This window comes from Sphingopyxis sp. Soil_C_28, from assembly GCF_057657055.1.
Map to the genome: position 1 here is coordinate 623,550 of NZ_JBDGJE010000001.1, position 54,181 is coordinate 677,730.

At 66.0% G+C, this 54,181-nt stretch carries 55 protein-coding genes and 3 pseudogenes (1 of these 58 running past the window's edge); 40 read left to right on the forward strand and 18 right to left on the reverse strand.

The annotated features are described in order from the left end of the window. Together AC3A43_RS02895 and AC3A43_RS02900 are read right to left on the reverse strand one after the other, a co-directional pair. A protein-coding gene (locus AC3A43_RS02895) for a PQQ-dependent sugar dehydrogenase (protein ID WP_487791035.1) crosses the window boundary here: on the reverse strand, positions 1–906 show its 5' portion. It extends 432 nt beyond the left edge of the window; the window shows 906 of its 1,338 coding nt (coding positions 1–906); the start codon lies at positions 904–906; its stop codon lies beyond the left edge, outside the window. Beyond that, a complete protein-coding gene (locus tag AC3A43_RS02900; RefSeq protein WP_487791036.1) occupies positions 903–1,313 on the reverse strand; it encodes a DUF2231 domain-containing protein in 411 nt (136 codons plus the stop codon). The genes AC3A43_RS02895 and AC3A43_RS02900 overlap by 4 nt, the downstream gene beginning before the upstream one ends. A 131-nt stretch (positions 1,314–1,444) precedes the next feature. Between AC3A43_RS02900 and AC3A43_RS02905 the strand changes: the two genes are divergently transcribed. Together AC3A43_RS02905 and AC3A43_RS02910 are read left to right on the forward strand one after the other, a co-directional pair. Further along, entirely contained in the window at positions 1,445–2,161 is a 717-nt protein-coding gene (locus AC3A43_RS02905) for a cytochrome c oxidase assembly protein (RefSeq protein WP_487791037.1), read from the forward strand. Continuing rightward, positions 2,158–2,820: a cytochrome b gene (locus AC3A43_RS02910; protein WP_487791038.1), complete on the forward strand. Its 663-nt coding sequence runs from the start codon at positions 2,158–2,160 to the stop codon at positions 2,818–2,820. The genes AC3A43_RS02905 and AC3A43_RS02910 overlap by 4 nt, the downstream gene beginning before the upstream one ends. A gap of 13 nt (positions 2,821–2,833) precedes the next feature. Here AC3A43_RS02910 and AC3A43_RS02915 read toward each other — a convergent pair. Then, a pseudogene (locus AC3A43_RS02915) lies at positions 2,834–3,343 on the reverse strand (c-type cytochrome); the annotation flags it as partial. 96 nt (positions 3,344–3,439) lie between these two features. Here AC3A43_RS02915 and AC3A43_RS02920 point away from each other — a divergent pair. From AC3A43_RS02920 to AC3A43_RS02935, 4 genes are read left to right on the forward strand one after another with little or no spacing between them, the layout of a single operon-like run. Further along, entirely contained in the window at positions 3,440–3,811 is a 372-nt protein-coding gene (locus AC3A43_RS02920) for a c-type cytochrome (RefSeq protein ID WP_487791039.1), read from the forward strand. Continuing rightward, positions 3,804–4,742 (forward strand): cytochrome c oxidase subunit II, encoded by a 939-nt coding sequence (gene coxB, locus AC3A43_RS02925; protein ID WP_487791040.1) that lies wholly within the window; start codon positions 3,804–3,806, stop codon positions 4,740–4,742. The genes AC3A43_RS02920 and coxB overlap by 8 nt, the downstream gene beginning before the upstream one ends. Beyond that, positions 4,739–7,267, forward strand: a complete 2,529-nt coding sequence (locus tag AC3A43_RS02930; protein WP_487791041.1) for a cbb3-type cytochrome c oxidase subunit I — start codon at positions 4,739–4,741, stop codon at positions 7,265–7,267. The genes coxB and AC3A43_RS02930 overlap by 4 nt, the downstream gene beginning before the upstream one ends. Then, positions 7,267–7,551, forward strand: coding sequence for a hypothetical protein (locus AC3A43_RS02935; protein WP_487791042.1), 285 nt, complete (start codon positions 7,267–7,269; stop codon positions 7,549–7,551). Before AC3A43_RS02930 ends, AC3A43_RS02935 begins: the two co-directional genes overlap by 1 nt. A gap of 10 nt (positions 7,552–7,561) precedes the next feature. Here the strand turns inward: AC3A43_RS02935 and AC3A43_RS02940 are convergent, their stop codons facing one another. Continuing rightward, positions 7,562–8,248: an MgtC/SapB family protein gene (locus AC3A43_RS02940; protein ID WP_487791043.1), complete on the reverse strand. Its 687-nt coding sequence runs from the start codon at positions 8,246–8,248 to the stop codon at positions 7,562–7,564. Between the two features lie 146 nt (positions 8,249–8,394). Here AC3A43_RS02940 and AC3A43_RS02945 point away from each other — a divergent pair. Then, positions 8,395–9,354 (forward strand): annotated as a pseudogene (locus AC3A43_RS02945) (cation diffusion facilitator family transporter). Between the two features lie 96 nt (positions 9,355–9,450). Next, on the forward strand, positions 9,451–10,176 hold the full coding sequence (gntA, locus tag AC3A43_RS02950; protein WP_487791044.1) for a guanitoxin biosynthesis heme-dependent pre-guanitoxin N-hydroxylase GntA: 726 nt from the start codon (positions 9,451–9,453) through the stop codon (positions 10,174–10,176). 30 nt (positions 10,177–10,206) lie between these two features. Here gntA and katE read toward each other — a convergent pair whose 3' ends face one another. After that, the gene (gene katE, locus AC3A43_RS02955) at positions 10,207–12,393 is read right to left on the reverse strand and encodes a catalase (RefSeq protein ID WP_487791045.1); all 2,187 of its coding nucleotides are present in this window, start codon (positions 12,391–12,393) and stop codon (positions 10,207–10,209) included. Between the two features lie 281 nt (positions 12,394–12,674). Between katE and AC3A43_RS02960 the strand changes: the two genes are divergently transcribed. Next, positions 12,675–13,424 (forward strand): Crp/Fnr family transcriptional regulator, encoded by a 750-nt coding sequence (locus tag AC3A43_RS02960; protein ID WP_487791046.1) that lies wholly within the window; start codon positions 12,675–12,677, stop codon positions 13,422–13,424. Next, positions 13,421–13,615, forward strand: coding sequence for a hypothetical protein (locus AC3A43_RS02965; RefSeq protein ID WP_487791047.1), 195 nt, complete (start codon positions 13,421–13,423; stop codon positions 13,613–13,615). The genes AC3A43_RS02960 and AC3A43_RS02965 overlap by 4 nt, the downstream gene beginning before the upstream one ends. Positions 13,616–13,734: 119 nt before the next feature. Here the strand turns inward: AC3A43_RS02965 and AC3A43_RS02970 are convergent, their stop codons facing one another. Both AC3A43_RS02970 and AC3A43_RS02975 read right to left on the reverse strand, forming a co-directional pair. Next, entirely contained in the window at positions 13,735–14,766 is a 1,032-nt protein-coding gene (locus AC3A43_RS02970; protein ID WP_487791048.1) for a mannose-1-phosphate guanylyltransferase, read from the reverse strand. An 8-nt stretch (positions 14,767–14,774) separates the two neighbouring features. Beyond that, positions 14,775–17,117, reverse strand: a complete 2,343-nt coding sequence (locus tag AC3A43_RS02975; protein WP_487791049.1) for a glycosyltransferase family 4 protein — start codon at positions 17,115–17,117, stop codon at positions 14,775–14,777. A gap of 435 nt (positions 17,118–17,552) precedes the next feature. Here AC3A43_RS02975 and AC3A43_RS02980 point away from each other — a divergent pair, with 435 nt between their 5' ends. The 5 genes from AC3A43_RS02980 to AC3A43_RS03000 all read left to right on the forward strand — a co-directional run bounded on the left by AC3A43_RS02980 (position 17,553) and on the right by AC3A43_RS03000 (position 22,538). Further along, positions 17,553–18,254, forward strand: coding sequence for an SRPBCC family protein (locus tag AC3A43_RS02980; RefSeq protein ID WP_487791050.1), 702 nt, complete (start codon positions 17,553–17,555; stop codon positions 18,252–18,254). Positions 18,255–18,264: 10 nt separating this feature from the next. Continuing rightward, on the forward strand, positions 18,265–19,482 hold the full coding sequence (locus AC3A43_RS02985; protein WP_487791051.1) for a zinc-dependent alcohol dehydrogenase: 1,218 nt from the start codon (positions 18,265–18,267) through the stop codon (positions 19,480–19,482). After that, entirely contained in the window at positions 19,475–20,257 is a 783-nt protein-coding gene (locus tag AC3A43_RS02990; RefSeq protein WP_487791052.1) for an SDR family NAD(P)-dependent oxidoreductase, read from the forward strand. The genes AC3A43_RS02985 and AC3A43_RS02990 overlap by 8 nt, the downstream gene beginning before the upstream one ends. Positions 20,258–20,272: 15 nt before the next feature. Further along, entirely contained in the window at positions 20,273–21,079 is an 807-nt protein-coding gene (locus AC3A43_RS02995; RefSeq protein WP_487791053.1) for a class I mannose-6-phosphate isomerase, read from the forward strand. Between the two features lie 262 nt (positions 21,080–21,341). Further along, on the forward strand, positions 21,342–22,538 hold the full coding sequence (locus tag AC3A43_RS03000) for a glycoside hydrolase family 130 protein (protein ID WP_487791054.1): 1,197 nt from the start codon (positions 21,342–21,344) through the stop codon (positions 22,536–22,538). A gap of 29 nt (positions 22,539–22,567) precedes the next feature. On the opposite strand, the gene AC3A43_RS03005 is transcribed toward AC3A43_RS03000, so the two are convergent. Then, positions 22,568–23,149 (reverse strand): DUF1989 domain-containing protein, encoded by a 582-nt coding sequence (locus AC3A43_RS03005; RefSeq protein WP_487791055.1) that lies wholly within the window; start codon positions 23,147–23,149, stop codon positions 22,568–22,570. A gap of 190 nt (positions 23,150–23,339) precedes the next feature. On the opposite strand from AC3A43_RS03005, the gene AC3A43_RS03010 reads away from it, so the two are divergent. The 3 genes from AC3A43_RS03010 to AC3A43_RS03020 are packed head-to-tail and all read left to right on the forward strand — an operon-like array spanning position 23,340 to position 24,759. Next, on the forward strand, positions 23,340–23,834 hold the full coding sequence (locus AC3A43_RS03010; protein ID WP_487791056.1) for a hemerythrin domain-containing protein: 495 nt from the start codon (positions 23,340–23,342) through the stop codon (positions 23,832–23,834). A 4-nt stretch (positions 23,835–23,838) separates the two neighbouring features. Next, positions 23,839–24,357: a CinA family protein gene (locus AC3A43_RS03015; RefSeq protein WP_487791057.1), complete on the forward strand. Its 519-nt coding sequence runs from the start codon at positions 23,839–23,841 to the stop codon at positions 24,355–24,357. 30 nt (positions 24,358–24,387) lie between these two features. Continuing rightward, on the forward strand, positions 24,388–24,759 hold the full coding sequence (locus tag AC3A43_RS03020) for a hypothetical protein (RefSeq protein ID WP_487791058.1): 372 nt from the start codon (positions 24,388–24,390) through the stop codon (positions 24,757–24,759). Positions 24,760–24,770: 11 nt separating this feature from the next. On the opposite strand, the gene AC3A43_RS03025 is transcribed toward AC3A43_RS03020, so the two are convergent. Next, entirely contained in the window at positions 24,771–25,103 is a 333-nt protein-coding gene (locus tag AC3A43_RS03025; protein WP_487791059.1) for a YciI family protein, read from the reverse strand. Between the two features lie 521 nt (positions 25,104–25,624). On the opposite strand from AC3A43_RS03025, the gene AC3A43_RS03030 reads away from it, so the two are divergent. From AC3A43_RS03030 to AC3A43_RS03090, 13 genes and pseudogenes are all read left to right on the forward strand, one after another. Then, positions 25,625–26,143 carry a LuxR C-terminal-related transcriptional regulator gene (locus AC3A43_RS03030; RefSeq protein WP_487791060.1) on the forward strand — a complete coding sequence of 173 codons (519 nt, stop codon included), beginning with the start codon at positions 25,625–25,627 and terminating at the stop codon, positions 26,141–26,143. A gap of 59 nt (positions 26,144–26,202) precedes the next feature. Continuing rightward, positions 26,203–26,535: a hypothetical protein gene (locus AC3A43_RS03035; protein ID WP_487791061.1), complete on the forward strand. Its 333-nt coding sequence runs from the start codon at positions 26,203–26,205 to the stop codon at positions 26,533–26,535. Between the two features lie 122 nt (positions 26,536–26,657). Continuing rightward, the gene (locus AC3A43_RS03040; protein ID WP_487791062.1) at positions 26,658–27,050 is read left to right on the forward strand and encodes a hypothetical protein; all 393 of its coding nucleotides are present in this window, start codon (positions 26,658–26,660) and stop codon (positions 27,048–27,050) included. Between the two features lie 62 nt (positions 27,051–27,112). Further along, the gene (locus tag AC3A43_RS03045; protein WP_487791063.1) at positions 27,113–27,988 is read left to right on the forward strand and encodes a JAB domain-containing protein; all 876 of its coding nucleotides are present in this window, start codon (positions 27,113–27,115) and stop codon (positions 27,986–27,988) included. 190 nt (positions 27,989–28,178) lie between these two features. Further along, positions 28,179–28,301, forward strand: a pseudogene (locus AC3A43_RS03050) (transcriptional regulator domain-containing protein); the annotation flags it as partial. 120 nt (positions 28,302–28,421) lie between these two features. Next, positions 28,422–28,937, forward strand: coding sequence for a DNA -binding domain-containing protein (locus tag AC3A43_RS03055; RefSeq protein WP_487792014.1), 516 nt, complete (start codon positions 28,422–28,424; stop codon positions 28,935–28,937). 288 nt (positions 28,938–29,225) lie between these two features. After that, complete coding sequence (locus AC3A43_RS03060; protein WP_487791064.1) at positions 29,226–29,969, forward strand: LuxR family transcriptional regulator; 744 nt, start codon at positions 29,226–29,228, stop codon at positions 29,967–29,969. A gap of 80 nt (positions 29,970–30,049) precedes the next feature. Further along, on the forward strand, positions 30,050–30,661 hold the full coding sequence (locus AC3A43_RS03065) for an acyl-homoserine-lactone synthase (RefSeq protein WP_487791065.1): 612 nt from the start codon (positions 30,050–30,052) through the stop codon (positions 30,659–30,661). Positions 30,662–30,672: 11 nt separating this feature from the next. After that, positions 30,673–31,575 (forward strand): phytanoyl-CoA dioxygenase family protein, encoded by a 903-nt coding sequence (locus AC3A43_RS03070; protein WP_487791066.1) that lies wholly within the window; start codon positions 30,673–30,675, stop codon positions 31,573–31,575. Next, positions 31,572–32,195 carry a GntR family transcriptional regulator gene (locus tag AC3A43_RS03075; RefSeq protein WP_487791067.1) on the forward strand — a complete coding sequence of 208 codons (624 nt, stop codon included), beginning with the start codon at positions 31,572–31,574 and terminating at the stop codon, positions 32,193–32,195. The genes AC3A43_RS03070 and AC3A43_RS03075 overlap by 4 nt, the downstream gene beginning before the upstream one ends. 96 nt (positions 32,196–32,291) lie before the next feature. After that, the gene (locus AC3A43_RS03080) at positions 32,292–32,423 is read left to right on the forward strand and encodes a hypothetical protein (RefSeq protein WP_487791068.1); all 132 of its coding nucleotides are present in this window, start codon (positions 32,292–32,294) and stop codon (positions 32,421–32,423) included. A 49-nt stretch (positions 32,424–32,472) separates the two neighbouring features. Next, positions 32,473–33,144, forward strand: coding sequence for a lasso peptide biosynthesis B2 protein (locus AC3A43_RS03085; RefSeq protein WP_487791069.1), 672 nt, complete (start codon positions 32,473–32,475; stop codon positions 33,142–33,144). A gap of 41 nt (positions 33,145–33,185) precedes the next feature. Further along, positions 33,186–34,829, forward strand: coding sequence for an asparagine synthase-related protein (locus tag AC3A43_RS03090; RefSeq protein WP_487791070.1), 1,644 nt, complete (start codon positions 33,186–33,188; stop codon positions 34,827–34,829). Between the two features lie 45 nt (positions 34,830–34,874). Here AC3A43_RS03090 and AC3A43_RS03095 read toward each other — a convergent pair whose 3' ends face one another. The 4 genes from AC3A43_RS03095 to AC3A43_RS03110 form a co-directional block, all read right to left on the reverse strand. Beyond that, the gene (locus AC3A43_RS03095) at positions 34,875–36,839 is read right to left on the reverse strand and encodes an Atxe2 family lasso peptide isopeptidase (protein ID WP_487791071.1); all 1,965 of its coding nucleotides are present in this window, start codon (positions 36,837–36,839) and stop codon (positions 34,875–34,877) included. After that, positions 36,833–39,751: a TonB-dependent receptor plug domain-containing protein gene (locus tag AC3A43_RS03100; RefSeq protein WP_487791072.1), complete on the reverse strand. Its 2,919-nt coding sequence runs from the start codon at positions 39,749–39,751 to the stop codon at positions 36,833–36,835. The genes AC3A43_RS03095 and AC3A43_RS03100 overlap by 7 nt, the downstream gene beginning before the upstream one ends. A gap of 80 nt (positions 39,752–39,831) precedes the next feature. Next, entirely contained in the window at positions 39,832–40,737 is a 906-nt protein-coding gene (locus AC3A43_RS03105; RefSeq protein ID WP_487791073.1) for a FecR family protein, read from the reverse strand. Next, complete coding sequence (locus tag AC3A43_RS03110) at positions 40,734–41,318, reverse strand: RNA polymerase sigma factor (RefSeq protein WP_487791074.1); 585 nt, start codon at positions 41,316–41,318, stop codon at positions 40,734–40,736. Before AC3A43_RS03110 ends, AC3A43_RS03105 begins: the two co-directional genes overlap by 4 nt. Before the next feature lie 1,051 nt (positions 41,319–42,369). Here AC3A43_RS03110 and AC3A43_RS03115 point away from each other — a divergent pair. From AC3A43_RS03115 to AC3A43_RS03125, 3 genes are all read left to right on the forward strand, one after another. After that, on the forward strand, positions 42,370–43,401 hold the full coding sequence (locus tag AC3A43_RS03115; RefSeq protein ID WP_487792015.1) for an ArdC family protein: 1,032 nt from the start codon (positions 42,370–42,372) through the stop codon (positions 43,399–43,401). Next, positions 43,398–43,817, forward strand: a complete 420-nt coding sequence (locus AC3A43_RS03120; protein ID WP_487791075.1) for a DUF2958 domain-containing protein — start codon at positions 43,398–43,400, stop codon at positions 43,815–43,817. The genes AC3A43_RS03115 and AC3A43_RS03120 overlap by 4 nt, the downstream gene beginning before the upstream one ends. 87 nt (positions 43,818–43,904) lie before the next feature. Beyond that, positions 43,905–45,782, forward strand: coding sequence for a ParB/RepB/Spo0J family partition protein (locus AC3A43_RS03125; protein ID WP_487791076.1), 1,878 nt, complete (start codon positions 43,905–43,907; stop codon positions 45,780–45,782). Positions 45,783–46,025: 243 nt separating this feature from the next. Here the strand turns inward: AC3A43_RS03125 and AC3A43_RS03130 are convergent, their stop codons facing one another. Next, positions 46,026–46,319 carry a hypothetical protein gene (locus tag AC3A43_RS03130; RefSeq protein ID WP_487791077.1) on the reverse strand — a complete coding sequence of 98 codons (294 nt, stop codon included), beginning with the start codon at positions 46,317–46,319 and terminating at the stop codon, positions 46,026–46,028. Positions 46,320–46,751: 432 nt separating this feature from the next. On the opposite strand from AC3A43_RS03130, the gene AC3A43_RS03135 reads away from it, so the two are divergent. The 6 genes from AC3A43_RS03135 to rlxS all read left to right on the forward strand — a co-directional run bounded on the left by AC3A43_RS03135 (position 46,752) and on the right by rlxS (position 51,610). Then, a complete protein-coding gene (locus AC3A43_RS03135; protein ID WP_487791078.1) occupies positions 46,752–47,075 on the forward strand; it encodes a DUF736 domain-containing protein in 324 nt (107 codons plus the stop codon). 158 nt (positions 47,076–47,233) lie between these two features. Beyond that, a complete protein-coding gene (locus AC3A43_RS03140) occupies positions 47,234–47,503 on the forward strand; it encodes a helix-turn-helix transcriptional regulator (protein WP_487791079.1) in 270 nt (89 codons plus the stop codon). Continuing rightward, on the forward strand, positions 47,496–48,068 hold the full coding sequence (locus AC3A43_RS03145) for a S26 family signal peptidase (protein ID WP_487791080.1): 573 nt from the start codon (positions 47,496–47,498) through the stop codon (positions 48,066–48,068). The genes AC3A43_RS03140 and AC3A43_RS03145 overlap by 8 nt, the downstream gene beginning before the upstream one ends. Then, positions 48,056–48,766, forward strand: a complete 711-nt coding sequence (locus AC3A43_RS03150; RefSeq protein WP_487791081.1) for a lytic transglycosylase domain-containing protein — start codon at positions 48,056–48,058, stop codon at positions 48,764–48,766. The genes AC3A43_RS03145 and AC3A43_RS03150 overlap by 13 nt, the downstream gene beginning before the upstream one ends. Before the next feature lie 237 nt (positions 48,767–49,003). Continuing rightward, positions 49,004–49,363, forward strand: a complete 360-nt coding sequence (locus tag AC3A43_RS03155) for a hypothetical protein (RefSeq protein ID WP_487791082.1) — start codon at positions 49,004–49,006, stop codon at positions 49,361–49,363. 267 nt (positions 49,364–49,630) lie between these two features. Further along, positions 49,631–51,610, forward strand: coding sequence for a relaxase/mobilization nuclease RlxS (rlxS, locus tag AC3A43_RS03160; RefSeq protein ID WP_487791083.1), 1,980 nt, complete (start codon positions 49,631–49,633; stop codon positions 51,608–51,610). Between the two features lie 287 nt (positions 51,611–51,897). Here the strand turns inward: rlxS and AC3A43_RS03165 are convergent, their stop codons facing one another. From AC3A43_RS03165 to AC3A43_RS03180, 4 genes are read right to left on the reverse strand one after another with little or no spacing between them, the layout of a single operon-like run. Further along, positions 51,898–52,059: a hypothetical protein gene (locus tag AC3A43_RS03165; RefSeq protein WP_487791084.1), complete on the reverse strand. Its 162-nt coding sequence runs from the start codon at positions 52,057–52,059 to the stop codon at positions 51,898–51,900. Between the two features lie 22 nt (positions 52,060–52,081). Next, entirely contained in the window at positions 52,082–52,987 is a 906-nt protein-coding gene (locus tag AC3A43_RS03170; protein ID WP_487791085.1) for an endonuclease/exonuclease/phosphatase family protein, read from the reverse strand. A gap of 59 nt (positions 52,988–53,046) precedes the next feature. Continuing rightward, positions 53,047–53,628 (reverse strand): alpha-ketoglutarate-dependent dioxygenase AlkB, encoded by a 582-nt coding sequence (locus AC3A43_RS03175; protein ID WP_487791086.1) that lies wholly within the window; start codon positions 53,626–53,628, stop codon positions 53,047–53,049. Next, positions 53,625–54,137: an SOS response-associated peptidase family protein gene (locus AC3A43_RS03180; protein WP_487791087.1), complete on the reverse strand. Its 513-nt coding sequence runs from the start codon at positions 54,135–54,137 to the stop codon at positions 53,625–53,627. The genes AC3A43_RS03175 and AC3A43_RS03180 overlap by 4 nt, the downstream gene beginning before the upstream one ends. Positions 54,138–54,181 lie beyond the last annotated feature (44 nt).

Sequence of the window (54,181 nt, forward strand, 5' to 3'; positions counted from 1 at the left end):
CCAATAGCTGTACGGCCAGCCATAGAAGGCGCCCTCTTTCACCGAGGTCAGATAATCGGGGACTAGCTCTGCTCCGAGTTCGTCGCGCTCATTGACCACCGCCCACAGCATGTTCGATGTCGGCTCGAAAGCGAGCGCAGTCGGGTTGCGAATACCCGAGACATATATGCGGCTCGCCTTTGTCGCGGGATCGACCTCCCAGATCACCGCGCGATCTTCCTCGAGGCTGAGGCCGCGCTCGCCGATATTGCTGTTCGAGCCGATGCCGACAAAGAGCTTGCTGCCATCGGGGCTGGCGGCAAGCGACTTGGTCCAGTGGTGATTGATCTGCGACGGGAGTTTGGTGACCTCTTCCCCTTTTCCGGCGATGCTTGTCGCCCCGTCTCTATAGGCGAAGCGCAGCAGCGCGCCCTGGTTGGCGACATAGAGGCTGCCGTTCACCAGCGCGAGGCCATAGGGCGCATCGAGATCCTTGATGAACGTCGTGCGCAGCTCGGGCTTGCCGTCGCCGTTCGCGTCGCGCAGCAGGGTGATGCGATCGCCGCCCTTGACGCTGCTCTTGCCGAGGCTCTTGATATAGCCCGCGATCACATCCTTGGGGCGCGATTTCGGCGCATGACCGCCCGAGCCTTCGGCGACTAGGACGTCGCCATTGGGCAGGACAAGAATCTGGCGCGGTATCTTGAGATCGGTCGCGACGGGCGTGATCGTGAAGCCCTTCGGCACGGTCGGACGTTCGCCGTTCCAGCCTTGCGGCTTCGCGATCTTCATCGGCGGGACGAGCGTCTCGTCGAGCGCAGGGAGTTTGGGCCTCGCGCCCGTCTGGTCGAGGCTTTCGTCGCCGCCGCTACACCCTGCGAGCGTGCCCGCGGCGAGGAGACCGGAGAGGAGTAGTCGCAGGCTCATCGGGCGATCCTTTCGCCGCTATAGGCAGTCCATCCCGCGGCGAGTGCGGTGAGGGCCGAGACGATCGACAGAGTGACGCCGGCGGCGCCGACCGAGCTCCAGGCGTCCTGGCTGTGCTCGAAGGCGTTGATCAGTCCGGCGATCCACATGACGAGGAGGAGCAGGAAATAGACGAGCGCTCGGGTCCGCTCGGGGTCGCGGCGCCGGCGGAAAAGGCCGATCGCAGCCCAGAGCAGGACCGGGGCGCCGAACACGAGCGCGCCGACGATAAGCCAGGCCGAAAAATTGCTCCACTGCATCTCGGCGCTCTTGAGATAGGTGATGTCGGACAGAAGGGCGCTGGCAAACAGCGCGATCGGGAACGCGAGCAGGATCGCGTGGAGCGGGTGGACGGGCCGTCTGCCCATGGAAGATTGTGTCGCCAAGCTCGTTCTCCGCCTGCTCCGCCCCCCTCGAACAATGCACCGGCTGGCGATTGGTTTCGTGGGCGCGCGCGGAACCCGCGCGCGGGCGCGACGTTCGTTGGCAGAGGAAGGGCATGATGGACCGAAGCTGGATTCCCTATTGCGGCGCGGCGCCGCTCCCCGGCGACTGGCTCGCGCGCTGGAACGGCGATCCCTTGCTGTTGCTCGGGCTCGCACTGGTCGCTTATCTTGCCTGGCGCCGCGATGCTGCTCCTGCCTTTTGGGCTGGGATGGCGCTATTGGTGCTTCTGTTCGTGTCGCCGCTCTGCGCCCTGTCCTCCGCGCTCTTCTCGGTACGCGTAGCGCATCATGTCATATTGACCGCTGTCGCGGCTCCGCTGCTCCTGTGGGGCCTTCCGCGTCTCATCGTGTCCGGGAGTGCGGCGCTGTGGGCGGCGGGGCATATCCTCCTCTTCTGGGTCTGGCACGCGCCCGCCCCCTATGTTGCAGCGCTGTCTAACGACCTGATTTTCTGGACGATGCAGCTGTCGCTGCTCGCCAGCGCGATGACTTTCTGGGGCGCGCTGCGGCGCGCGTCTTCGCCAACCGCGATCCTGCTCCTGCTCGCGATGATGGTCCAGATGGGGCTGCTCGGGGCGCTGATCACCTTCGCCGGAACCCCTCTGTACGCGCCGCATGCTGTATCGACATTGGCCTGGGGCCTGACCCCGCTCGAGGACCAGCAGCTCGCCGGGCTCATCATGTGGGCGCCCGCGGCCACCCTTTATCTCGCTGCGGCATTATGGCGCGGCTGGCACATGCTCGCGCCGCCGGCCGCAGCGACGCGATGATCGCGGCGCTTCAGGCCTGGGCGGCGCGCTACGCCGCTGACCGGCGCTACTCGCCCGTCGGCCAGATCTTCCACTGGGTGATGGCGGCGCTCGTCCTCTTTCAGCTCTGGTGGGGCTGGCACATGAGCCGGATTCCCGCGGGCGGCGAAAAGCTCGAGGCCTTTCGCACCCACGCCGAGATCGGACTGCTGATGCTCGTCCTCGCCGCGATGCGGGCGCTGTGGAGGTTGGTGATCCCGGGCCCGATCAATGATGCCGACCGGCTCGGCTGGCAAACGATCGCGGCCTATGTCACCCACATCCTCTTCTATCTCTGCTTCTTCGGCTTGCCCTTGAGCGGCTGGGCGATGTGGTCGGCGGTCGAGGGCGAGCCGCTGAAGATCGCGGGCCTCATTCCCTTTCCCTATATGCCCTTCGATACGCTCACACCCGCGGTGCAATGGTGGGTACTCGACTGGGCCGAGGGCATCCACGCCTTCCTCGTCATTCTGCTGGTGGCGATGATCCCGATCCATGTCGGCGCGGCGCTGAAGCATCATTTCTGGGATCGCCACGATGTGCTGCGCGGGATGCTGCCCGATCTGGAGGGTGAGACGGAGAAAGGCCCGCCGCATAAGCCGAAACCGCGCGCGCGTCGGAGGGCGAAAGCCGGCGGCTGATTGCCCGCATCTCGCCGAGGGGGTCATTGTTCCGCCTGCCGGTGCGCCATGCGGCAAGCTGCGCCTCGAGATAGGCCGCAGGCTGGTCAGCAAGCGGCGGGTTCGCCGCATCGCCTTCGCCGTTCGCACCATGACAGCTTGCGCAGGGCGCGAGACCGCGTTCGCTATCGCCGCGCAGGAAGAGGACTGCGCCGTCGGCATTGGGTTTCGCGGGCGCGCGCGGGGGCACGGGCAGGGCGGCATAATAGGCCGCGACCTTTGCGCGGTCAGCGTCGGACAATTTGAGCGCGATCGTGCGCATCAGCGGATGCTCGCGCCGCCCGTTGGCATAATCGGCGAGCTGGCGGTGAAGATAGCCGGGGTCGAGGCCGGCGAGGCGCGGGCTGGCCTGGCCATCGCTTTCGCCGCCGAGACCATGACAGGTGAAGCAAGCCGCTTGGGCGCCCGCGTCGCCTCCGCTGAACGCCAGCGTCTCGCCGGAGGCGCGAAAGCGATCGTCATGGCGCGGCGCGTCGCATCCCATCAGCGGGAGGAGGAGGAGAAGGGAAGCGGCGCGCACCTTGCGGGAACCATTGTCGGCGTGCGGTGGTTCCCGAAGCGTGACGCAAGAGGATGTCGGATGATCTGGAAAGGGGGATTTACGGGATCGATGCTGCTGATGCTGACAGCTTGCAGTCCCGCGCGCGTCGAACCGCCGCTCGCCGATGCCGCCGCGATCGCGCGCGGCAAGGCCGCGGCCGCGCGCCTCGGCTGCGGCGCCTGTCACGAGATGCCCGGCATCGCTTGGCCGAAGGGACAGGTCGGTCCGCCGCTTGCGGCTTTCGGAAAGCGCGGCCTGATCGCCGGGCAGATCCCCAACGATCTGCCTCTGCTTGCGGCCTTCATACGCGACGCGCCTGCGGCGGTGCCGGGAAGCGCGATGCCCGCTATCCCGATGACCGCGCGCGAAGCGCGTGACATAGCGTCCTGGCTCCAGAGCTTGCGTGACTAGCGCCGGCTCTGGCTGGCCGCCGGCGGTCTTCGACCCGGCGGGCCCTTATTCCGAGCCGGTGACGACGCTCGCCTGGGCCTTGCTGCTCGGCGGGACCGCCGTGCTTTTGGTGGTGCTTGCGGCGCTCTGGGCCGCGCTGTTCGGTTCGGCGAAGCTCAAGGCGCGGCTCGGCGGCGAGCGCGCGATCTGGATCCTCGGCTTCGCCTTTCCGGCCGTGGTGCTCACCGGCCTTCTTGTCTGGGGACTGATGCTCACCAGCTCGCTCTCGGCGACGCGCGTCACCGGCCAGGAAATGCGGGTCAAGATCATCGGCGAAATGTGGTGGTGGCGCGTGCATTATCAGGACGAGGAAGGCCGAGAAACCCTGCGCGATGCGAACGAACTCCACATCCCCGTCGGCACGCCGGTGCTGCTCGAACTCGAGGCGGCCGATGTCATCCACAGCTTCTGGGTGCCGCGCCTCGGCGGCAAGATGGACATGATTCCGGGGCGCACCAACCGCCTCCTGATCCAGGCCGACAAGCCCGGCATCTACAAGGGGCAATGCGCCGAATATTGCGGCGGGCCGCACGCCTTGATGGGCTTCATCGTCGTCGCGCACCCGCCCGCCGACTTTGCGCGCTGGCGCGCTTCGCGCCTGCCGGCAAGCGAAGGGAAGGGCCCGGGGATTTCGCTCTTCCTGTCGAGCGGCTGCGCCGCGTGTCACACGATCCGCGGCACGCCCGCGAACGGCCTGGCCGGGCCTGATCTTACCCATGTCGGTTCGCGCCGCACGCTCGGCGCCGGCATCCTGCCGAACAATCCGGGCACGATGGCCGGCTGGGTCGCCGATGCGCAGGCGATCAAGCCGGGCAACCGCATGCCTGCCTATCACCAGTTCGGCGGCGAAGAGTTGCGCGCGCTCAGCGATTATCTGGTGACTTTGAAATGAGGTCCGAGACCGGGTTCGATCCCGCGCTCTACGATCGCTTCCCCACCAAGGGGCGCCGCCCGAAAGGCGAAGAAGAGGAATTGCGGCGGATCTGGTGCAAGCCAAAGGGATGGGAATATCTGACCGTCGTCAACAATAATTACGTCGGCATCTATTATCTCGGCACCGCCTTTCTCTTCTTCCTGATGGCGGGGGTGCTTGCCCTGCTGATGCGCGCGCAGCTTGCGGCGCCGATGCTCGAGATCCTGCCGCAGGGCACCTATAATCAGGTTTTCACCATGCACGGCACGGTGATGATGTTCCTCTTCGCGGTGCCCGCGGTCGAGGCAGCGGGGGTCCTGTTGTTGCCGCAGATGCTCGCGGCGCGCGACCTGCCGTTCCCGCGTCTCTCGGCCTATGCCTTCTGGGCCTATGCCGTCGGCGGGCTCTGCTTCTTCGCGTCGATCTTTGTCGGGCTCGCGCCCGACGGCGGCTGGTTCATGTATCCGCCGCTCACCTCGAAGGCCTTCTCGCCGGGAATCAACACCGACTTCTGGCTGCTCGGGATCGGTTTCATCGAGATCAGCGCCATCGCGGGCGCGATCGAGATCATCGTCGGTGTGCTTCGCACCCGCGCGCCGGGCATGAGCCTCGACAAGATGCCGATCTTCGCTTGGTCGATGCTCGCCTTCGCGGTCATGATCGTGATCGCCTTTCCGAGCATCATCCTCGGCACGCTGCTGCTCGAGATCGAGCGGGCCTTCAACTGGCCCTTTTTCGATGCGACGCGTGGCGGCGACCCGATGCTATGGCAGCATCTCTTCTGGTTCTTCGGCCATCCCGAGGTCTACATCATCTTTCTCCCCGCCGCCGGCATGATGAGCATGATCGTCGCCGCGGTGGCGCGCGAGGAACTCGTCGGTTACCGGCTGATCGTGCTCGCGATGCTTGCGACCGGCTTCATCAGCTTCGGCGTCTGGGCGCATCATATGTTCGCGACCGGCATGCCGCCGATGACGACCGGCTTCTTTTCGGCGGCGTCGATGGCGGTGAGCATCCCCGCGGGCCTCCAGGTCTTTTCGTGGATTGCGACGCTCGCGATCGGCAAGCGCAGCTTCAACGCGCCAGCCCTGTTCGTGCTCGGCAGCATTGTCATCTTCGTGACCGGCGGGCTCACCGGGGTGATGGTGGCGATGGTGCCCTTCGACTGGCAGGCGCACGACAGCTATTTCATCGTCGCGCACCTCCATTATGTCCTGATCGGCGGCATGGTCTTCCCACTGTTCGCCGCCTTCTATTACTGGATCCCGATGGTGAGCCGGCGGGCGCTCTCGGAACGGCTCGCCAAATGGGTGTTCGGCCTGATGTTCTCCGGCATGAACATCGCCTTCCTGCCGATGCATCTTGCCGGACTCCAGGGCATGCCGCGGCGCGTCTACACCTATCTGCCGGGGCAGGGGCTCGAGCTGCCCAATCTGATCTCGACGATCGGCGCTTTCATGCTGGCTGCCGGCGTGCTGCTGTTCCTCGTCGATCTTGCGCGCAACTTCCGTCTGGCGCCTGGCGGAGGCAATGCCGGCAATGTCTATGACGGCGGCACGCTCGAATGGCTGCCGAGCGAGCTCTATTCGACGCGTTCGATCCCGGTCGTGCGCAGCCGCGATCCGCTGCGCGACGATCCGAAGCTCGCCGACGACGTCGCGGCGGGGCGCTATTTCCTTCCCTGCTCGGCGACAGGGCTTCGCGAAACGATCGTGACGAGTCCGTTGCTCGCCGAACCCCAATATCTGCAGATCATGCCCGGCCCCTCGGCCTGGCCTTTCGCTGCCGCCGTTTTCACGGCCGGCTTCTTTCTCGCGCTGACAGTGCAGGCTTATACGTTCGGGTGGGTGAGCGGTATCCTCGCCGTCGCGTGCGTGCTTCGCTGGCTCTGGGAGACCGATCGGCCGGTCGAGCAGGCCGAGGTCGATATCGGCGCGGGGATCATGGTGCCGACCTATGTCACGGGCCCTTCGAGCCACGGCTGGTGGGCCATGGTGATCCTGCTCGTCGTGATGGCGATGATCTTCATCATGGCGCTCTTCAGTCTTGCTTTCCTCTGGTCGAACCAGCCCGGATTTTGGGCGCCGCCACCCAGGATCGGCGCGGCGCTGCCGGTGGCGCTCCTCTATGGCACCGCGCTGGTCGCGGCGCTCGCGGCGCGCCGCCTGCTGCCGCGCGGCGCCGGCGGGGCCTCGGGCCTGCTCCTCTTCTCGGTGCTCGCGGCCGGCGTCGCTCTGTGGCTCGACTGGAGCAGCTGGCGCGCGAGCGGCCTCGCTCCACAGGCGAGCGGGCAGGGGGCGACGATTTACGCGTTGCAGGCGCTGCAGGCCTTCGCAACCGGCACCGGACTGCTCATGGCCGCCTTTTGCGCGGCGCGCTCGCTGCGCGGTCTGGTCAGCCTGCCGCGCAACAACAGCGTCGATCTCACCATGTTGTTCCTCGCCTACACCGCGGTGCAGGGCCTCGTGGCGGCTTTGTTCGGCCGGTCCTTCGGCATGCCCTGATGCGCAGCTGGCTGATCCTCCTCGGCGGGCTGCTGCTCTGGGCCGTACATTTCTTCCTGCTCTACGGCATCGGCGAATTTGCGGGCGCAAGCACCGCCTCGCGCGGCGCTGTCCTGCTGCTGAGCGGGCTCGCGCTTGGCGCTCTTGGCCTGCTCGCCCGGCAACTACTGCCGCTTGACCGGTCAGACGATTTTGCGCGCTGGCGCGCGAGCGTCGCTCTCGGCGGGCTTGCGCTGAGCGCGCTCGCTATCGCCTGGCAGGCGCTGCCCGCGCTGGTCGGATAGCGCGCCTCGGCTAGGCCGGCTGCGGCCTGATCTCGAAGCCTTCGACATCGGCGTCGGCCGAGAGCGTCGCGGCGAGGCGTTTGGCGCGGTCTTCGTCATAGCCGTCGGCGATCGCGCCATATTCAAAGATACCGCCGTCGAGGCTCTGGTCGATCGAAAGCGGGCGCAGGCCATGTTCGGCGAGCAGGGTTTCAAAGGCGCTAGCGGGTTTTGCCTTTGCGCGCGCATAGCGCGCTTTCAGATGCACGATGCGGCGCTGCGGCGCGCGGCGTTCGGAGATCGTGACCGCCGCGAGCACGAGCAATGTCGCGACCGCGCCGAAGATCGCAAGCTCATAGAAGCCGATGCCGAAAAGGACACCGAGCGTGGCCGTCATCCACAGCGATGCCGCCGTCGTAAGCCCGCGAACATTGAAGCCTTCGCGAAAGATCACGCCGCCGCACAGGAACCCGATGCCAGTCAGGATGCCATGCGCCATGCGGACGGGATCGATGCGGACCACCTCGAGCGGCGCATCGTTGAGCCAGGCCATCTGGTGGACCGCCGAAAGCATCAGGAGACAGCAGGAGAGGCTGACGAGGATATGCGTGCGCAGCCCTGCCGGGCTTGCGCGATATTCGCGTTCGGCGCCGATCACGGCACCGGCGACGATGGCGCCCACGATCGGCCAAATCAGGTCGGGGCTCAGCAATTGCATATCGTGTCTTTCGTGGAAGATGCGGGTGCGGGCCGCGTGGCTGCTCCCTGTCCGAACCCGCGAAGCCCATGCTTCGTTTCGCGGCTTGGGAACCGACCGCTCCATCGATCGCTTCTGAGGGCGGGGGCGCGCTCGTCGGAGACGCCATGCAGACCGCTTCTGCCTACCGTCATATGAAAGCGAACATCGTGCTCTACGGCGCGCTGTTTGCCAATCTCGGGATCGCGGTCGCGAAATTCGCGGCGGCGGCGATCAGCGGATCGTCGTCGATGCTCACCGAAGGCGTTCATTCGCTCGTCGACAGCGGCAACCAGATACTGCTGCTCTACGGCCAGTCCCGCGCCAAGCGTCCTCCCGACGCCTATCATCCGTTCGGCTACGGCCGCGAACTCTATTTCTGGGCCTTCGTCGTCGCGATCCTGATCTTCGCGATCGGCGCGGGCGTGTCGATCTACGAAGGCTGGCGCCATATGGCCGATCCCGAGCCGCTGCGCGATCCGACGATCAACTATATCGTGCTCGGCGTCGCATTCCTGCTCGAAGGATAGTCCTGGGCGATCGCGGTTCGCGAATTCAATGCCGGACGCGGAAAGCAGAGCTGGTGGAAGGCGGTCAAGCACTCGAAGGATCCTGCCGGCTTCATCGTGCTCTTCGAGGACAGTGCGGCGCTGCTCGGGCTCGCGATTGCGGCCGTTGGGGTTTGGGCAAGCCATTGGACCGGCGACGCGCGGATCGACGGCATGGCATCGGTCGCGATTGGCTGCGTGCTTGCGGCGGTCGCGGTGCTGCTGGCGCGCGAGGCGAAAGGCCTGCTGATCGGCGAAAGCGCCGAGCCCGAGCTCGTCGTCGCGATCTGGCGCCTGCTCGAACGGCGCCCCGAAATCACTGCGATCAATCATGTCCGCACCATTCACACCGCCCCCGATTCCATCTTCGTCGCGGTGAGCGCAGATTTCGAGGATGCGCTGCCGATGGGCCGCGCAGAGAGCCTGATCGAGGAGATGGAAGCCGAGCTCAAGGCGGCCGAGCCGCGCTTGAGCTCGATCTATATCCGCCCCGAGAAGCAGCGCGATGCGGTCGTCTATCCAGCCCCGCCGCGCGACTGAGTTGCGAACCGGGCGGGTCATGTCCGAGGCCGCAGAATCGTTACAACCTCGATCAATGAGGTGCAACCCGGCGCCGGTTTCAGCCGTTTTTCGCGCATGTATTCACCGGCTTTTGACAATGACCACCCGCTCGCCCGTCGCTTCGCGTCCTTCATTAGGGATGAGCATTTCCCGTGCGTCGGGGCGAAGTCCGCGCTCGCCAAGAGCCAGCTTCGCATTCTTGTCGGACGCGACATGCGATCGGCGTGGGACGATTTGCGTATTTATCCGACCCTGCTCGATCTCGCCTGGTCCTACGCACGCACGCGCGCCCTCTTCCAGTCGCTGGCAGTTCTGTTCGAGGAAGACAGCGGGTTCGACGAAGAGGAATTCGAGGCATGCCTGTGGGAGCGGCTGGAATCGCTGACCCACAAGGATGCCTGGCACGGGCAACCGCTCGATCGCCGCGTCAGTGCCGATCCGGGCGATCCGCACTTTTCGCTGAGTTTCGGCGGCGAGGCATTTTTCGTCGTCGGCCTGCATCCGCGCGCCAGCCGACCCGCGCGGCGCTTCGAGCGTCCGGCACTCGTGTTCAATCTTCATGACCAGTTCGAACAGCTCCGCGCGCAGGGCGTGTATGACAAGATGCGCGAAGCGATCATCAAACGCGATGTCGCGCTCGCGGGGGATGTGAACCCGATGCTGGCGCGCCATGGGACCACATCCGAAGCGCGCCAATATTCGGGGCGCGCCGTCGGCGCCGACTGGGTTTGTCCCTTTTCCGGGCGGACGGATGGCGCGGCGGTGCGCGACCCCCTGCGCGGACGCACCGAACGCAGTTGATCGCACAGGGACGCGCGGTCCGCGCCGCGGCTAGCGGGCTGTCGGTGCCGGCTTTGCGTCGAGATCGACCTTCAGTTCGCGTTGCCAGAAACGTAGGGCGCCGCACGCTGCTACGAAGGGCGCAGCGTCGCCAGCCTTTTCGAGCAGGATGCAGGCCTCGTCGAGATCTTCGGCGAGGCCTGCCGCGGCGAAGATCGCCTCGGCCTCCGGGGTCATGCCGATGAACTTGCAATGCGCGAAGGCGTCGCTGGCGAAGTCCTTCGCCGTTGCATCGGCGGCAAGTTCGGCGGCGCCTTCCTCCGACACGAGGAAGGCGACGGCATCGAACAGAACCGAGGGGCCGCCGTCGATCTTGTGCTTTGCCGCGACCTTGGTTCCATCGGCAAGCGTCACCCCGCCGATCTTGGGCGCGACCACCTCATAGACTGCGCCCTCGGCGTCGAGCGCCTTGACCAGCGCCTTGAAGATCGTCGGGTTGGCGCCATCGCTCATCAAGATGCCGAGCTTGCGGCCCTTGAAGCTGTCGGGACCGTTCTTGACGATGCTGAGCGCATCCGACGCGGGAAGATCGACGATCGGCTTGCGCGCTGCGGGGGCTGCATCGGGAAGCGGCAGGCCGAGACCGTCGGCGACCGTTGCAGCGAGACCCTCGTCGATGTTGCGCAGGTGCGAGACGGTGCGCGAGCGGATGTCGGGGCGTTCGACCTTCGAGAGTTCGAATACCAGCGCATCGCCGATATGCTTCTTCTCGACCGGCGTCTGGCTGACGAAGAATTGCCGCGCCTGGCTGTAATGATCGGCGAAGCTTTCCGAGCGCTCCCGCTGCTTGGGTCCGTCTGCGTCCTCGGCGAAGCTCCGGAAGCCGCGCGCCGGATCCTCGCGCGGGCCGCCCTGCGTTGGCCCCCAGCTGTTCGGCTCGTAGTTCACGCGGCCGACCGGGTTGCGCATCGCCATATGGCCGTCCTGCTGGAAGTGCGCCATCGGGCACTTCGGCGCATTGATCGGGATATGGGTAAAGTTGGTGCTCCCCAGGCGTTTGATTTGCGTGTCGAGATAGGAGAAGTTGCGGCCCTGGAGCAGCGGGTCGTTCGAAAAATCGATGCCCGGCGGGACATTCTGGGTCATGAAGGCGACCTGCTCGGTCTCGGCGAAGAAATTGTCTACGACGCGGTCGAGCACGAGGCGGCCGACGATGCGGATCGGGACCAGTTCCTCGGGGATCAGCTTGGTCGCATCGAGGACATCGAAGTCGAAGCTGTCGGCGAAATCATCGTCGAACAGCTGGACGCCCAGCTCCCATTCGGGAAAGTCGCCGCTGTTGATCGCGTCCCACAGGTCGCGGCGGTGGAAATCGGGATCGGCGCCGTTGATCTTGACCGCCTCGTTCCACACGACCGACTGCAATCCCTGCTTGGGCTTCCAGTGGAATTTGACGAAGGTCGACTTGCCCTTGGCATCGAGCAGGCGGAAGGTGTGGACGCCGAAGCCTTCCATCGTGCGGAACGAGCGTGGGATCGCACGGTCCGACATGGTCCACATGATCATGTGGAAGCTTTCGGGCATCAGGCTGATGAAATCCCAGAAATTGTCGTGCGCCGAAGCCGCCTGCGGAAAGGCGCGGTCGGGCTCGGGCTTCACCGAATGGACGAGGTCGGGGAATTTGATCGCGTCCTGGATGAAGAAGACGGGGATGTTGTTGCCGACGAGATCCCAATTGCCTTCCTGCGTGTAGAGCTTGACCGCGAAGCCGCGGACGTCGCGCGCGAGATCGAAGCTGCCCTTTGAGCCAGCGACGGTCGAGAAGCGCACGAAGGCGGGGGTGCGTTCGCCGACGCGCTGGAAGATATCGGCGCGGCTGACATCCGACAGGCTGTCCGTGAGCTCGAAGAAACCATGCGCGCCATAGCCGCGGGCGTGGACGACCCGCTCGGGGATGCGCTCATGGTCGAAGTGAAAGATTTTCTCGCGGAAGTGGAAGTCCTCGAGCAGGGTCGGACCGCGTGCGCCATGTTTCAGGCTGTTCTGATCGTCGGCGATTGGCGTGCCGTGCTGGGTGGTCAGTGTCGCGACATCGCCCTCGGCCACCTGGTGCGTTTCGCCGCCTTCGGCCGACCGACCGTCGAACGTAAAGCTGATTGCGGCGTCGCCGGGAAAGGCCGGCGCCTTCTGCGGGCTCTCGCCGCCGATGTCGGCGCCGGAAATATCCGCCGGCGTCATGGTGGACGCCGAACGGCCCGAGGGATTTTTCGAAGAAGGAGTTTTGGCCATGGTACGCTCTCGCCGATCATTGGAAGGAAGACAGGACGCCCCGCGTCGCTTGCTGCGAACGATGAGGCGGGTGCACAGGCTCAACCGGCAGACGCGCTGCGAGTTGCGCTATTTGCCGCGAAGTTAACCTGCATCATCACGATTGCGGATCGCCGCGTGCAACGCGTCGCCGCATCGACCGTTGGAAGACAAGGTAAAGCCATCCCAGAAGTTTCCGAGGTGCGTCATTCATGTTCACCGAACGCTTTTTGAGAGACAAGCGCGGCGCGAGCCTCACCGCCGAGGAGCGGGCACGGATCGAGGGGGCGATCGGCGAAGTGAAGACCATCGCGCCGCGCAAGATCATCGCGCGCGCCGGCGAACCGCTCCATCAAAGCACCTTGCTTATCGAAGGCGTGATGTCGCGCTATCTCGACGACCGCCAGGGCCTTCGCCAGCTCGTGGCGATCCACCTGCCAGGCGATTTTCTTGACCTCCACGCCTTCCCGCTCAAGGTCCTCGATCATGACGTCGCGACGCTGACCTCCGCAACCGTTGCGACGATACCGCATGCCGAGCTCGAAGCGATCACCCAGGACATGCCCGAGCTCACGCGCAAACTGTGGTTCTCCACGCTGCTCGACGCGGCGATCCATCGCGCCTGGCTGTTCCGGCTCGGCCGTCTCGACGCAACCGGTCGCATTGCGCACTTTCTGTGTGAAACCAACGCGCGGCTTTTCTCGGCGGGACTGAGCGACGGCCGGCGCTTCGCGCTCGCGCTCACCCAAGCCGACCTCGGCGAAATCTGCGGCTTGACCACGGTTCATGTGAACCGGGTGATGCGTCAGCTGCGTGAGGAAGGGCTCTGCAGCTTTCGCGCGTCGCTCGTCGAGATTCCCGATCCCGTGGCGCTCGCGGCACGGGGCGAGTTCGATCCCGCCTATCTCTATATGGAAACGATCCCCGATTTTCTCTCTAATGTAAAAAGGTCACGATCATGACACCAGATACCGCGGGGCCGCAGCCCGAGACCAAACCCGGTATCGCCACCGCCGAGGGAGGCCTTGTCTTTCTCGAAGGTCCCGACGGGGTCGCGGCGACCATGACGGCGGACGCGGCCGCCCGGACAGGACAGAGCCTGATCGATGCCGCTGCGGTCGCGGCGACGCAGAGGGCGTCCGACGAGGATTGAGCCTGAAGTCGGTCGCGCCCCCAGCCGGTCGCCGCGGGCACTCGAAAACGGGAAGCTGATGCCCGTTGGCGCGCAGGCAGACGGTTACCCGCCGCAATCTACCTGAACGGTCGAACGTGTTACGCCCGCGCCTTGGCCGCAGCCCGGACGTCCTGCGACCGCGCGAGCGGCATGACGAGGATATCGTCACCATCGACGACCACCGCGACATCCTCCATGCCGATAAGCGATACGCGGCGGCCGCCGGCGCGCACGAGGCATCCGCGGCTGTCGTGGAGAAACGCATCCCCGTTTACGGCGTTTCCGGCCTCGTCGCGCATCGTGAGGTTGTGGACGGCGTGCCAGCTGCCGAGATCCGACCAACCCATCGAAACGGGCACGACCGCGACGCGGTCGTGCTTTTCCATCACCGCATAATCGATCGAGTCCGCCGGGGCCGACACGAACGTCTCTCGATCGGCATAGACTGCCGGTCCCTCGACTCGGCTTGCGGCAATCGCCCGTTCGGCAGCCTCCAGAATCGCCGGGCAATGCGTGCGCATGGCGTCGCGCATCGCGCACGCGCGGAACAGGAAAATGCCCGCGTTCCAGCTGTAACCACCGGCCGAAAGCATCGCCTCCGCTTCCGCGAGCGGGGGCTTTTCGACAAAGCGTTCGACGGCGAAGCCGTCTGGACGCAGCGCTGCGCCGCTCTTGATATAGCCGAACCCCGTTTCGGGCCGGTCGGGCGCAATGCCGAAGGTAACGAGCCAGTTCTCGCGCGCGAGCGCCGCGCCCCGATCGATGGCGGCGTGAAAGGCCGGCACATCGGCGATGACATGGTCGCTGGGCATGACGAGGAGCAATGCGTCGGATGGCGCGGTAACCACCGCGAGCGCGATCGCCGCGGCGGTGTTGCGCGGTACGGGCTCGACGAGCAGGCGTATCGGCCGGTCACGCGCTTGCTCGCGCGCGGTCGCGACATGGCCAGGACCGCAAACCACGAGAGGATCGGCGAAGTGGCGGTCCGAAACGCGCGCCAGCGTGCTGGCGAAGAGGCTCGCATCGTCGACGATGTCGAGAAACTGCTTTGCGCGCTCGCCGCGCGAGGCGGGCCAAAGACGCGTCCCTGCGCCGCCGCACAGAATGACGGGCTGAATCTGTTCCTGCATCTGGCGGCTCAACCTGCGAGAGCAGGCACCGAAGCGGTGAGGCTCCGCGCCGGCGTCTCGGGAACTGCGTCGCGCCAGAATATCGTCGCCATGGTGCGCGAAGCGATCTGATAGGCGAGGACCGATTCCGCGCCGCTGTTGCGGTTGACCCCGCGCGGGGTCAGTCCGTCGAGGCAGCGACCCGACTTCGGGTCTGCCAGAGCGATGCCGCGATCATTCTGGCCAAGAAACCAGGCGTAGGCGGTCTCGGCGCGGGCGCGCCATATCTTGCCCCGCGTCGCATCGTAGGCCGTCGCGCAGGCGTCGATCGTCGCCCACGCTTCGAGCGGCTGCTGGTCGAACGGCAAGCTCTCCTGAGCACGATCAAAGCTGTCCGACCCGACCGGACGAAAATGACCCTCGGGGGCGGTCTGGAAATCGGCGAGCCAGTCGAGCGCGGCAAGACCGGCTTCCTCGAGCGGGAGCGAGCGGAGCCGCCGCCCTGCGCGGATCAGCGCCTCTGCCAGACGGGCATTGTCGTAGGAGAGGCCCGTCTCAAACCAGTCCCAGCCGGGCCGGCGCGCCGCTTTCCACAGCGCGCACAGAAATGTGCCGCCGCGCTCGACGATCGTGCGCGCGCGGGCGTTGGCAGGCTCATGCGCGAGCCGCGCATCGGCGCCGAGGAGCGCGAAGGCGATGGCACGCGGGCTCTGGAAGCGCCCGGCCGTCGGTGCGGCGAGATCGAAGAGGTCCGCGGCCCAGTCGCGCATTTCTGGCGAGGCGGCATGCGCCGCTGCATGACCGAGCGCCCAGAGCGTCCGCCCGTTGCTGTCCTCCGAGCCTTCGTCTTCGAGCCAGCGGCGCTCATAGCCCATGAAATTGCGAAACACGCCGCGATCGGGATTCCAGCCATGCTGGAGGAAGCTCGCGAAGGACAGCGCGCGCGATTGCGCCAGTTCCTGCGCGCGCGCCGGTAGACGATGCACGAGCATCAGGGCGCGAGCATTGTCGTCGATACAATAGCCGTGCCGCCGGTCGGGAACGAGGTGGATGCTGTGCTGGAGCATGCCGACATCATCGCAAAGTGCCCACGCGCCCTCGATCGTGGGCATGCGCCGCGTCCCCGCGGCGAACTCCGGCACGGCGACGCTATCGACGAGGGCGGCGCACGCGCGCGCGATCACCTTCCATGCCGTGCGGCGTCCCCGCGCATAGGCGCGCCGCTGAAACGCACGGCGTTCCTCTGGAACCGCAAGCAACAGGTGCACCGCTTCGGCGATCGCCTCGCTGTCGGTTCCGGGAAGCAGGATACCCACATCGTCGGCAAGCAGTTCGCGGGCGTGGACGAAGGGCGTCGCGACGACGGCGCGGCCGAGCGCAACGGCATAGGCGAGCGTGCCCGAGGTGATTTGCTGCAGATTGGGATAGGGCGCGAGGTAGATGTCGCAAAGCTCGATCTGGTCGAGCAGTTCCTCGGTATCGAGGAAGCAGTTCTCCCACGCGATATTGCCCGCAACCCTTAGGCTTTCCGCGAGCCGCTCCAGGCTCTCGCGATAGGCCTCGCCTTCGGACGCAACGAGATTGGGATGGGTCGCACCCACGATCCGGTAGAGGATATCGGGATATTGCGCGACGATTGCGGGCAGCGCCCGGATCGCGGCTTCGAGGCCCTTGCCGGGCCCGATCAGGCCGAACGTCGAGATCACGGGACGATCGGCAATCCCGAGAGTCTCGCGGAGGGGCGCGATATCGACAAAGGGCCGGTCGGGCGTGCCATGCTCGATATGCACGATCTGGTCGGCGCTCGCACCATAGACGTCGCGCAAGGTTTCGCGGCCATAGTCGCTCATGACGACCAGCTTGCTGGCGCGCGCTACGAGCCGGTCCATAACCCGGCGCTGGTCCGCATTGGGTTCGGCGAGAACGGTATGCAGCGTGACGATCAACGGCGCGGCGATGCGATCGACAAGCTCGAAAATCATCTCGCCGGCGGCGCCGCCGAAAATGCCGAATTCATGCTGAAGCCAGACGACCTGTGCGCCGCTCGCGTTGATCGCCTCGGCTGCGGCGCGGTAATCCGTCGGCGCCTGTTCGTGGATCGCGAGCGCAACCTCGCCGCCCATATCCGGGTCGGTCGGGCTCCGCATCGCGTAGATGTCGATCGCCAGATCGGCGCGAGCGGCGCGAAGATGATCATAGGTGTCCGCGGTGAAGGTCGCGATCCCGCATTGGCGCGGTCGAAAGCAACCGATGAGGGCAAGGCGGCGCGGCGTGACGCTCCGCTTCATGCCGGGAGGAGGGGAGACGGAAGAGGGCGAAAGATCGTCGAGGGACATATCGCGGAAAAACCGGCCATCGCTATCGTGCTTCATATCCATCCTCATTATGACATGCCACGCGCGCGCCATCGGCCTCGCGTGCGGGCACGCGGGTCCGCAGCCGGTCGTTCGACCGTGCTCGCGAGCAGATTGATTGTATGCGGGAGCAACGCGCCGGGACGCTCCGGGTTGCAGTGCAGCATGCCAAGTTCGGGGATTTTGGTGCCCGATTAACACAGGTTATATCGATTTTTCCCTGTGGACGGGAAATCGCCGCGATGCTGCTTCTCGGGTATGCATCGACGGGCGTTACGGCCGTAGCCACACGCGAATCGTCTGTCCGATCCGGGAACTATCGGACCGCGCATGCGTCCCTTTGCCATCGGCTGCGCAGCTGAACAGAAATCCTCACCACCACGACGGATGCCGGGTGATCCCGCATCCCGTCGCCAATGCACGCCCGCCGGCATCGCGGGCGGGGAGATGTTTATGCGCAACTTATTCAGTCCTTCCCCTGGTCGCGGCCCTTCTCCTGGTCGCGGCACGCCGGATGCGCTCGCCGTTGCCGCCGTAGGAGCAGGTCTCGCATTAGCCGGAATCGGCTATTCCTTCTGGCGTCGCACGCGAAACGCCGAGACCGATCGCGACGATATTGCGACCGACGCGCCCCACTGGACGCTCGATAAGCCGTCGGCGCGCGCGCTCTTCGGCAAGTCGGTTCTGGTCAATCGTCCGCGCACAGACTTGTTTGCGGCGTGGAAGGTCGAGCGCTTCCCTGAATTCATGGAAAATGTCGTCGCCGTCGAGCCGCTGGGCGGCGGCACCGCGCGGTGGACGATCAAGGGTCCGATGGGGCGCGAGGTCCATCTGGTCAACAGCATCACCGAGAGCATCGAGAATGAGACGATCAGCTGGCAGAGCGAACCCGAAAGCGAAATCGCGAACAGCGGCGAGGTCCGCTTCGCCGATGCGCCCGCGGGTCGCGGCACCTATGTCACCCTGATCCTGGCCTACGATCCCCCTGCAGGAAAGCTTGGCCGCCTCGGCGCGAAGCTCCTCCAGCGCGAACCCGAGGTGCAGGCGCGCCGCGATCTTCACCGCTTCAAGCAGCTGATGGAAACCGGCGAGGTGACCAGCAACGCCTCGCCATCGGCGCGAAAGTCCGAATCCCCCGTCGAACCCCATATTTGAGGATCAGACCATGCGAGCAGTTACCTGGCAAGGCCGCCACAAGATCAGCGTCGAGACGGTGCCCGATCCCGAGATCGTCAATCCGCGCGATGCCATTCTTCATATTACATCGACCGCAATCTGCGGTTCGGACCTTCATCTCTACGATGGCTATATTCCCGGCATGCGCGCCGGCGATATCGTCGGCCACGAGTTCATGGGCGAGGTCGTCGACGTCGGCTCGGGATCGACCCTCAAGAAAGGGCAGCGGGTGGTTGTCCCGTTCACGATCAGCTGCGGCGCCTGCTTCTTCTGCGAAAAGCAGCAGTTTAGTGCGTGCGACAATAGCAACCCGTCGGAGACGCGCGATGCAGCCGAACTGCTGATGGGGCATGCTATGGGCGGCGCGTTCGGCTACGCCCATCTGACCGGTGGCTATGCCGGCGGGCAGGCCGAATATGTGCGTGTGCCCTATTCGGACGTCGGCCCGGTCATCATCCCCGACGATCTTCCCGACGACGATGTCCTGTTCCTCTCGGACATCTTGCCGACCGGATGGCACGCCGCGGTCAACGCCGATATCGAGCCCGGCGACACTGTCGCGGTGTGGGGCTGCGGACCAGTCGGGCTGTTCACGATCCAGTCGGCGCTGCTACTCGGCGCAGGGCGCGTGATCGCGATCGATCATTTTCCCGCGCGTCTCCGGCTGGCGAAGCAGCTCGGCGCAGAGATCCTTGACTATAAGCAGGTCGACGTTCGCGAGGCGCTTAATGAAATGACCGGCGGCATCGGACCCGATGCGTGCATCGATTGCGTCGGCATGGAAAGCCACGGCTTTACCCCAGACAACATCCTCGACCAGGTCAAGGCGCAATATTATTCGGTGACCGAGCGCCCGCATGCACTGCGCCAGGCGATCCTCGCTTGCCGCAAGGGCGGACGTGTGTCGATCCCCGGCGTCTATGGGGGCTTCGCCGACAAATTCCCCTTGGGACAGCTGATGGAGAAGGGGCTGACCGTGAAGAGCGGCCAGACGCCGGTTCAGAAATATACGGGCCAGCTGCTGAAGATGATCCAGGACGGCCAGTTCGATACGACCTCGCTCATCTCGCATCACGCTCCGCTCGAGGACGCCGCCGAGATGTATCGCCACTGGCATGGTGAGCAGAACGAATACACCAAGATCATTCTGAAGCCCGGGCTCGCAAAGGGCGCCATCGAAGCAAAGAAGGAAATGGCCCATGTCTGAACGCAAACTCGCTCTCATCACGGGCGCTTCTAGCGGCATTGGCCGCGAGATCGCAAAGCTTGCCGCCGCTGAGGGCTATGACCTCATCGTCGCCGCCGACGAGCCCTTCGTAGACGCGGCCATCGGCTTGGCAGAGGGCGGCGCCGAGGTGCAGTCGATCGAGGCCGATCTCTCGACATCGGCAGGGGTCGAGGAATTGCTCGCCGCCGCCTCGGATCGCGAGATCGATGTGCTCGTCGCAAACGCCGGCCATGGCCTCGGTCACGGCTTCCTCGACCAAGATGTCGCCGGGTGGCGCCACGTCATCGACACCAACATCATCGGCACCTTGCTCCTGCTCCAGCCGGTGCTCAAGCAGATGGTCGCTCGCGGCGAAGGCAAGGTGCTGATCACCGGCTCGATCGCGGGTCATCTCGCCGGCTCTTTCCAGGCGGTTTATAATGGCACCAAGGCCTTCGTCGACAGCTTCGCCGCCGCGATCGGCAATGAGCTCAAGGACACGGGTGTCACGATCACCTGCCTCAAGCCCGGTGCCACCGACACCAATTTTTTCGCGCGCGCGGGCATGCTCGATACCAAGGTCGGACAGGCGAAGAAGGACGATCCGGCCGACGTTGCGCGCACCGGCTGGGAGGCAATGAAGAAGGGCGAGCATTCGGTCGTCCATGGCCTCAAGAACAAGGCGCAGGTGCTGGCCTCGGGCGTACTCAGCGAAGCGACGACCGCCGAGATGCACCGCAAGCAGGCCGAACCCGGCTCGGGCAGTTCGAACTGACGGGAAGGTTTCACCATGACCGTTGCAAAGCTGCCCACGATCGCCGTCGAGAAGCCGTGGGGCGTCGTCCGCCTTCCCGAACCTTTCACCTCCTCCTCTCCAGAGCGTATCGGCGAAATCTGGTTCGATCCGCCCGCCGACTGTCCGCTCCTCGCCAAATATCTTTTTACCAGTGAGCGTCTTTCGATCCAGGTCCATCCTGACGACGCCGGCGCGCGCGCGCGGGGCGAGTCCTCGGGCAAGGAAGAATGCTGGTATATTCTCGAGGCCGAACCGGGCGCGAAACTGGGACTCGGCACGGTCCGTGCGCTCGGCGCCGCCGAACTTCGCGCGGCAGCCTTGTCGGGTGCGATCGAGGAGCTGATCGAATGGCATCCGGTGGAGCCGGGAATGTTCTTTCACGTCCCCCCGGGCACGGTCCACGCGATCGGCGGCGGCATCTCGCTTGTCGAAATCCAGCAGAAGAGCGATGTCACCTACCGGCTTTACGATTATGGACGGCCGCGCGAACTGCATCTCGAAGACGGCGCCGCGGTGGCGCGCGCGGCGCCCATGCCGGCGTCGCTGCAACGCATGATATCCCCGGACCAGAGCATCCGGCTGCTCGCGGGCGCGCGCCTCTCGGTAGCCTATATCGCCGGAAACGACCTTGGACCGATCGCGAGCGAGAACGGACCGCTATTGATCGTTCCGCTCAAGGGCAGCGTCGACATCGATGGCTTTTCGGTTGGTGCGGGCGAGTGCCTTTGGGGCGCACGGGCGGCGTCGATTGCCGCCGCTGGCGACGCCCGTTTTCTGGTTGCCGGGCAGGGCGGGGCGTAACCGCGCCCAGCGGTTCGCCGCTGCATCCGCATAGCTTGGCCCTGAGCGGGGAACGTCGGTCCGCGACCGGCGTTTGATCTTGTCCTTGCCTGGCGCACGGAGCGCAACCTATATGGCGACGGGGGCGAGGTAAGAAAGGTCGACGTCCTCCATGCTGATTTGCCGACCCGAGCAGTCGCCTCTACGCATTCTCGATGAAAAATTGAGCGCGGACCCGAGCCGCGTCGTGCTTCGCCCGTTTCATCTCGCTTGGCAGTCCAACGTGTCCGAGCCGCCGCGTGCGGCGCAGCTGGTGGCCGACGTCCTGGGCTTGGACGAGGATCAGGCGGAACTCGAACTTGGCCTGATCTGGAAGGATTTCTCCGAGCGGCACTGGCAGATCGGGCAGATTTTCGACGAGCGATATCGGGAGATATCGGAAGATCTGTCGCTCGATGACGCGGCGGTCTCGCCGGTCAAGCGCCGCCTGATCGGCGCCTATTTCTGTCATGAATATAGTTACGCCGCCGCAGCGCTCATGAATCCGAGCGTCGTGCCGCATCCTAATCAGACTGGCGTTGATCCGGACCAGTTGCGCTTCGTCATGTCGATGCGCGCCGTTGGCGAAGGCCATATATCATCGGTCGCCTTCCGCGAAGGTATCGTGGGTCCGGGTACCGAATTCCTGCTATGGCCGCAATCCGGCCCTGCCATGGCCGCCGTCGCCAACGATCGCCACAGCATGCATCCCGACGCGCCGGTACTCGTGCACCGCCAGCCCGATAGCGCGATTTCGAACAGCGTGCTGTTTCCGATCACCGAGGCCCAGCGCAATGGCCTCGAAGACCTGCGGCTCGTCCAGTTCGTTCACGACGACGGCAAGACCGAATATATTGGGACCTATACCGCCTATTCGGGGCGGGAAATCCGCTCGGAGCTGATGCGCACCCAGGATTTCAGCAGTTTTTGCCTTCAGCCGCTTTCCGGGCTTGCAGCCCGCCACAAGGGGATGGCTCTGTTTCCGCGACGGATCGACGGTCGTTACCGAATGATCGCCCGTCAGGACGGGAAGAATATCACGATCCTGTCCTCGGACGAATTGAGCCACTGGGACGATGAGGGCGAAGTGCTGATGCGCCCGCAATTTCCCTGGGAGTTTATCCAGATGGGCAATTGCGGCAGCCCGATCGAATGCGACGCGGGCTGGATCGTGCTTACGCACGGCGTCGGCGCGATGCGCAAATATAGTCTCGGCGCGGCGCTGCTCGACCGCGACGATCCGTCGCGGGTGCTCGCGCGTACATCCTGTCCGATCCTGTCGGCGGCGGAAAGCGACCGCGAGGGATATGTTCCGAACGTCGTCTACACCTGCGGGGCGGTGCGCGTCGGCGACCGTCTTTTCATTCCCTATGGCATCTCGGACAGCGCGATCGGCTTTGCGATGACGAGTATCGACGGCCTGATCGCAGCGATGGACTGATGGATTAGCCGGCGGCTTGCCCGCCTCTTTCATCGCTCAATCCGATAATGGATCGGTTTGAAACTGCCGCCGCAGCTGTCATAGGCCGAGCAGGCCGTGAGCCCGATGATCAAATCGTCGAGCGCGCGCAGGCGGATGAAATCGCCCGGTGCGGTGGGCGGCGCGAGCACCTTGATCCGGCCGTCCGGGCCGACGGGAACGTTCATGAAGATATTGAAAGCGACCGGAATGGCGTCGGCGTCGATCCCGAACGGCGCGAGCGCTTCGGCGAGATTGCCGAAGCATCCGCGATGCACGGGCTTGTCTGCGTAGAAATGACGGAAGGTCGCCTCGCTGCACGGCGTAAGCAGAAAGTCGTGGGTGCCGGCGCTGTCCTCGACGATCTCGAGCATGGGGTTCGACCGGTTCGACCAGAGCCGGTTGCCCGTCGTGAGCTGGATCGTCTCTTCATAATCTAAGGTCCGCCCATTCGAAATGACTTCGCGAACATCGGAGGCGTTAAAGGCGAGCAAGTCGCTCACTTGGCCGCCTTCGGGATCGATGACGCGCAGGATCTGGTCTCTCGACAGCCGGAATGCGACGCCGCTGCGCGGCGCAATCACCGTCGTCATCGCTGGCGTCGCGCGGACGGATAATCGCGCCGCTGTTTCGTGTCGAACATTTTGTTCACCTCGCAATGTCGGTCCCTGCGCTCGCAACGGATGCGCGGTGCAAAAGGCTCCCCGCGCGCGCGGTTCACACGCAACCTTCGGCAAAATTCTCCGTTTATCAAAGCAAGCGGGCGGGCAGATGGAGACTGCAATGAAACCGATCGATACGGACGCTACCCATATTCTGACCAAGGACCATCGCGAGGTCGAGGCGCTGTTCGCCAAGTTTGAAAAGGCCGGCGGCTCGAAGGAAAAGGGTCAGATAGCCGACAAGATCTGCACCGAGCTGAAGATCCACGCCCAGATCGAGGAAGAGGTCTTCTATCCGGCGCTCAAGGGGAAGATCGACGATGATCTCCTGAAAGAGGCCTATGTCGAGCATGACGGCGCGAAAATCCTGATCAACGAGATCGTGGCATCGAGCCCCGAGGACGAGTTCTTCGATTCCAAGGTCACGGTACTCAAGGAAGAAATCGAGCATCATGTGAAGGAAGAGGAAAAGCAGCACGACAACATGTTCCAGCAGGCGCGCGCCGCCGACGTCGATCTCGACGCGCTCGGCGAGCAGATGCTCGCGCGCAAGGAAGAGTTGAAGGCGCAGGCCGAGACGACCGGGCTTCCGCCCGCCAAGACGACGACGATGTAAGCTCATGCCCGCGCAGCGCGACATCGACCGGCATTTGGAACGGCTGGCTGCCGCGCTAGCGGGCAGCGAGCTTCGCTGGGCGATCGCCGAGAGCTGCACGGGTGGCCAGCTGGCCGCCTTGATGGCTCGCGAAGCCGCGCTTGGCTCACATCTCGAGCGCGGCTTCGTCGTTTATTCAATCGACGCGAAATGCGAGATGCTCGGGGTCGACCGCGCCGACGCCGAGCGCTGCGAAGCCGTCAATCCCGAGGTCGCCGAAGCAATGGCGGCGGGCGCACTCGCGAACGGCGACGCCGATTTCGCGATAGCCGTCACCGGCTTTTGCGGTCCGCGCGAGAAGAATGAGGAAGTCGGCCTGGTCCACTTGGCCTGCGCGACCCGCGAAGGACGACGCTTCGCGCAGGAATATCATTTCGGCGATCTCGGCCGCGGTGCCGTGCTCGACCATGCCGTCGCTGCCGCGCTCGCCATGATGACCGAAGCCGTTGTGGAACACGGCGCGCCGGTGCTTCATTCGGCTTGAGAGCGCGGCCTTGGAATCGAGAATCTCATCGTGACCGCGATCGGATGGAAACTCGATCCCGCGTGCCGCGAGCTTCTTCTCGATCTCTTTCCGCCGCACTGGCATGACATGATCGCCGACCATATCACGCTTGCCGGACATGCCGCCAAAGATGCGCCGCTCCCGACCGAGACCGACGCTACGGTCATTGGCCATGCCGACGACGGGGTAGGGCTTGAAGCCTTGGTCGTAGCAATTGGCGGCTCCGCGCGACGGCCTGACGGGAGCATCTTCCACATCACTTGGTCGCTGGATCGGGCGCTCGGACGCAAGGCGGTCGAAAGCAATGAATTGCTGAGGCGGGACGGATGGCGCCCGCTCGCGGTGCCGATCGAAATCACCATTATTCCATCCCGTTTTTGACCAGCGCGGCGTCAGCCGCTTTCTACGAGTGGCCAGATTTCGATGACGCCGTGCGCAACCGCGCAGGGCGAGTGCTGCGCCAATTGAATGGCTTCGCCGAGATTGGCGGCCTCTATGAGTGCGAAGCCGGCGACAGGGAGCGATGACGACAGATAGGGGCCTGTCGTGGTCTGCACGATTTCGCCTTCGGGATTGCGCACCTGTACCGGCAGACCGGCAATCCCCATGATCGCGCCGCCTTGCTTTAGCTGCTCGTCATGGGAATGGGCTGCGTCGCGAACGTGTTGCGGGGTCCGCTGATAGCCCGCTTCGTCGCCATAACCGATCGTAACGAATTTGGGCATCTTGCACTCCTTCTCCTTCCACAACCGGGGACAAGCCCGCTTGTTCCATGGCCGCGCGCGCCAGCGCGAAGACGGCCGCGAGGGGTGAAAAGGCTCTGCGCAAGACCGGCTGGCGGCGCGATCACCCGGAGCTTTGCAACCATGCCCGCTTCTTTCACCTCGCCCATAAAAGCCGACCGACGCTAAGGGCCGAGCTCGACCGTGCCGGGATGCGACATCAGCCGGATTCGATCCGGCAAAGCCTTTCATTGACGCTGTCTGGCGGAAGCGCGGCGGGACGCGACGGATAAGCTGGCCAGCCTTCTGCAGCATTTCCCTTGATCGCGGCGACTCTCCGGCTTCGTGGTTGATGAACGTTGAGACGGAGGCGCGATGCGCCGTGTAAGGCGTTGGCGCGCAATCAAGGGGCGGCCTCTTGGGGCGTTCTCATTGACGCGGCCGGATGTGACAGAAATATTTAACATGGAATTCAATGTTAAAAATGGCCTTGTGTGCGAACACGATGTAACCAAACTGTCCCAATGGAAGGGTCGCAATCTTCTACCGCCGATGATCGTCTCCGCTGGTCTCGCCTGACCGGCAAGCAGCGCGCCTGTCTTGACCTCGTACTTGTACACAAGACGTCGAAGCAGATCGCGCGCGACCTCGGGATCTCCAAATACACCGTCGACCAGCGAATCACTGCGGCGCGGCAGATATTGGGCGCGAATGATCGCGCCGATACGGCTAACCGCTATGCGCGCCTGCGCCAGATATGCGACCGGATCGCATACGATCCGGCGCAGCTTCCCGGCGCCGCGACGCTCGTGCCATCCGATGACACAGACGGTGGCCCTACAAATGTTTTCGATTTGAGCGAGACCAGCAAATCGGTGGACCGGCTTTCAGGCGAAGGCGTCCCGTCCGGGAAGATCTGGAGGCACGACCATAAGCTTCCGACCAGGCTCACGATCATGGCGACAATACTCGCGTGTGTGATCATTTTCCTGCTCGGCAGCCTCGGGATTGCAGAGACGCTGACGCGCCTCATCTCCGGCTGATCCTTCTCATAACCGATCGAGCAACCGCCGGAGCGTGCGCTTCCGGCAGAGGAGAAGTCATGTCCGATACCATCAATTTCACTGCCGCGAGGCTTCAGAACCAAGTACCGGCCACGGAGGCGCGCATCGACGACGCCTTGATCGCCGTGTCGACGCTCATGACCAGTGTCGTGACGGCGCGGCGCGACACCCCCGGCGTCCCTGCGATCAAGGGGCAGTCAACCATTCACCGGATCGCGAGGCTCCAGACCGTGCTGGTCGGCGCGAGCGGTGACGCCTTGCGAATCCACGGCGAACTTGCCGACATCGCGCGTGAGACCGCCGGACTCGATCTCCATGAGTGCCCGGCCGTCGCGACGGCCGGGGAGGGCGCGATCGCAGCAAGCTCCTAGCAATTGACCCGGGACCGCCAGCATGGTCATTGGACGCGATGGTTCGGATTGCAATCTTTCTGACGATCTTGCTGGCGGCTCTTGCCTACGCCCTCAGAAAAGGGGGCGCGCCCGAGCGCACGATGGCGCTGATCCTGATCGCGATGGCGGCGGCGGACCAGCTTCTGCACCTGTTCATCCCGCCGCGCTTCACCTCGATCGACGCGGGGCATCTGGCGATCGATCTTGTCGCAGCGGCAGCAAGCGTCATCCTGGCATTGGTCGCGCACCGGTTCTGGCCGATGCTGGCGGCGGTTCTCCAAATTCTTCCTCTGATGGCGCACGTTGGCAAAGCAGCCGACATAACGGTCCATCCGGTGGCCTATCTGACGATGCAAGTCTCTGCCTCCTGGCTTCTCCCGCCGCTCCTCGTCATCGCAACCTGGCGGCACCAGACGCGGATGTGCGCGAATGGGAGCGATCGGTCCTGGCACGGCTTGTCGCGGCAATCGCACCCGAAGACTGCGAGCTCATAGCGCGGGTCCTTCTCGACGAGTTCAGGAGCCTCGGCAGGCTCTGGTCGCAAACCGCCGAGCGGATGGCCGGCGTCCTCGGAGACTGGCCCGAGGTGGGATCGTTCCTCGCCCATATGCGCGACGCGATGATCGACGGAATGCGTTCGGATCTCCGGGCGGGGCAGATCGACCCGTTCGATCCCGCGCTGCGTCGGTATCTCATCGCTTCGATGGCGTCGTTCTCCGACGAGCGCCTGCGCATTCTCTTTCTGGATCCTGCCCGGCGCCTCATAGCCGACGAACAGATGCAGCAAGGCACGCTTGCCCATCTCACCATTTATCCGCGAACGATCTTCCGGCGTGCGCTCGAGCATAATGCGGCGGCGATCATTCTCGTCCACAATCATCCGGGCGGCGATGCGACGCCGAGCGAGAACGATATTCAGGCCACGCGCAAGCTCGATCAGATCGGACGCGCGCTCGATGTCGAGATTCTCGATCACATCATCGTTACTGCGACCGGTATTCACCATATCCTGCGCGAAGAATGGTCGCCGGGAAGCCGCATCGCACGATCTGAGTTTACGCTCCGGAGCGGGACGGCTGCGCATGACGAAGACGATGACGCGCGCGCGCTTTGCAATGCGGAGGCGGTGGTGCGGCGGCGCATCCTGCGCAAGCAGCTGATCGGCAACGCCGAGTTGTTCGGCGAGCCTGCATGGGACATGCTCATCGATCTGTTCATTCACGAATGTCGGGGGCAGCAGCTTTCGATGTCGTCGCTTTGCGCAACCGCCGGCATCCCGACGAGCAGCGCGATGAAACTCGCACAGCGCCTGTGCGAGGCGGGCATATTGGAGCGGACGCCCGATGTCTTCGACGGACGGCGTACTCTGATGAAGATCGCGCCCGAGATCGCGCACCGGCTGCGTGCCTATTTTGCGGAAGGAACCGAATAGCCTGCCCCTGAAGCGGACGCGGCCCGTCGCGGGCCTCCGCCGTCGCGTCTGCGACCGGGGATCTGACAGGTCAGTCACCGGCAGATCTTCGCATCGATCCTTCCCGCTCGTCGCCCGCTGCTGATGCTGGCCTGTTCTTGTCCGATCGACGCCGTATGGAAATATTCAGAAAATATTCTGGCTATCCGGGATGAGCGGCGGTCCGGCCGCGAATTGGCGGTTTCCTGAAGCCTATACCGGGCTTCTCATCTCGGACCGACGCGCGTTCGCATGGGAATGGCTACGCCGAAGTCCGCTTTACCGTCACCTCTGGAAGAACCGGAGCCACATATCCGACGAGCGGCTCGAGAGCCTTGGATTGCACGGCTGGATCGATCCTGCTTTGTCCGCGTCGGAAGGCCGTCCAATCTGGAGCATCCTAAGGGATCCGCGCGTGCTGCGCGGGCGGCCCGCCCGCGAAGACAGTCCCGCCGACGATCTCTTCGATGTGCGCGATGTCGCCCCGTTTGTTTCGGTCGAGATCGACGCCGAAAACACCGAACATTGGCTGCTGAGCGACGGACATTGGGCCATTCGTCTCGACCTGCATCATGGAACGCTGCTGGGCGGCCCGGTCCTTGTCGAACATCGCATATCGGGCCTTCAGTCGGCCAAGCCCAAGCTCGAAGCACTCCGCCAGTTCGTCGTTCTGGTGGAGAGCGGCCGATTGCCGCGCTCGATGATGCCGCGCGAGCGAAAGGCGGCGCAATGGATCCTGGAGCTGCGCGTCGGTGATGCCCTTCTGTCCGGCGAGACACAGCAGGAGATGGCACGTATCTTGTTCGGTGCCGTGATCGCGTCCCGGCGCTGGCGGATCGAAAATGCCTCGCATCGACTTCGTATCCAGCGGCTCGTGCGCATCGCCCGGCGGAGGCTGGCTGATCCCTTGTCGGGACCATGGTTCAGATAGTGCGCGTCCTGCAACATGCGACGTCGTACGCCCTCGATGGACCTGCCAATCGAACCCGGCCGACTGCTCGATGACAACAACAACTCTCAAATTGAGACTAAATGACGAATATATTTGAAATATATCATCTCGGCCATAGCTTGGTTCCGCTCCGCATCGTCACCGACCAGCAACGATGCGCCACCGCGGTGACCCCGCCTATTGAGAGGGCGAGGGGATCGGCACCGGACTGGGAGCAACGCCGGACGAGCAGGTTCGAGAATGCTGCCGGCGTTGCCATGGGTCGTAATGACTACGCTCGACGCCGCGCTGCGGCTCGCTGCCGAAGCCTTGAAGGTCGCGAGCGAAGACGCATTGATCGATATTCTCGACGAGGCCTGCTCGAGGCTCGGGTGCTCGTGGTTTGCTTTGAGTCATCACGTCGACTTTCTGGCGGCGCCCGAAAAGGGATTGCGCGTCCACAATTATCCCGAAGATTGGGCAAGATGGTTCGATGAACAGCGGCTCGGCGTGCGCGATCCGGTCCATCGTGCGAGCGCCCGCCGCGCCGCGGGTTTCCTCTGGCACGACATGCACCAATTCTCGCGGCCAAGACCCGGCGACGGCGCGATCCTCAAGCGCGCACGGCGGCACGGCATCCATGATGGCCTGACCGTCCCGACGCACATCCCCGGCGACGCGCACGGGTCGGTATCCTTCGCCTGGCAGAAGGGGAATCATGCAACGCCGGAGGCCTTGATGTTCGCGCAGGTGATCGGCGCTTTCGTCTTTGAGGCGGCACGGCAACTGTCCGGGCTGGTCCCTGCCAATGATCAGCCCCGACTGACGGATCGGCAGATCGAATGCCTTTTGTGGGCCGCGCGCGGCAAATCGGATTCGGTGATCGCGCAGATCATGGACTTGCAGACCGATACGGTCAGCGAGCATTTGCGCAACGCGCGCGAGAAATACTCTGCACGAAGCCGCGTCAGCCTGGCGATCCGCGCCTTGTTCGACGGCACGATCTGCTTCAGCGACGTCGCCGGCGGCTAAAACACCCCCCTTTCTTGGTATGGCGCGAGCGGATTTTCCGGTTCAATTGGTCTGTCTCTTTCAATCAAGGAGACAAACCAATGCTCATCACGGTCAACCAGGACAACAGGGCGGACGAACATGTCGCGCTCCGTTCGATGTTCGAGGCGCGCAAACGCGTCTTTGTCGATTTGCTCAAATGGGACCTGCCCGTGCTGGCGGACCGGTTCGAAGTCGACCATTTCGACGATCCGCACGCCACCTACCTTATCCTCACCGACGCGCGGGGAGAGCATCTCGCCTCGGCGCGGCTGCTGCCGACGACAAGGCCTGCTCTTCTCGATGGGATTTTCCCCCATCTTGTCGCCGGTCCCGTTCCGAATGGCACTGCAATACTCGAGATCACGCGCTTTTGCCTGTCGCCGGGGATCGGCGCGCAGCAACGCCGCGCAGCGCGCGATACGCTCCTCGTCGCGCTCGTCGACTATGCGCTGACCCATGGCATTTCCACCTATACCGGCGTCGCCGAGCTTTCGTGGTTCCGGCAGGTCGAGCAGTTCGGCTGGCAATGTCGCGTGCTTGGCGAAACCGCGATCCACGACGGCCGTGCATTGGTTGCGCTGGAGATCGCGATCGAGCCCGACACGCTATCGAAGCTTGCGGCGACCGGCATCGGGGCAACCGGCGCCGACGCGCCCGCCGAAGCTGCATGAGGAGCGGACCGATGTCGATCGATTCCCACCTGCGCAACGGTGTCGCTCAAACCGCCGCGCAGCATCTGGCCGGCTATGGCTATGTCCTGCTTCGAGGGGCGGCCGCGGCTTCCGAGATCGAAGCGATCGCGGCGGATTTTGCGCCGCGTTTCGACGCGACGCCCTTTTGCTCGGGCGCCTTCTATGGCGAGCGCACAAAGCGGTTCGGGCGCCTCCTGATCCGCTCGCCACATATGGCGAACCTCGTGTTGCACTCCGAGATACTGGCGCTCGCCGAAGCGGCGCTCGGGCCCTGGTGCGAGCGCATCCAGCTCAACCTCACCCAGGCGATCGAGCTTCATCCCGGCGCGCTCGCGCAATTTCCGCACCGCGATCAGGATCTGTGGCAAGGCTCGCTCGGTGAGGTCGAATATCTGCTGAACGTAATATGGCCTCTGACTTCGTTCACGGCGGAGAATGGAGCGACGAGAATCTGGCCCTCGAGTCACGGCGTCGAAGCGCTTGTCGAGCAACCGCGCGAGGAGCCGATCGTTGCCGTGGCCGAGCCGGGTGACGCGATTGTCTTCCTCGGGTCGACGCTTCACGGCGCCGGGGCCAATTGGGGCGCTGGGGTGCGCCGTGGTGTCATCGTCAGCTACTGTCTCGGCTGGCTCAAGCCCTACGAAAATCTGTGGCTCGCCTATCCGCCCGAAATTGCCCGGCACTTCCCGCCGGAGCTCGCGGCGCTTGCCGGCTATGCGCAGCACCGGCCCAATCTCGGGAACTTCGAGGGGCAATGCCCTTCGGTTCTGTTCGAAGGCTATCCCGCCGAGCAACTCGCCGCAATCGACGCGCTGCGGCCCGACCAGCGGGCCTTGCTCGCCGAGCATGTCGCCGCGCAGCGCGAAGCAGAAGACGGAACGGGGGCGGCATGAACGCGGGCTCGACCATGGAGCGCGTCTATCTCGACCTCAAAGCGCGCGTGCTCGACGGCCGTTATCCGCCGGGCACGCGGCTCGACCCGGTCGTCCTCGCCCGGACGCTCCGCGCCAGTGCAACGCCGGTCCGCGAGGCGCTTCATCGCCTCGCGGGCGAACGGATCATTGACAGTTGGCATCAGGAGGGATTCCGGCCCCCGATCCTTGCCGAGGCCGATCTCCACGATCTCTACAATTGGGCCGCCTATTTACTCGGCCTCGCGCTCCGGAGCGAGGCGCCCGAGCCCGATCGGCCAGCGGGGCTCGTCAAGCTAACGCAGCATAAGGACTATGCTGAAGCGCTCGACTCGCTCTTCCGCGCGATCGCACTCTGGAGCGCCAATCGCGAATTGCGCTTCGCAATCTTCAATCTCGTCGAAAGAAGCCATTTGTTTCGCAAGGCCGAAGCGCACGTCGATCCCGCCGCCCGCGACATGCTGGCGGCGATGGAAGCCGACTATCGCTTCGGCCGCTGGAGCGCGCTTCGGGCCAAGATCACGCGCTTTCACCGGCGCCGCATGACGTTCGCCGGCCGCGTCGTCGCCGAGCTTAGACCCCGCGACGCGCCCCTCAGATGATATTCGGACGATATACGAACTATAAAAATTCTATTCTGTCCGACCGGCGTAGCTTCTTGGGTGCCGCAATTCCGCGGCATATCAGAGGAGGTTCCTATGAACCGCAATGACAACGACGCGATCGAGGAAATCGGCATCGCGAGCGTGGAAACGCTCGGCGATGAATTCCCGATCCCCGAACAGGTCGGTCATGATCTGCCGCTCGGCGGCGGCATCAGCGCCGACTGACGGTCGAAGGGAGCGCGGCCGCCGTGTGCGACCGCGCTCACCGCGCGATATGCCCTATCGGCTCCCATCGACAATCAGCTACGGCATCATCGACGCCGGCGCCGTCGTGCTCGACCTGGCTTCGGATCGCTATCTGCGGTTGGGACGCGAACAGGCGGTCGCCCTCCGCGCCCTGAGCGACGAGGGATGTGGCCAGGTCCATGATGCCGCCATCCAAACTTTGTTAGCGCGCGGCCTCCTCGTCGAAGGGCAGGGATCGGTCGGACCCGTCGCGGCGGAAACGGTTCGCTCAAGCGCGCTGGAGTTCAGCCGCGAGTCAACGCTTCCCGCCGATGCGGATCGGGGACCGCCATCCGCTGAAATTCTGCTCGCACGATATGCGGCGGCGCGGTCGATGGGGTGGGCAGGGCTTGCTTCGACGATCGGGCGTTGGCGCCAGTTCCGCGCGCATGGCGTCGATCGGAACCGGGCGTCCGGCGCGCTCGTCGAACTCGCGAAACGCTATCACCATGGCCTGCGCTATTATCCGGCGAAGCGACGCTGCGTTCCGGACTCGCTCGGCCTGATGCGCTGCCTCTGGCGTCGGGGCCATGATGCCGACCTTTATTTCGGCGTCCGGCTCGATCCATTCGCCGCGCATTGCTGGGTCCAGGCCGGCGACCTTCTGCTAACCGATCCCCTCGATAGCGTCGCCGAATTCACTCCGGTGTTCCGGCTATGAACCTTCGTCTTGCCCTGCAAAGCGGTGGCCCCGAGAGGCCGTTGCGCGAAGACCTAATCGACTATGGTCACCTCGGGCCGGCGCGGGTTGTGGGCGTACCAAGCCAGCCGGTCCGTATCGAGGGCCGCATCCTGCTCGCCGGATATGCGTTCCGTCGCGGCGATTTTGCCGTCTGCGACGGGCTCGATTCCGACGAGGCGACGGCAGTCGTCGCGAGCCGGGGCAGGTGGGCGATCGACAATCTGTGGGGGAATTATCTGCTCGGGTGGGCCGGTGAAGACGGCGATGTCCATCTTCTCCGCTCGCCCGTCACCGGGCCCGCGCTCTACCACTTCGTGCCCCCCGATGACGCGACGGCCATTGGAGCCTGCCTCTTCTCGGACCTCGGCGTCGCCCGCGCGCTGGGGTTCGCGCTCGATCGTCCCGACGCCGCGGCACTCGACGCCCATCTGCGCTTTCCGCTCCTACGGGCGCCTTCGACCGGCCTCGATCATGTCACCGAGATCTTGCCGGGCGACATCGCCACGCTGGGCGCTAGCTCCTCTTCGGACATCGCCTGGCTCCCATGGGATCATGTCGGGCATCGTCCGCGGCTGATCGAACCAGCCAGGCTTCGCACGGCGGTGATTTCGGTGGTCGAGGCATGGTCGGGCCGCTTTGACCGGATCCAGCTCGAACTTTCGGGCGGCCTCGACAGCTCGATCGTCGCGGCCTGCCTCGCGGGACGCGATGCCTGGCGCGCCGTCAATCTCGCGACGCCCGGCGTGTCGGGCGACGAGCGGCCTTATGCGCGCGCTGCCGCGGCGCGGGCCGGGGCGCAATTGCTCGAAATCATGCTGCCCGCCGAACCCGGCGACCCGCTGGCGCCGGTCGCAAAGCTGCGCGCGCGGCCCGCCGGCTTCGGCCTGCTCAGCTCGAGCAACGCCGCCTTGCTCGGCGCGGCGCGCGATTTCGGCGCCGATGCGATCTTCAGCGGCGCAGGAGGGGACAATATCTTCGGCTTCATTCGCCGGGTCGGTCCCGTCGTCGATGCCTTTCGCTTCGCGGGGCCGCGCACCGGGTTGAAGGCTGCGGGCGATCTTGCCGATCTGACCGGCGACAGTATCTGGCGCGCGCTTCGCCTGACGGCACGGCGCTTTCTCGCGCGCCCTGCCGACTGGCCGTCGGACGACTTGTTTCTCACGCCGCGCTTCTCCGCGCCCGCGCCGCCGCACCCCTGGCTGGAGGCGGGGCATGGTGTCAGCGCCGGCCAGTTCGGCTATGGGCGCGCGCTCCTGCCGATCCAGCCCTTTCTCGATGGCTACGACCGGGCAATCGCGCTTCCGATGATCTCGCCGCTCCTGTCGCAACCGCTCGTCGAGTTCGGCTTGTCGATCGCGACCTGGCAGTGGTGCGAGGGTGGGCAGGATCGGGCGCTTGCCCGGCGCGCCTTCGCGGCGGACCTTCCGGATATCGTACGCGAACGACGGACCAAGGGGCGGGTCGACTCGCTCTTCGCGCCGGCTTTCGATGCGAACCGGGCGCGGCTTCGCGACTTCCTGCTCGAAGGCTGGCTGGCAGGCGCCGGTGTTCTCGACAGGGACGCCGTCGACCAGGCGCTGCGCCGGCCGGCAAACGCGCTCGACGCCGTCTATATCCGCTTGTTGCAGATCGCCGACGTCGAGCGCTGGATCCGCTCCCTCTGAGCCCACACGGGGACCAGGCAAGGAGGGGGCGGCTCCGGGGAGAGGTCAGGGAGAGGTTTTCGTCGCGGGTTTCGCGATGCGATAGGTCCGCCAGCGCCGATATTGGTCCGCCTTGGCCGGGTCCGCATCCTCTTCGCCTTTCAGCCAGAAGCGGTACCAGTCGAGATTGCGTTGATAGACCGCCCGCTTGTGGACCGGCTGCTTCTTGATGTGCGGCTCGTCGGCGAAGGCGAAGAGCTCGGCGGGCCGTCCGGCAAGCTTGAGCTTGGTGTGGAGTTCGAGCACATAGCGCGCCTCGGATTCGGGAAGCTGCATCAGCAAGGGCGTCCGGATCGAACCGATATCATAGATCGCCGAAAGCTGCCGCCATCGCTCGGGGTCGGTATCGGGATCGCCGATCTTCCAAAAGTCATCGAGCATCGCGGCGAAACCGCGACCGGGAAGGGCGTTCGCCCAATAATAAGCGGGCGACATCTGGCTCGACGACAAGGTCGCCGCGGCGAAGAGGTTCGATCTCCTCACCGCATAGAGCGCGACCTCCGATCCGAAGCTGAGCCCGCCGATGCCGGCCCGGGCGCGATCGACAAGGCCGTCCTTCGCGAGCTCCGCGATCGCGCCTTCGATGTCGGCGAGCGCGGCGGCATAGCTGGCTTCGGTCCCGGCCTCCTTCGGCGCGCGGACCCGGTCCATGCACAGCACGGCGAACCCATTTTCGACGAGCGGCAACATCGGTATCTCGTCGCCGATGCCGCCCTTGAGAAATCCGGGGCAGCGATAATATTGGACGACAAGGGGTAGAGGGCCCGCTCTTCCTTCGGGCAGCAGGAGCACGCCGGTCACGCCGCGATCCCATGTCATTGGTCTGGCTTTGGCGGTGATGCGCGCGCGGAGCGCCGGGTTGGGATCGTCGATGACGCGCCTCGTGGCGTCGGCATAGGTGATTGCGACGAGGCGCGGCGGGCTGACCGGCCCGGCTTCGGCACAAATGAGCGAGGCGGCCGCGGCAACGCACCGGGACGAATGGCTCGGCGAACGCGTCGCGCCATCCGTCGTCGTGAGGAGCCGTGCGCCCGATGCGCCGACGCGCCAGAGCCAGACATGCTCGCGGGTGCCGCCGCCGCGTTCGAAGAGCAGCAGCATATCATGGTCGGGCCGCCAGCTCAGCGCAGCCAACCGCTCGCTCCGGCACGGCGCCGCGCGGCAGACGACCCGTTTGCCGCCGGGCCGTGTGACAAGGACCGAACGCGCGCCGGGCCCTGCGACGATCTCGGCGCGACTGCCGTCGGCGGCCATGGCGGTTTCAGCCTGCGCGGCGAGGACGGCCCCGGCCCGGTCGGCAACCGGGACGGTGATATTTTGGCGCGGCGCGTCCGAGAGAATGCGCTCTCGCGTAAACCACGCCCCCGGGAGCCGCATCATGACGCGCTTGCCATCCTCGATCGTTCCACCCGCGAGCGGTTCCATGGGATCGAGGCGATGATCGACCAGCGTACCCTCGTCATAGGCATTTCGCTCGGCAGCGGCGATCCGGGCGCGGGTGGCTCCGATTGTGTAGCGTATCGCGGCGCCGCCTTCGGTCGGGGCGAAATCGAGGATATCGGCGTCTTCCGCGATCTCCAGCGCTGCCTGGGCCCGCTCGCGCCAGTGCCAGATGCCGGTCGTCCCGTCGGCACGTGCCAGGAAACGAATCCCGTTCGAGTCCGCGTCCCACAGGGGGAGCGCCTCGATCAGTGCGCCGGCGCCGCTATAGCGGGCGGCGCCGCCGCTCCCGACCCGAACGGGCTCGCCGCCCGCGACGGGCGCAACATACCAGTCCAGCGCAACCTCGTTCGCCGCGACGGACGGACGGCTGACGCGGTAGGCGACGCGCCGCCCATCGGGCGAAAGGCTGACGCCCGATATGTCGGCGGTTTCGACGAGATCGGTCGCCGTGACGGGCGTGCGGGGATGTCGGAACCCCGGCATCGGGTCCTGGACGGTCGCCGCCAGCATCAAGGCGAGGGTCACCATGCGATCACCGCCTGAAGTGCGATCATCCGGCCGATCGCGCTCGCCTGCTCGGGGTCATAGCCGAAGGCCGAGGTGCTGGTCAGGAAGCGGGCATAGGGCGGGTCTTTGTCGAAGAGATTGTTGACGCTGAGCGCAAGCCGGAGCGCGCGGCCATCGTCGCCGGTCGCGATCCGGGTTCCGAGCTGCATGTCGAACGTCGTCCAGCTCTTGACGGTCTCGGCGGGCGTGACGGTGAGGTTGCGATAACCCGCCACATGATTGACCGCGATGCCGCCGTCGAAGGCGCCGAGGGTGAAGCCCGCGCGCCCGCGCAGGCGCAGCTTGACCGGATTGCCGAGCGTGCCGAGGACCTCCTGCGCGGGCGCCGCGTCGGTGACGTGGCTGTCGATCTTCAACATGCGCGTGCCGCCGAGCGTCAGGCTGACGCTTCCGCGAGCCACCGCCCGGGTCCAGGCGAGATCGAAGTCAATGCCCCTGATCGTCGCGCGCGAGAGGTTGAGCGTGCGCCCGTCGATGATCGCGGCGATCTGGCCGGGCGCGACGCCGATCGGGTTCGAGAAATTGGGACCGGCAAAATAGGCCGCGACAAGCGCTGGGTCGGGCGTGTCGTTGACGATCGACGCATAAATGTCGCGCCGGACGAGGAAATTCTGGAGGTCGAAATTGGCGCTCGCGATCCGGTCGCGATAAGCGATATCGAACCAGGTCGCCGAGAGCTTGAGCCCGGGCGCAAAACCCGGCTCGAGATCGAAGCCGGCGGTCCAGCTCGTCGCCTTTTCCGGCCCGAGGTCGGGACGAAAGCCGAACAGGCCGAGCACCACGCTCTGGCCTGTCGGCGAACGCGGATCGGGAAGGCGGAGCGTCTGGTAGGTCGCGTTGGCGGTGCCGACCAGCTCGGTGAAATAGGGCGCGCGGAACGAGCGCCCGTACGACCCGCGGATCGATACGCCCTTCATGGGCATCCAGCGGAGCCCGACCTTGGGATTGGCGGTATCGCCGACATCCGAATAATCTTCATACCGACCGGCGGCAGAGAGAAGGAGCTCGCCCGGCAGGTCATCACCGGCGTCAAAGACGGGCACGATGATCTCGCCATAGAGGGATTTGACGATGCGTCGGTCGGGCAGCCCGGGAATGCCCACGGCGAGCGGCGTGTCGGCGGTCACATCGAGCAGCGAGCTGTAACGAAGCCGGTCGCGCCGATACTCGGCGCCGACCGCCGCCTTGACGTCGCCCGCCGGCAGCGACAACAGCACGCCGTCCGCGCGAAGCGCCGCCGAGAGCACTGCGTAGCGCACGTCGCGGGTCTGGCCGCCGCGCAGGCTGTCGATGAGCGCGCGGTCGTTGACCGCGCCGTCGCCGAAGAGGTTGATCGCGGTGGCGCGGTTGGTCGAGGCGACCGCGCGCTGGAGCTTGAGCCGGTGCACGACGTTGACGCCCTCGTCATGCTCGCGCTGGAGCCCGTAGCCGCCCGACAGCTCGACCGACCAGTCGCCGAGCGCGGCGCGCGCGCCGAAACTGCTGTTGAGGGCGCGGACTTTTCCGCGGGTGCCCTCGGGGCCGAAATCGGCGCTCGGGTCGTAATAGACGGTAATCGGCTGCCCGGTGCCGATCGGATCGACATAATAGGGATTGGCGCTGGTGACCCGCTGGGTCTGGATCCCGAACAGCCGCCGGCGCGCTTCGAATCGGCGCTCGGCATAGAGGAGCCGTGCGAACAGCGAGAGGCTGGAACTTAGCTCCTGCTCGCCGGATACATAGAGGCTCCTGGTTTCCTGGCGCGGCAGGATGTCGATGTTGCGCCTTGTATCGCCGCGATTGAAGCCGCCGGCTATGAGCTGCGCGCGCGTAAGTTGGGTGCCGTCCTGGCCGCGGGGAATGCCGAAGACCTGGCCGTTCGCCGCCACGATCGAGCCCGGATTGTTGAAGTTCGAACGAAGGTCGGGACCGCCAAAGGGGCGGAGGTCTTCGCTCGCGAAGGCGCGCTTCGACGAGGGCAGGTTGCCGCGGCGATAATATTCGGCGGCGACTGTCAGATGCCCGCTGTTCCAGCCGACACCCGCGATCTGGCTCGCCTGCAATTCGCCGAAGTCGCCATCGGCGGTGCCGGCGCGCAGACGCGTCTCATACCCTTTGAAGCGGTTGCGCAGGCGGATATTCACGACCCCGGCTATGGCATCGGAGCCATAGATGGCCGATGCGCCGTCGGTCAGTATCTCGATGCGCTCGACCGCAACCGACGGGACGAGCGAGAGATCGGTAAAAGCACCCGCGCCGCCGCCGAGCGCGGGACGGCTGTTGTCGAAGAGCGTGAGCGTCGAGCCGCTGCCCAGCCCGCGGAGGTTGATCCCCGACCCGAAGCCGAGGTTCGTCCCCGCATTGCCGCGCGCGGTCGAGCCCGAGACCGCCTCGGTCGGCCCGCCCGAGAAATTCTGCGGGATCGTCTGAATGAAGTCGGTGATTGTCGCCCTGCCGCTGCGATCTAGCGTCTCGCGATCGATGCTGGTGACGGGCGATCCGACAGGGCCCGCACCCCGGATCCGGGAGCCGGTGACGACGATGGCTTCGCCCGACGCCTCAGTCGATCCGGGTGGGACGGCGTCGTTTCCCGCGCGGACGATCAGCGCGCCGTCGACGGTTTCGGTCTTGAGCCCCGTGCCGGCAAGAAGCCGCGCGAGCGCAGCGTCGGCCGAGAGGCGGCCGCGCACCACTCCACTTCTTTTGCCTGCAACGAGGCGCGCCGCGGCGACGACCTCGCGTCCGGTGACTTCCGAATAACGCTGAAGCGCATCGCCTAGCGGCTGCACTTCGATGTCATAATCTCGTTGGTCGGTTTGCGCCTGCGCCGCCGCTGCATGAGTTGCGGTTGCCGCCGCACTCGCGAGCAAGCCAGCGATGATCATCTTTTTCATTTTACCCTCCCAAGCGGCCTGTCATGGCCGTCCGGGAGCGCAAAACCCCGGGGAGGGCGATCACCCCCCTCCGGGCTGAGCTATTTTTTGCTCAGGACAATGTTGCCGCCACGATCCACGACGTCGAGATCGAGCGCAGCGGCGAGTTTCCGGGCGAGCGGGCTGATATCGGCCACGTCGAACCGCCCGGTGACCGGAAGCGCCGCGAGCGCGGGGTCGGCAAGCGCGATATGCCTCCCGCTCGCCGCATTGGCGCGGTCGATAATAGCCCCGAGCGGCAGATCGTCCGCGGCGAGTATCGTCGTCGGCACCGGGCTCGCGATCGCAGGGACGCGGCGCGGACCCGAAGCCGGTACGTCGGCGACCTCGCCCGGACCCAGTCGGAGCGCCTCGCCCGCGGCGTTCGACCGGACCTCGACCACCCCCTTGATGAGCTTGATACGCGGGACGGCTTCGCGGGCATCGATCTCGAAGATCGTGCCGATCGCGCGCGTTTCCGAGCGTCCGGCGACGACGATGAACGGACGTGTCGGGTCGTGCGCGACCTCGAAGCGCGCACGGCCGCCGTTGAGGATGACGCGGCGCTCGGTGTCCGAGAGCTGCGGGTTGAGCCACGCGCCATCCATCAGCGCGACGACCGTGCCGTCCGCCAGCCTGAGCTGGCCCGGCGTTGGTTCCGCCGCGATCTGGCGTTGGTCGCGGTCGCCCTGGAGATAATAAGCGAAGCCGAGCGCGAGGCCGACCGCGGCCACCGTCGCCACGGCCCAGCGCAGGCTGCCGGGTGCGATTCTCTCGCTGCGCGCCTTCGCCTCGATGCGCTGGCGCGAGGTTTGTGCCGAATAGGCCCAGTCGTCGACCGCGCGGGCATAGGCGTCGGCATTGCCGGGCGCGTCGCGCCAGTCGTCGAAGGCGCGGCGCTCGGCGTCGCTCGGGGTTCCGCGCATCAGGGCGGCCCAGTCGGCCGCCTCGCGCTGCTGTCGCGTCACGATTGCGGGTCTCGCGCCTTGCGGATCGCGACAAGAGCTTTGGCGATATGCTTTTCCACGCGCTTGGGACTCATCTGTTTGATGTCTGCGATCTCGGCATAGCTCAGATCGTCGAACCTGTGCATCAGGAATACATCCCTTGTGGCGGGACTGAGCCGCGCGATCGCATCCTCGACGCGGCGGATCATGTCGCGCGCCTCGAGCGCGGCGTGCGGGTCGGGGCCGGCGATATCCTGCTCCTCATAGCTGTGATGCGCCCCGTGCAGGTTGCGGACGCCCGAGCGCGCACGGTTCTTGAGAATGCTGCGCGCCGCGGCGGCGACATAGGCGGCGGGGGCGTCGAGCAGCCCGGCGCGGTTGCCGGTGGCCGAAAAGACGCGGCGGAACGTCTCCTGCACGAGATCGCCGACCTCCTGCGGCGGGACGCTGCGGCGGAAGATCCCCGCGACGAGCGGGCGCTGCTGTGCATAGAGCGCCTCGGCGCGCGCGGTGCGGCCGAAGGCGGCCCAGTCGTCGGGCGGCAGCGGATCGGCGGCGTCGAGGCCGCGCCGTCCGTCCTTCTCGCTGTCGTCATGGTCCATCGCGTCTGCCTTCCCGAAGGACAGCGACGCTAAGGAGCCGGGCGTTGAGAACAGGGTCGAAACACCCGCGCCGCCGCCTTTGGCCCGAGGGCTTGGACATGCGCAGACGGCCACCCGGCAGGATGGCAAAAAAGGATATCGCTCTCGACCGGAGTTCTCACGCTCCGGCATCCGGCGCTTCGCTGCCCGATGCCGGTCCAGCATAACCGGCTGTTCCGTAAGGGCAAGAGTCCCTGAGAAGACCTGTCCTAATTGGACTCGATTCGGGCCGGCCACGGCGCGGCGGGGCGGCGGGGCGGCGTGGCGCAGGGGCGGAGGGGCGGCCCTTGGCTTCGGCTGCGTTCGACTGCGGCGGGCAGGGGACTGGATCGACAAAGTAGCTGCTGATGTGCGCGGCCCGAATGGAGCGCGCACTGGCGGCGGCAGGCGCCGCCAGAGGTCGCGCGTCTACACGGTTGGCCGCGCTGCGCTCTTGGGCTCGCTGGTCTTGGCGCGGCGGCGGCTAAGCACAGCTGCGCGCGCACGCCGCCGCGCCTTCGGCTCGCCAAGGGCGCGGCTTCTCTGGCCCTTCGGGCCGGGGTCGAGGTCGATTGCATCGAAACGGCGGGCCGAGGGCGTTTGGGGCGTTCGGGTCGGCCGGGTGGATGCGCGCGTATGTCGACTGAAGCCCTGTTGAGGACGCCGCGCGGGGCGCGGCGGCGCTTTGTCGGGCCGGCACCTCGGACATCGGTGCGGGCGGCGCACGGCCTGTGGGACCGCCCGGCGCCCGCGCAAGCCCTCCTTCGTCGGGCTCCTCCGCTTCGCTGCGGCCCTTCGGGTGCGCGAACGCCTTGCTGGGCGGTCCCGTGACCGTGGGTTCGCCGCCCGCCCCGCTGTCCGGGGCCGGCCGCGGCGGATTTTGGTCTGGAGGAGACGCCCCGTGAGTGCATTCCCGATACCCTTGGCCCCGGCCGCACCGTCCGAAAACCACGCGCCCGCGTCTGCGCGCGGCGCGCGGACGCGGCGCGGCGAAGCCGCATCGCGGACGAGCGAAGGCGGCGGCGCGCCGCCTGTGTCGCTGTATGACGAGGTCACCGCGCAGATCGTCGCCGAACTCGAAGAGGGACGTTTCCCTTGGGCGCGGCCATGGGACGCCGCCGCCTTTGCGCCGGGCTTGCCGCGCAACGCCGCAAGCCGCCGCAGCTATTCGGGCATCAATATCCTCATTCTCTGGTCCGAGGCGGCGCGGCGCGGGTTCGGCGCGCAAGGCTGGCTGACCTTCCGACAGGCGCAGGAGGTAGGCGGACAGGTCCGCAAGGGCGAGAAGGGCACGACGATCTTCTACGCCGCGCGCTTCACCCCGAAAGGCGGCGAAGGCGGCGGCGAGGTTGGCCCCGCGCCCGCGCCCGAGGGGCGCGGCGGCGCGGGCGAGGGCGACCGCTCGATTCCGTTTCTCAAACGCTTCACCGTGTTCAACGTCGCGCAGGTCGATGGCTTGCCCGAGCGCTGCACCGCGCCCGACCCCATTCTCTTGCCCCGCGAAACGATCCCGGTCGCCGAGGCGCTGCTCGCGGCGAGCGGCGCCGATATCCGTATCGGCGGCAACGAGGCCCATTATTCGCCATCGGGCGATTTCGTCGCACTGCCGCCGCAACAGGCGTTCTTTGAGCAGATCGACTATTATCGCACCGCGCTCCACGAACTTGGCCACTGGACTGGTCATGGCTCGCGGCTGGACCGCGACCAGACGGGCGGTTTCGGTAGCGCCGCCTATGGCCGCGAGGAACTTTGCGCCGAACTTGCGAGCGCCTTCCTGTGCGCCACGCTCGGTATCAAGCCCACCGTGCGCCATGCCGACTATCTCGGTGTATGGCTCGCGATCATGCGCGCCGACACGCGCGCGATCTTCAAGGCGGCGAGCCTTGCGAGCAAGGCCGCCGACTATCTGCTCGCCTTCGCGCCCGCGTCAGCGGAGCGCGGAACGGGAGGCGCGCCCGCGTCAGCGGAGCGCGACACGGCAGGCACGCCCGCGTCAGCGCGGGGAGACATGGAGAGCGCGCCCGAAGGCGCGCGCGGCGCGGACGCGGCGGGAGCGGGCCAATGACCCTCATCCCGTCGAGCCTCGTCTTCGCGCTCAACGCCCACGGCATGACGAGCCGCATCCGCGCCGCGCGCGAGGAGCGTTTCGACCCATGGCCGGTCGTCAAACTCTATAATCCGCTTGGACCCGCGACTTGGCTCGCGACCGAACTCGCCGACGATGGCGACACCTTGTTCGGGCTTGCCGACCTCGGCTTCGGCTGCCCCGAACTGGGCGCTTTCTCGCTCTCCGAGATACGGGCGGTTCGGCTGCCGTTCGGGATGGCCATCGAACGCGACCTGCATTTCGACGCGATGGCGGCGCTGTCGCTGTGGGCCGACGAGGCGCGGCGGCTCGGCTCGATAGCGCGCGCCGAAGCGGCGATGCGCCGCCGGAAATCCGACCAGCTTCTGCCCGATCCAGCCGGAGAGGGCATCTGACGCGGCGGCGCGTTTTCGCCGTCATCGAAGCCGGTCCCGTCTCGCATTCACTCAAAACGGAACCGGCGCTCACAAGGAGCAAATGCCATGAAACTCGATTTTATTTCGCTCGACAAGCTGTCGATTGATCCCGCGAATATGCGCGCCAAGGGGCGCGACCCCGACGTCGGCGACATATTGCCGAGCATTCGCGAGCGCGGCGTGCTGGTTTCGTTGCTGGTCCGCCCCGGCGCCGAGGACGGCCATTTCAAGATTTCGGCGGGCCGCCGCCGCTTTACCGCTGCGAATATCGTCGTGCGCGAGGGCGGACCAGCGCGCCCCTTGCCATGCGGCATTCTCGAAGAGGGCGACGACGCCGACGCCATCGAAGTCTCGATGCTCGAAAATCTCGCGCGGGTCGCGCCCGACGAGGTCAGCCAGTGGGAGGCGTTCGTCAAGCTCGCCAAGGCGGGGCGCAGCGAGGCCGAAATCGCGGCGACCTTCGCCTTCGAGCCGCAGGCGGTGAAGCGCATTCTCGCGCTCGGCAACCTCTTGCCGCGCATTCGCACCCTCTACCGCGCGGGCGATATCGACCAGACGACGGTCAAGCAGCTGACCCTCGCCTCGAAAAGCCAGCAGACCGCATGGCTCGCTCTTTGGGACGACGAGGGCGCCTATTGCCCGACCGGCTTCCGCCTGAAAGGCTGGCTGTTCGGCGGCGAAGCGATCAAGGCCGACCATGCGCTGTTCGATGTCGAGGCGGCGGGGGTCGCGGTGATCGCCGACCTGTTCGGCGACGGGGCGCTGTTCGCCGACGTCGATGCGTTCTGGACGCTTCAGATGGCCGAGGTCGAGGCACGCAAGACTGCCTATCTGGACGACGGCTGGAGCGATGTCGTCATTCTCGAACGCGGCGAGCACTTCAATCGCTGGCAGCATAGCCACGCATCCAAGCGCAAGGGCGGGCGCGTCTATGTCGAGGTGCGCGACAGCGGCGAGGTCATCTTCCACGAAGCTTGGCTGACCGAGAAGGAAGCGGCGGCGCGGGCGCGCGGCGAGAAGGGCGAGGCGCCGGCTCGGGTAGCGCGGCCCGAGGTGACAAGCGCGATGAACAGCTACATCGATCTCCACCGCCATGCGGCGGTGCGCACCGAACTCGCCAAGCATGGCGGCGTCGCGCTCCGCGCGCTCGCGGCGCACGTCATCGCGAGCAGTGACCATTACCGTGTCGATGTCCAATCCTATGTCTGTGCGAAAGACGAGGTGCAGGAGAGCGTCGAGACGTGCGGCGCCGAGGTCCTGTTCGACGAGCGCCGCCGTGCGGTGCTTGCCGTGCTCGGCTTCGACGGCGAGGATTTGACGGTGACCGCGCGCCGCGCCGGTCAGCGCCAGTTCGCACCGATTTTCGCGCGCTTACTCGAATTGCCCGACCCGGTCGTGCTCGAAGTCCTCGCGATCGTGATGGGCGAGACATTGGCAGCAGGGAGCGAGGCGATCGAGATGATTGGTCAGTATCTGGACGTCGACGTGGCAAAGCTCTGGACCCCCGACGCGGCCTTTTGGGGCCTCGTTCGCGATAAGGAGGTTCTTGGCAAGATCGTCGCCGAGGTCGCGGGCGACGACGTCGCCGCCGCCAATGCGGGCCAGCAAGCGAAGGTCCTGAAGACCATTGTCGTCGATCATCTGGACGGCGCCAACGGTCGTCCAAAGGTCGAGGGATGGGTGCCGCGCTGGATGCACTTCTCGCCGTCGCCCTATACCGCGCGCGGCGGGGTGGCGAGCGTCGCGGCGCACGACCGATTGCTCCATATTCTCGCGCGCGCGGCCGAAGCCGAGGCGGTGCGCGAGGTCGCCGATACCATCGTCGAAGCCGACCCCGACGAGAGCACGGACCCGCGAGATAGCGCGGTTACCGGGGCCGAGGCGGACGCTGCCGACGAAGGCGACGGGGTAGACGCGGGCGGTGATACCGCGCTCGCGGCCTGACCCAAGGGGAAGGGCGGCACGTCACCGTCCTTCCTTTTTCCTACCTGTTTGCCGTCCCGAGGCCCGGCGCGCCGCCCCTGGCGGGGCGGCGCGGGGAGGGAGGAAAAGGCGCGCGCCGACGTGCGTTCAGGACGCCCGAAAGGCCTCGGCGCGCGCCTTTGCGCGTGTTTTTGAATTGCCGCGCGGCAGGCCTTCGGCGCCGCGCGATGTTTTTTCCGTAGGTCGCGCGATGCCGCGCCGCGATCAGGCGAGCAGACGCCGCAGGAAATAGATGCGAAAAAGGTCGAGCAGCGCCTCGGCCGCCTCATTGTCGTTTGCGTGGGCGGTCACTTCCAGCCCGCCGTCGGGAGCCGGCTCATATTCGAACGGATGGAGCCCCGTCAGGCGGAGCGCGGCGGGGTCGAGCCCGTCACGGCGGAGGCTCGCGAGCGCGTCATCGTCGAGTGAGAGGCCGATCCAGATGCCCGCGCTGCGCGCCGCGATCATACCGGGATCCCGGCCCTCTGCTGCGATACTGAGCTTCGCCTGTCCGTCCATTTCGATCCCCTGTGCGGCCCGCCATCGGGTCCTTGCGATTGTCCGCAAATCGCGTCGCCGTCCCCCCGAATCCGGCGCCGCAAGCTCTCAGCCTTGCCTCGAAATCGCGGGCTTGGCCATCCGGTTTTCGGCCTTGCCGCCACGGTTCGCCGCATCGTCGTTCGATCTCTTGTCAGTCCGACGGGTGCCATTCGGGGCTCATGGGGGCGGCCTGGAACGGTGCGGCGGCGGCGCAACCGGCGCCCCCGGCCTTTTGTCCCCGCCGGCTTCGCCGCCTCCTCGCGCCCCGCTTGCAGCGTCCAAAAAAGGGCCGGGCGCGCCGGTCCTCCGCTGCGCTCCGGCCCTTCGGGTGCGCCGCCGCCTGATGCCCCGTTCTTCGGGTCCGCCACGCCCCGGGAATGGTCCCGGCGGTGCATTTCAAGGAGACGAACCATGGCAGCAATCGGCTTTGTGAACGGCAACATGTCCGAGGGATATCGGGGCCAGCTCAAGACGCTTTCGATCCGCGCAAGCATCGAGATCGTGCCGAACCGGAGCAAGGCGGGCGACGCCCAGCCCGATTTCCGGGTCCATTCGGACGGGGTCGAGATCGGCGCGGCATGGGTCCGCACCGGACAGATGTCGGGCGAACCCTATGTATCGCTGAGCCTTGCGGCGCCCGAATTCGGACCGCGGCGCCTCTACGCGAACCTCGGCCGGGCCGCCGGGCAGGACGACGACGACACTTATGCCGTCATTTGGAATCCCGCCGACTGACCAGCTCCCCACCTCGCCCCCGCGCCGCATCCGGCGTGGGGGCTCTTTTTCGTGGGGGCCCGTTTTCGAGCCTCTCCGGCGAGCGCGCCGCGGTGCATCCCCGGCGCATCGCGCGGCACCGTCCGGCGCCGCGTAACGCGAGACCGGAGATGAAAGAGATGGCCGATAATGACGACGAGATCGCGCGCGCTCGCGCCGCGAAACATGGCAGCCCGTTCCTCAACACCGAGCAGGCGGCGGCCTATCTCGGACTCAGCCCGCGCAAGATTCAATATATGCGCAGCTGCGGAACCGGACCTCGATACCGGCTCCACAGCCGCCGCATCCGCTACCATATCGACGACCTCATCTTCTGGTCGCGCTCGACCTCGCCGGGGCGCGGCACCGCAGACGCACCCTCGATTGCAAAGGGGGCGGACGATGCCTGAGCGCTCCAGCCTGGCGCTGATCGCATGGGGCGATGCGCTCCGCGCCGCGCGTCTCACGCGCCAGCGGCGACAGCTTCGCTTCGCGTTCGGCGCGCTTGCCATCGCCGCGCTCGGGTTCACCATCGCGGCGCCGCCGACCCCGCGCCTCGTCTGGAACGTGAGCGCGAGCGCGCCGCGTGGCCTCTACGTCGTGAGCCCCGGCATTCCCGTCGCGGCGGGCGATATGGTCGTCGCGCGGACCCCCGACCCGTGGCGGTCGCTCGCTGCGCGGCGTCATTATCTTCCTGCCAATGTGCCGCTGGTGAAGCGCGTCGTGGCGGCGCGCGGCGACCGCGTCTGCGCGCGCGGGAGCGAGGTCTCGATCAATGGCGTTCCCGCCGTGACGCGGCGCGTGCGCGACGCCAAGGGGCGCATCCTGCCATGGTGGGAAGGCTGCGCCCGGCTCGGCAGCGGCGATGCGTTCCTGCTCATGCCGAACGAAGGCGCATCGTTCGATGGGCGCTATTTCGGGGTGACGCGGGCGCGTGATATCCTCGGCAAGGCGCATCTGCTGTGGGCGCGCTAAAGCGCCGCGCCGCCGGGCTTGCGGTCCTGTTATCGTTCGCCGCCGGACCCGTCTTTGCGCGCGAAGGGGCAGCGTGGCGCGTCCATGTCAGCGATGCGGCGGCGCGCTTCGGGCTTCCCGAAGAATGGGTGCTGCGCGTGATCGCGGCCGAGAGCGGAGGACGCACCGAGCTCGGCGGCAGGCCGATCACCAGCCATGCGGGTGCGATGGGATTGATGCAGGTGATGCCGGCGACCTGGGCGAGCCTCCGCGCCAAATATCGGCTCGGACCGGATCCGCACCACCCGCGCGACAATATCGTCGCGGGCACCGCCTATCTTCGCGATATGTACGACCGCTTCGGTTATCCGGGGCTGTTCGCCGCCTATAATGCTGGGCCGGGCCGCTATGGCGAGCATCTCGCGCGCGGTCGGCCGCTGCCGCGCGAGACGCGCGATTATGTCGCGAAGATCACCGGACTGCCGCCGGCGGCGCGCATAGCGGCGGCGCGTTCGCGGTCGGTCCAGCCACCTATGGCGCAGGTCGAAATCGACCCGATCTTCTTTGCACGGACAGGGCGGGCGGTCGCACCGGCGCCGGATGCGAAACCGCAGTCCGATGCACCCGCCACCGCCGGAAACGCGGCGCCGGAGCACGCCGGGCGGAGCCTGAACGCGCTCTTCCTGCTTCGCACCCCCGGCGGCGATCATGCGCGCTAGACAAAGAGCGCTGCGCTTGGGCGAGAGGGTGGGGCTCGTCTCGGCAAGGCCAAGTATGACGGGCGGCGGCGCGGCTGTGCAAGGCCGGCGGCCCCTCCAATTTTCTTCGAAAATCGGTTCCTCCGCCGCCGCTTCGCGGCGCCCGGGCTGCGCCCGTGCGGCCCTGACAGCCGCGCCGCCGCCCGTCCCTGGAACATTGTTCCCGACTTGGGGAACGGTCGATTTCAGGAGGATGTCATGGTCAATGCTGCAACATATGGCGCTGCGGATCGCGTGTTCGAACGGTTGGTTTCCGGGCTCGAAGCCGAGTTTGGAAGCGCAGCTGCGGAGGGGGTGGCGCGGATCATTGTTGAAGCCGAAGACGGCGATTTCTACTGGGACGCGCGCGAGAAAATGCGGTTCCTCGGAGGCTGGGAGAGCGTCGACGAGGGTCAGAGTGAGCCGCTCGATCGGGTCGCGGTCACGGGGGTTCTGGACGGGCGCTGCTATGTCGCGGTGCTCGTTTTGGACGGTTGGGACTCGGTGCAAGGGCTGCTCGGGGTGCGACATTTCGAGGACCGGGCGGTGGCCGACAAGGCCTTTGTCGCAGCACATTGACCGGCAAGATCGGTCAAACGGGAGCGGCGCCGGCGCGGCGCTGCTCCCTTGTTTTTTCCTCGTCGCGGGGTGGATGGCCGCGTGGAGGGAAGGGGCCGTTCCGGGAGGGGAGCGCGGAAGGCAAGATAAAAGCAGTGTCTCGCAGGGCGAGCCAACTTCTTGTCTGCACATCCTTTTTTACGAGACGCGGCGCGTGACGGCGAGACCCATGCGCCGAAAGGCACGCTTTTCCGCCAGCGGGCGCGAGATTTGCGGGTGCGCAGCGCGATGAGCGGCGACGCAGAGGATTTCGAACCGCGGCTCGGCAAGATGCGCAGCACGCGCGGCAAGAAGGCGCGTAAATATCTCGGCCGATTGCTCGCCGCGGGCATCGCTGCTGCGGGCGGGAAGCGCGCCGGTCGCAAGGCGTTCGACGGGAGCCGGATCAGTCGCGGCAGCGGCGCGGGCCGCCTCCTTGCATCGCGCGGGCCGGGCGACCGGTTCGCGGGACGGCGCGTGATCGTGAAGACGCGTCTGGTGCGGCTCGGCGGCAAGGGCCTCGACGCCGCGCGTGCCCACCTCAGATATATCCAGCGCGATGGCGTCACCCGCGATGGCGAGCCTAGCGAATTATACGGGCACGATGTGGACATTGCCGACGGCAAGGATTTCCTCGAGTCTGCAGCCGGCGATCGCCATCAATTTAGGTTCATCGTGTCAGCCGAGGAGGGCGATCTCTACGCCGACCTCAAGCCCGTCGTTCGGCGCTTGATGGCCCAGATGGAAGCGGATCTTGGAACGCGCCTCGACTGGGTCGCGGTCGACCATTTCAACACCGGTCATCCGCACAGCCACATCATGCTGCGCGGCCGCGACGATCGCGGCAAGGATCTGATCATCGCCCGCGACTATATCGCGCACGGGCTGCGCACCCGCGCGAGCGAGATCGTGACGCTCGATCTCGGGCCGAAGACGCAGCTCGAGATCGAGTCGCGGATGCGGCGCGACGTCGATGCCGAACGGCTCACCGGCACCGATCGCCAGCTGCTACGCGAGGCCGAACGCCATCCGCTCGTCATCGCGAAGGACCGCGATCCTGCCGTCCAGTCGCTCCGCGCCGGGCGGTTGCAAAAGCTCGGAGCGATGGGGCTCGCCGACGAGATCGCACCGGGTCAATGGCGCCTCGCGGACGGGATGCGCGAGACATTGACCGGGCTCGGCGAGCGCGGCGATATCATCCGTACGATGCAGCGCGAACTGACCGCGCGATCGCGCGCGGCGGCGCCTGCGGATCGCGCCATCCACGACACCGCCGCACCTCTGTCCGAGCCGCTCGTCGGGCGCCTCGTAGCGCGCGGTCTCGACGACGAGCTTGCCGACCGGCATTATCTGATCGTCGACGGCATCGATGGCCGCAGCCATTATGTCGCGATCGGAAAGGGAGACAGCGTCGAGAGCCTGCCCGAAGGTTCGGTCGTCCGGATCGCGCCGGCTGCCGTTACGATCAGCGAGGCCGATCGCACGGTCGTCGCGGTCGCTGCGGCGAACGCGGGGCGCTACGACGCCCCTGCCCACCGGCGGTTCGACCCCGGCGCGAGCCCGGCGTTTATCGAAACGCATATCCGCCGTCTCGAGGCGATGCGCCGCCAGGGCGGTCTCGTCGAGCGGGAAGCCGACGGTCGCTGGACGATCGCGCCCGATCATGCCGACCGGGCGGCCGCCTATGCGGCCGCCTTGGCGCGCGAACGCCCGGTCGCGGTCGAACTCTTGTCGCCGGTCCCGGTCGAGCGGCTCGCGCGCGCCGAAGCGGTGACCTGGCTCGATCGCGAAGCTACGAGCGGCCGCGTCTTGCCCGTGCGCGACAAGGGGTTCGGCGGCGAGGTCCGCAGCGCAATAGCGCTTCGCCAGCGATGGCTGATCGACGAAGGACTGGCCGACGCAGCAGGCGAGGGAATTGCCTATCGCGGCGGTGCATTCTCGGCGCTGCAGCGGCGTGAATTGCTGCGCCTCGCGCGCCGCCTCTCCGCCGAGCTTGGCAAGATATTCGTCGAGGCCGACGAAGGCGCTCGGGTCGAGGGCAAGCTCGCGCGGCGGATCGATGCTGTCGGTGGGCGCTATGCGCTCGTCGAGAAAGCGAAGCAATTTACGCTCGTGCCGTGGAAGCCGGTGCTCGACCGCCACGTCGGCAAGGATATCGGCGGCGTGGTCCGCGAGAGCGGGATCAGCTGGACGATCGGACGGAGCCGGGGTGGCCCGACGATCAGCTGAGCGGGAGCGCTCGGTATCCGTTGCGGAACGCCACGAAAGTTGAGCTTCGTCGCCGCGTCAAATCTCTTGTTTCCGTAGCGGAACGTCCACGCCTATCGGCAGCGCGTCGATAGCGAGCAGGGTATCGACAAGGAGGGGGCTCCTTACATCAAATCTGTCGGCCGAACATGCGACCCGTTCGGCCGTCACTAGGCGGCATCGTGCTCGGCTTTTCCCGGGACGTTCGCGCGGTGCCGCCGCTTTTTCCATTGCCCGTTGGCGGGACCAGCCCCGGATTGCGCCGCCGGCTACTTCGTATCGTGTGCGGGCAAGTGCCGGCGGACAATATCGAGCGCGGACTCGAGCGCCTCGGACTTATAGCCGCCTTCGTCGGCCTGGCGGTCGAAAATCCCGTCGGCATCGTCGAGTTGGATGAGGACCTCGAGCGCGGCCTGCAGTTCGTCTTCCATCACATGTCTCCAGACGAGGCCATCAGCGCGTCAGGACGACCGACACGGGGCAATGATCGGAATGGTGTTTCTCGTTCGCCGCATAGCGCGTTTCGGCAAAGCTTTGGAGGTCATCGCCCGCGCGCTTGTCGAGCACGATATGATCGATGAAGCTGTCGTATCGCGGATCGCATTCGGGGCGCACGCCCGCGTCCGCGAGCCGAAGGTCGGCGTTGGCGGGATCACCATCGTCGATCTCGGTCCAGACACTGTCTCCGGCGAGACCGAGACGGCGGTTCCAGTCGCCGAGGACGGCGAAGCGGTCGGCGCCTGCCGCGGCGGTATCGATCCAGCGTTCGAGCGCCGGGATTTGCTGCAATAGGACGGGGCAGGCTTTCGCTTCGCTGCCGGCGAAGCAGCCCGACTTGAGATGGACGCTCAGCAGCCGGATCGCGGGCTGGCTGCGCGGACGAAGCAGGATGTCGACCCCCGAGCGGAGTTGGGGGTTGCCGAGCATGAGCGCGGTGACATCCGGATTGCGGTCGAAAGCGACGCCCTTGCGGATCGCGAAGCCGACGGCCTGACGGATGACGGTTTGCGCCTTATGCTCGCCGCCGCAGGTGCCGCTTGGCGCGCCCGCGCGTTCTTCCATGACGATGACGAAGCGCGACGGATCGAAAACGCGCGCCGCCGCGGCCTCGTTCTCGGCTTCCTGGAATGCGATCACGTCGGCGTCGAGGCCTTCGGCCATGCGCCGCATCGCGGCATAGTCCGCCGGGCCGCGCGGCTGGCATCCGACACCATTCTTCTCGGCAAGAAATTCGAGGTTCCAGCTCGCGAGTTTGAGTGGCTTTGCCGTGACAGTGGCAGTCGCGGGGCTGACCGTTGGCGACGCGCAACCGGAAAGCAGCGCGAGCGAGAGGAGCGGAGCGAGGAGGCGGTTCAACATGCGCGGCTTGTGCCTCCATTGTTCATCGACATCAATTGCCGCGCGCGCGCTTCATCGCTTTATCGCAGGCTGCGAAACGTGATCGACCAGCGCGGCGCATCCATCGCCGCGATACTATGCTCCCAATCGTCGCGAACCTCGCCTTGCATATGGTAGATCGACGATGTTGCCAGTTCGGCCGTCGCACGGTCGAACCCGCCTTCGCGACGCCGCCGGAAGCGCATCGTCGCCGGGGCACCCAGCGAGATTCCGATGACATGTTCGAAGACCGGGCGGTCCTTGTGCCAGCCGATGCCGGCGCCGATCCCGTACTGGATCACGAGGGCTTGTTCGATGCGCGCTGCTTCGATGCCGGCGAACGCGGCGGCACGGGCGCGGAGCGGGACGAGCCAGTGGGGCATCGGCTCGCCCGGCGCGAAGCGGCCGGTCTGGAAATCATAGGTCCAGCCGAACGAACGCGTCAGGCGTTTTCCTTCCCATTGCTGGAACTGGAACGGGGTGAGGCCCGCGGCCTCGATCTGTGCGATCAGCCGTTCCTCTTCGCCGGCGTCGATAAATGCCTCGCGATAGGCGAGACCCGGGAGGAGCGGCGCGCCGAAGAAATCGGCCTGCTGCGCGGCCGCCGCCCCGCGAACGGTCACAGCGGCAGTGCGGCCTGCGCGCGAAGCGGCTCGACCAACAGGCTGTGTTTGGGGGGCGGCGCGAACAGCGTCTCGTCAGGGATCGTTCCGTCGAGCCAGTGCATGACGTCGCGCCGCTCGACGATGACGCCGTGGCGCGACTGGTACGGGCTGACGTCGGGGCCGGCGTCGATCGTGAGGATGCGGTATGAGAGCGGCCAGTCGGCGAGCGGCGGATCCCAGATCGCGGCGAGATAGAAGAAATTGCCGCTGTCCAGCCTCACGCGATAGCGATGCTTGCCGGTTCCCATGCGGAACTCGGATGCCGGGATCAGGCAACGGCGTTCGGGGAAGACGCGGCCTTCGGTGCGGACGAAGCGATAATTGATGCCGTCAGAGAAGCGCGGATCGGAACCCCAGACCGCTTTGACCATTTCCATCTTGCTCATATCGTCGGGCTTGCGGCGGACGAGCGCTTCCACGCCACCGCCCGGGACATCGGGATCGAAAGGGGTTGGCGCGATCGTCATATGAGGAACATAATGGGAACGAAGTTGAGTCGCAAGACCTGAGG

What these genes read in the sequence shown, in the direction of transcription:
- AC3A43_RS02900 (WP_487791036.1), bottom strand. Translation starts at nt 1,313, where the DNA reads ATGGGCAGACGGCCCGTCCACCCGCTCCACGCGATCCTGCTCGCGTTC.
- AC3A43_RS02905 (WP_487791037.1), top strand. Translation starts at nt 1,445, where the DNA reads ATGATGGACCGAAGCTGGATTCCCTATTGCGGCGCGGCGCCGCTCCCC.
- AC3A43_RS02910 (WP_487791038.1), top strand. Translation starts at nt 2,158, where the DNA reads ATGATCGCGGCGCTTCAGGCCTGGGCGGCGCGCTACGCCGCTGACCGG.
- AC3A43_RS02920 (WP_487791039.1), top strand. Translation starts at nt 3,440, where the DNA reads ATGATCTGGAAAGGGGGATTTACGGGATCGATGCTGCTGATGCTGACA.
- AC3A43_RS02930 (WP_487791041.1), top strand. Translation starts at nt 4,739, where the DNA reads ATGAGGTCCGAGACCGGGTTCGATCCCGCGCTCTACGATCGCTTCCCC.
- AC3A43_RS02935 (WP_487791042.1), top strand. Translation starts at nt 7,267, where the DNA reads ATGCGCAGCTGGCTGATCCTCCTCGGCGGGCTGCTGCTCTGGGCCGTA.
- AC3A43_RS02940 (WP_487791043.1), bottom strand. Translation starts at nt 8,248, where the DNA reads ATGCAATTGCTGAGCCCCGACCTGATTTGGCCGATCGTGGGCGCCATC.
- gntA (WP_487791044.1), top strand. Translation starts at nt 9,451, where the DNA reads ATGTATTCACCGGCTTTTGACAATGACCACCCGCTCGCCCGTCGCTTC.
- katE (WP_487791045.1), bottom strand. Translation starts at nt 12,393, where the DNA reads ATGACGCCGGCGGATATTTCCGGCGCCGACATCGGCGGCGAGAGCCCG.
- AC3A43_RS02960 (WP_487791046.1), top strand. Translation starts at nt 12,675, where the DNA reads ATGTTCACCGAACGCTTTTTGAGAGACAAGCGCGGCGCGAGCCTCACC.
- AC3A43_RS02965 (WP_487791047.1), top strand. Translation starts at nt 13,421, where the DNA reads ATGACACCAGATACCGCGGGGCCGCAGCCCGAGACCAAACCCGGTATC.
- AC3A43_RS02970 (WP_487791048.1), bottom strand. Translation starts at nt 14,766, where the DNA reads ATGCAGGAACAGATTCAGCCCGTCATTCTGTGCGGCGGCGCAGGGACG.
- AC3A43_RS02975 (WP_487791049.1), bottom strand. Translation starts at nt 17,117, where the DNA reads ATGAAGCACGATAGCGATGGCCGGTTTTTCCGCGATATGTCCCTCGAC.
- AC3A43_RS02980 (WP_487791050.1), top strand. Translation starts at nt 17,553, where the DNA reads ATGCGCAACTTATTCAGTCCTTCCCCTGGTCGCGGCCCTTCTCCTGGT.
- AC3A43_RS02985 (WP_487791051.1), top strand. Translation starts at nt 18,265, where the DNA reads ATGCGAGCAGTTACCTGGCAAGGCCGCCACAAGATCAGCGTCGAGACG.
- AC3A43_RS02990 (WP_487791052.1), top strand. Translation starts at nt 19,475, where the DNA reads ATGTCTGAACGCAAACTCGCTCTCATCACGGGCGCTTCTAGCGGCATT.
- AC3A43_RS02995 (WP_487791053.1), top strand. Translation starts at nt 20,273, where the DNA reads ATGACCGTTGCAAAGCTGCCCACGATCGCCGTCGAGAAGCCGTGGGGC.
- AC3A43_RS03005 (WP_487791055.1), bottom strand. Translation starts at nt 23,149, where the DNA reads ATGACGACGGTGATTGCGCCGCGCAGCGGCGTCGCATTCCGGCTGTCG.
- AC3A43_RS03010 (WP_487791056.1), top strand. Translation starts at nt 23,340, where the DNA reads ATGAAACCGATCGATACGGACGCTACCCATATTCTGACCAAGGACCAT.
- AC3A43_RS03015 (WP_487791057.1), top strand. Translation starts at nt 23,839, where the DNA reads ATGCCCGCGCAGCGCGACATCGACCGGCATTTGGAACGGCTGGCTGCC.
- AC3A43_RS03025 (WP_487791059.1), bottom strand. Translation starts at nt 25,103, where the DNA reads ATGCCCAAATTCGTTACGATCGGTTATGGCGACGAAGCGGGCTATCAG.
- AC3A43_RS03030 (WP_487791060.1), top strand. Translation starts at nt 25,625, where the DNA reads ATGGAAGGGTCGCAATCTTCTACCGCCGATGATCGTCTCCGCTGGTCT.
- AC3A43_RS03035 (WP_487791061.1), top strand. Translation starts at nt 26,203, where the DNA reads ATGTCCGATACCATCAATTTCACTGCCGCGAGGCTTCAGAACCAAGTA.
- AC3A43_RS03040 (WP_487791062.1), top strand. Translation starts at nt 26,658, where the DNA reads ATGGCGCTGATCCTGATCGCGATGGCGGCGGCGGACCAGCTTCTGCAC.
- AC3A43_RS03045 (WP_487791063.1), top strand. Translation starts at nt 27,113, where the DNA reads ATGGCCGGCGTCCTCGGAGACTGGCCCGAGGTGGGATCGTTCCTCGCC.
- AC3A43_RS03060 (WP_487791064.1), top strand. Translation starts at nt 29,226, where the DNA reads ATGACTACGCTCGACGCCGCGCTGCGGCTCGCTGCCGAAGCCTTGAAG.
- AC3A43_RS03065 (WP_487791065.1), top strand. Translation starts at nt 30,050, where the DNA reads ATGCTCATCACGGTCAACCAGGACAACAGGGCGGACGAACATGTCGCG.
- AC3A43_RS03070 (WP_487791066.1), top strand. Translation starts at nt 30,673, where the DNA reads ATGTCGATCGATTCCCACCTGCGCAACGGTGTCGCTCAAACCGCCGCG.
- AC3A43_RS03075 (WP_487791067.1), top strand. Translation starts at nt 31,572, where the DNA reads ATGAACGCGGGCTCGACCATGGAGCGCGTCTATCTCGACCTCAAAGCG.
- AC3A43_RS03080 (WP_487791068.1), top strand. Translation starts at nt 32,292, where the DNA reads ATGAACCGCAATGACAACGACGCGATCGAGGAAATCGGCATCGCGAGC.
- AC3A43_RS03085 (WP_487791069.1), top strand. Translation starts at nt 32,473, where the DNA reads ATGCCCTATCGGCTCCCATCGACAATCAGCTACGGCATCATCGACGCC.
- AC3A43_RS03095 (WP_487791071.1), bottom strand. Translation starts at nt 36,839, where the DNA reads ATGGTGACCCTCGCCTTGATGCTGGCGGCGACCGTCCAGGACCCGATG.
- AC3A43_RS03100 (WP_487791072.1), bottom strand. Translation starts at nt 39,751, where the DNA reads ATGAAAAAGATGATCATCGCTGGCTTGCTCGCGAGTGCGGCGGCAACC.
- AC3A43_RS03110 (WP_487791074.1), bottom strand. Translation starts at nt 41,318, where the DNA reads ATGGACCATGACGACAGCGAGAAGGACGGACGGCGCGGCCTCGACGCC.
- AC3A43_RS03120 (WP_487791075.1), top strand. Translation starts at nt 43,398, where the DNA reads ATGACCCTCATCCCGTCGAGCCTCGTCTTCGCGCTCAACGCCCACGGC.
- AC3A43_RS03125 (WP_487791076.1), top strand. Translation starts at nt 43,905, where the DNA reads ATGAAACTCGATTTTATTTCGCTCGACAAGCTGTCGATTGATCCCGCG.
- AC3A43_RS03130 (WP_487791077.1), bottom strand. Translation starts at nt 46,319, where the DNA reads ATGGACGGACAGGCGAAGCTCAGTATCGCAGCAGAGGGCCGGGATCCC.
- AC3A43_RS03135 (WP_487791078.1), top strand. Translation starts at nt 46,752, where the DNA reads ATGGCAGCAATCGGCTTTGTGAACGGCAACATGTCCGAGGGATATCGG.
- AC3A43_RS03140 (WP_487791079.1), top strand. Translation starts at nt 47,234, where the DNA reads ATGGCCGATAATGACGACGAGATCGCGCGCGCTCGCGCCGCGAAACAT.
- AC3A43_RS03145 (WP_487791080.1), top strand. Translation starts at nt 47,496, where the DNA reads ATGCCTGAGCGCTCCAGCCTGGCGCTGATCGCATGGGGCGATGCGCTC.
- AC3A43_RS03155 (WP_487791082.1), top strand. Translation starts at nt 49,004, where the DNA reads ATGGTCAATGCTGCAACATATGGCGCTGCGGATCGCGTGTTCGAACGG.
- rlxS (WP_487791083.1), top strand. Translation starts at nt 49,631, where the DNA reads ATGAGCGGCGACGCAGAGGATTTCGAACCGCGGCTCGGCAAGATGCGC.
- AC3A43_RS03165 (WP_487791084.1), bottom strand. Translation starts at nt 52,059, where the DNA reads ATGGAAGACGAACTGCAGGCCGCGCTCGAGGTCCTCATCCAACTCGAC.
- AC3A43_RS03170 (WP_487791085.1), bottom strand. Translation starts at nt 52,987, where the DNA reads ATGTTGAACCGCCTCCTCGCTCCGCTCCTCTCGCTCGCGCTGCTTTCC.
- AC3A43_RS03180 (WP_487791087.1), bottom strand. Translation starts at nt 54,137, where the DNA reads ATGACGATCGCGCCAACCCCTTTCGATCCCGATGTCCCGGGCGGTGGC.